Origin of the sequence: Anabaena sp. AL09 (genome assembly GCF_001672255.1) — a bacterium.
Classification (GTDB): Bacteria; Cyanobacteriota; Cyanobacteriia; order Cyanobacteriales; family Nostocaceae; genus Dolichospermum; species Dolichospermum lemmermannii.
The window spans coordinates 84,690-142,360 of the sequence record NZ_LJOQ01000038.1 but is presented as its reverse complement, the minus strand read 5'-3'; the positions used below and the strand labels follow the sequence as shown (position 1 = coordinate 142,360).

Below are 57,671 nucleotides of genomic sequence, written 5' to 3'. Positions count from 1 at the left end.
TATTCCCATAGCCATGACAAAGAAAGTCACAGGTTGCAATAAAGGCAAAGTAATATAAATAAACTGTTCCCAATTATTAGCACCATCAAGTTCTGCTGCTTCATAAAGAGTTTGGGGAATATCCTGTAAAGCTGCTAAATAAATCACCATAAAAAACGGTGCTGTTGACCAAATATTCATGATCATAATCCCTTTCAGGGCAACAGATGGATCTCCCAACCAATTATAAATAGGCAGGTTGAGAAAAGCCAAAAAATTGTTTAATAGTCCATTTGTGTTATAAATCCACATAAAAATTAGTGTCAAAACTGCTGAAGATGTAACTGTTGGTAAAAAGTAAAGAATCCGCCACCAATTTTTGCCGCGAATGCCAGAATTGAGTGTCACAGCTAAACCTAAAGCCAAAATAGTTTGGGTGGGAACAACAATAGCCACATATTCTGCGGTATTTTTCAAAGCAATTCCCACTCTTTCATCTGTTAGCAATCTTTGGAAATTACCCAAACCGAAAAAATGGTAATTAATCCCTCCCAACATTTGTACTTTGTGTAGGGAAAGAAATACAGCATAGAGAATAGGCAAAATTACAAATGTGCCTAAAACTAAAATACTGGGAGTTATGAATAAATAAGCTATAAAATTTTCTCGAATCTGTCTATTACAGTGATTTTCTCGTAAATGAAACACATTTTTATATCTCACGCAATCTCTCTTAGAGATCCCGAAGGGTAGGCGCAAAGGCGCAAAGGAAGAAAGGAAGAGGAAAATTAGAGAACCCTACATATCTGCCTTAATTTGTTTGTTTGCTGCATCTTGTGCCTTTAACATTGCCTGTTTTAATGGTTGTTGTCCTAGTAAAACACTAATAAATTGATTATCAAAATTGTTGATAATTGCGGCAGGATTTTTACCTAATTGCCAGGGTGTCGCATAATTAACTCCTGCTACTAATGATGATCTCAGAGGGTCTTGATCATAACCTAACTGTTGTGCCACTGATTTACGGGCTGGTAATGCAAATCCTTTACCTGTCCATTTTTTCATGCCTTCTTTACCTGTTAGAAAAGAAATGAGTTCCCAAGCTTCTTTTTTATGGGGTGCTTGTTTATTCATGACATAAGCAACAGTAAAAACCATTGTGGATTTTTGATTATTAATTTCTGGTATTTCTGCTGTGGCAAATTCTAGTTTGGGAAAGGTTTCTTGTAAATAGGGAATTGCCCAATTCCCTTCAATTACCATTGCTACTTTATTTTGTCCAAACATTTCACTCCCGGAATTTGTGCCGACATCAGATTTTTGGGCGGAAGATCGATCTTTTTGATATTGGTTAATTACTAATTCTAAACCTTGTAATCCTGGATTATTTGCAAAGGTAGCATAACCATTTTTATCAATAATTTCCCCTCCAAAAGCTGTAATTTTGTATGCTTGACGGGCTAATTCAGGAATTTCACCAAAGCCATATTTATTGAGTTTGCCTGTTAATTGTTTTGAATAGCTGCGGAGTTGTTCCCAGGTAGTGGGAGGACTGGTTAAACCCACTTGATTAAATGCTTGTTTGTTATAAAATAGGGCTAAGGTGGAATAGTCTTTAGGTAAACCATAAATACGATTTTGGTAGGTAAAATTCTTGAGTAAGTTGGGTTCTATATCTGTGAGGTCAAATTTGGGTTTAATGTATTTACCAAGGGGTTCTAGGACATTCTGACCCATTAAGAAAGGGGCTTCTAGTGCGTCGAGATAAAATACATCTGGTGCAGCTTCTCCTACTAAGCGGGTTTTAATTACATCCATATATTGATCAGAAATCGCTTCATATTTGACTTTGATCTGGGGATGCTGCTTTTCAAAGTCTTCAATTACCTGTTTTAAAAGTCTTTGTTCTAGAGGATTTCCTGTCCAACCGCTGAGTTTAACGGTAATGAATGCGGGTGGTTTTGGTAATGGCCAATTGTGATAACTAATAATAGCGATCGCTATTATTATTACCAATCCTAAAAAGTTAAATAATCTCTTTTTTCTCACAATTTAATTGAGATGAATTCAGAATTGATGTCAATACTGTTCGGTTAAGAGTTTTTGTAGGTTGAGTTAAGCGACAACCCAATAAAAGTTCGTAAATGTTGGGTTTCCTAAGGTCAAACCAACCTACCAGATTTAAATACAAAAACCCCACCTCCCCGCAAGCGACGAGGGGATTTAAGATGTATGTTATTTAAGTACATACGCTTATAATTTATTTCAAATGCTGGTATGGATCATCTCTCTATGGGATGGGTTTGAGTTCTATATTTTGTTAATGAAATCACGGAAACTAAAATGATAGAAGCTGTAGTAAGTATTTTCTGATCTATTTTCTTAGACTAAAAATTCTACCCAATTTTCTAATAATTCCTCAACATCATATTCATCAGTATTTAGGAAATTGGCAATATCTGTAACTGATATGGGTTGTGTTGTCTGGGCTAAAACTCCTTCATTAAATCAAAACCTGTTGGATGAATTTTATACTTAAGGTCGCTTATTGGCGGACTTTTGTAATAAAATTTTTATCCGACCATTTTTAACTCTCCAAAGACATCATTCATCTCTTGCTCAATTCTCTTCAGTTTTAGCTGTATTTTATTTTTAAATTCAGCATCTAGTGTTTCATTCAATTGGTTATAAACTGCTTCATAATCAATTTCTAAAATTGCGAAACGTTTTTCCAATTCCCTGACTTTAATTTCTTGTACTCGATTAAAAGAACGAGAAGAATTTATTGGTTTTTGCTGCATGGCTTGATGTAAAAAATCCCCAGTTTCCACTAACACAGTTATAGGCATCCTAAATGCCGCTTTGACTCCTTCTCGCTTTTTCTCTGCGGGTACAGCCATACCCACAACTCCCTGTAATGGTTTATCCCACACAGGAGAACCACTAAAACCAAGCTCAATCTGATATCCAGGAACTTTAATGGCTTCTATCTGTATCGAGCGAGTAGCTTGGGCATCTCCCTGTAATGGTTTATCCCACACAGGAGAATCACTAAAACCAAGCTCAATCTGATATCTAGGAACTTTAATGGCTTCTATCTGTATCGAGTGAGTAGCTTGGGCATCAAGCAGTTCATCATTAGCCCAGACACCAAGATCATGTCCTTGGGGAAAGCCAAAGAGCCGGAAGGTAAGAAGATGGTACTGATTCACTAAAAAACCAGCGCCAACAACTTTACAGTTTTTATTATAAATGCGAGCAAGCGCACTTCTAAAGGTTTGAAAGTAATTTTCAGTTGACATACAATCTATAAATCCTGGTACACTGCGTTTCTCGCCCAGATGGTAAAGCGACTCTCTCCGTAGCAAGAGATGTATCTTCTGATTCCTCAATTTCCACTAAGAATTTACCGCCATTTTCTAGCTCAAATTCAACCAATTGCTTTTCTAGCATATATATAATGTTAAATAGACTATGTATTGTCAAGTATACAATATTGTCTGCTTATTGGAAAAGCAAAAACTACCACTAGTACCGCAGGGCGGAATTAAAAATTAACAATTAAAAATTAAAAAAGCAGATTGTATAAGCTTTTTAGGGATTTTTAATTGGTGCTTTATACTACCACTAACGCACTCTAAGTATTTGCTCCTTGAGCTTATGTTGGCAGGTATAATGACAACTCTGAACTAAATTACCTGATATTCCATGACCAACCCTCGTCAAGTTGCCTTTATCGCCCTCAAACAAGTACACAAAGAAGCTTATGCTATTGTTGCTTTAGACTATTGTATTTCCACCGTCCCCTTATAGCCATCAATGCGAACTTCCTGACCATCTTGCAGCAGATACGTCGCACCACGCACATCCATAACAGCAGGAATACCGTATTCACGGGCGATAATTGCTCCGTGAGAAAGTTTACCCCCAGCTTCAGCAATTAAACCCCCAGCTTGCACGAGGATAGGGGCCCAACCGGAATCTGTGTAAGGAACTACAAGGATGGTGTTTTTATCAATATCATGGGCTTCTTGCAAAGTTCGGACTACTTTCACCCGTCCTTGAATTTGTCCTTGACTAGCAGGAATACCTAATAAAATCTTGTCAGAGGGATCAATTACCGGGGCAATGGGGTGAGGAGGATTATAACCGTAAACTACGGCGGGAATTTGCGTAATTTGGCTATCTTGGAGAAATTGCGATCGCCTTTTTTCGACTAATGCCAATAAATGATTCCTAAAAGCTACATCTGAATTAATCACTAAATCACGAATTTCATCTAACTTGAGAAAGAAAATATCTCCTAATTGTCTTAATACCCTAGACTCAAGCCAAATCTGTTCCAAAGCCAAAAATGTCCATCGTAATTCAGCTAACAAGCGAGAATAAACTTCCGTTACCCGTCCTTTCAGATCAACTCGTTTTTGCACTAAATTTGCCTGTTCGGGACGGGAATCATCTAAATTTGGCAATTCAGGTGCTTGTAACAACTGGATAAATAATTGTCTAACTATTTGGGGATTTTCTCGCCAAGTGGGAACAGAAATATCTGTACCGACTTCACTTAAATAACCATAATCCTCAATCAATTCGTCAATTTCATCTAAAATTCTTTCCCCTGCGGGCGTTTCTGCCAATTGTGCAAATACTTGTTCTGGTTTAAAATCATAGTTACCAGCTATTAAGATTTGTTTAGCATCCGCAACCAGAAGACGCATAGCTCTTAATGATGCTACCTCTGGGGTGACACTATTATCAATTTCCTCTGTCTTTGCCCCCAAAACCGCTTGGCGAATAGCTGCACTCAAAGGGGCTAAAATACTGTAGTAAGTTCCCCGATGTAATAAGTCGAGAATTAAATCTATTCTAGTTAATAATTGATCTAGTGATAATTCGGCAATGACGACATTTGATAATTGGGTTAATCCCGGAATGAAAACTTGGCGATAATCCGATTTAAAATCTTTGTCTAAATCAATTTCCCGCTTGAGTAACTTTGTTAGTCCTGGTAAATTAGCTAAAGTGGAATTTAGAGCAGGTTTACTCATACTTGCACCTCTAGTCAGAAATTCCAGACTTTCTGGAGGTAATCCCATTTCCAAAAAGATTTCTCCTAACAAGGAAGCATTAAAATAGGCTCTAGAATAATGCAATGTTGCTGTTGTGGCAAAATCTAAGCGTTTAGCACGATCACCCAAAACTATACTAAAAATTTCTCCCCACACACCACAGGTTAAAGGAGAATTAATAGACCAAGTTAAGGGGTGAATAACTCCCGGAATTACCTCAGCGGCGATTTTCCTTGTCCATAAGGGTAAAAGCGTAGTGATTGGTCTTGCCTGTAATACCCACAGATTTTGACCATCATAACTCCATTCAATGTCTTGGGGAATACCCAAATAACGTCTTTCTAAACGACGGGCTAGGTATGCAACTTGCTTAATTAATGCTTGGGGAACTTTCCCATTGCCTTCAAATTGCAGACAAGACAATTTTTCATCACCAGCAACCACGACTAGATATTGTTCTGGTGTCACTTTTCCCGATACGATTTGCGTAGGACTACCAGATACAGCTTCGATAACTACACCCTCACCCTGTTGAGAAATGGGATCTCGGCTAAAAGCTACGCCAGAGAATACGCTTTGAACTTGTTGCTGAATGAGTACCCCCATTGCCGCATCTTCTGATCTGCTGCGACGGCGATATTCGACGGCACTGGGATGATTATAGGAGGCTTGGACTTGAGCGATCGCTTGTCGTAGTTCTGCCTTACTGATCACATTTAAAATTGTTTCATACTGTCCCGCTGCTGATGCCTGTTGGGAGTCTTCCCCAATGGCAGAAGAACGCACTACTAAAGGTGAAAGTTGTGATGGTTGCAGAAAATCAATTAAAGGTGTGGGATCATCATCAGGAGATAATACCCAACCTTTCGGAACTGCATAACCCCAACGTTTAAGTTGCGATAATGTTGCAGATTTAGCTCCTACGACTTCCCCATCTAAGTCATCATCTAAAGTAATAATCTTCTCCTCATTATTTAAATATGCCATCATTGGTTGAGATTCTGGATTTGCTTCCTCAACTGGGAGATTTAAATCATCAGGAATTTGGTTATAAATCCAGTAAATTAATGCCGACAAGGCAAAAGCAGCAATAATTCTGGCTATATCCTGGGAATGGACAATCCCCACAAATAGGGGAAATATGACTAATACCCCTAATTTAATTGTTTCTTTAGAGCGAGTGATCAAAAAGCCAATAGCTGCAAGTAAGCTAACAAAGGCAGCTACCAAAGGATCATGTGCCAGCAAACCCCAAGCGACGTTTGTTGTTCCTGCCCCTTTAGTAGCCACGTATCTACCGATAACCAAGGCAATTAAAGCGATAATTTCGGAGAATGGTTGTGAAGGAAAACAATATTGGGCAATTGTGACAACAGCAACGCCCTTGACGGCTTCAGAGACGACACAGATGCTTCCTGCTAATTTACCACCGTGATAAAATGCCGCTGCAACGCTAATATTTCCTGTCCCCATATTGGCTAATTTTTTACCACTCAGGGCATAAGTAATCCAGGAAATGAGCGGTATTGCCCCTAACAGTGGACAAAAAATTAAAATAATTAAGATCCCAAAAAAATTAATCATTATTTTATAATCTAAAATTTTAGAGCGGAAATTTCTCAGTTTGTTGTTAACAAAAATAACTATTTACTATACAGGACACTAGAGAGCAATGGTAGTCTTACTTGCTAGTGTCCTGAATTGTTATTCTCGGAATCTATCCTAGTGCATAAGCACCAGTAAGCGCCCATAGAATCAGTCCAGCAATTGATCCTAAAAGTACCACAGTGGAGATGGTAATTAATTTAGGTGAATCTGCACCTTCAAATTTCATAATTCCGCGATTTAAATCGGACATTGTTTTCTAAGCCTCCTTGATTACAGGGCTAATCTGTCCGTTCTGATTTTAATCCTTCTGTTGCCAGATGGTGTTAAATTCTCATTACGATTTTTTTTCAGCTTGGCTACAGCAGGTAATAGCGGATTTATTTTTTAATTGTTTGTGTTGTAACCATGAGAATTAGTGTTTATTTGTTTCTCTATAGAGAAATTGAGAAGTTGCATAAATTAAAATTTGATTTATCTACTTTTTACCGAATTTAATAAACTAAATCATAGCCCCCTCCTCGCAAGCGGGGAGGGGTTCTTTATTGCCGAAAAGATTAATTATCCTTAATCCAAAGTGCTAAACCACCACCACGACCACGGGCAGCAATCAAGTTTTCGGTAATTAGAAAGAAAGCAAAAAAAGGTAATTTAGCTATAGGTTGGTTATCAAAATTCCCACTTTCAACTTTACCAGAGCGAATTTGTTTATTGACAAACATCCAATTAAATAAACTAATTTGCATTTGGGTAAAATCAAAAGCCAATAAATTCTTTTTTCCTAAATATTTTATTGGTCCTGTGAGTTTCAATAAAATCCCTCCCAATTGGACCTGATTAGCAATTTCCCCCTTTCCTAAAGTCTGTTCTTCTGTGCTACTAAAACAAAGATGAATTTTCGTCAATTTCGGGACATACCAACCCTTACCTAAAATAATTCCGCCCCGGTTTCTAACTTTTTTAGTCCCAGTAGCAAAACAAAGTCGCCATTTACCACCCAGAGATTCAAAAGGGTAATTTAACTTTTGTAGCTTTGCGGTTTTTTCCGCTTCCAGCAACGCATTTACGATTACTTCAGCCGGGGGAACTTGACTTCCTTCCCGATACGCAGTAGCAGCACGGGATAAGGAGGTGATAAAGTCAGAAGGGGAATGAGATATTAAATTAGCTGTCATAAAAGTATTATTGATGTAAGTATTGCTATGTTTTTTTATAACCTAACTAAATTCTAACGTTTATTTAATTAGCTTCTTAATTAGAGTATAATGAATATACGATTTTTAGCTAATAATTTTAGTCGCTAGAAACTCAAGTAATTGTTTGTGGTTTGGGAAGTGTAATAACTCACCTGTAAATATAAAGAGGTGGAATAATGGACACTAGAAAACTCCTGAAGTCATATAAATCAGGAGAAAGGAATTTCTCTGGCATAAATCTGCACCAAGCTAAGTTAAATCATGTTGATTTGAGAGGAATAAATTTAGAAGCAGCAGATTTAAGCGGTGCTGATCTTAGTAGGGCAAATTTAAGCGATTGTAATCTTAGTAGAGCAAATTTAACTAATGCTGATTTAAGTAGAGCAAATTTAGAAAATGCAAACTTAAGTGAAGTCAACTTAATTGGTGCTGATTTAACCAGAGTCAGCCTCAAAAAAACTAACCTGAGTCGTGCTGATTTGCGAACTGCAAATTTAACTTCAGCAAACTTGGTAGGTGCAAACCTTAGTCAAGCAGAAATGAGTGGTGCTGACTTTACCGGTGCAAATCTCCATAAAGCCAATTTAATTGATAGTAATATCAATGAAGCCGAATTAATGGGCGTTGATTTAACAACAACTATCATAACTGAACTTGAGATAACTGGAGAAATTTTGCATATAGGTTTATCTCATAAATGGATAACTTGGGCTGGTAGTTATTGATATTTTGACAACCTGGCAAAATCAATATAACACCAATTTGAAAAAAGAATGGGATAAAAAAGGTATGTAGGGTGTGTAAAGCTCTTGCAGGCATGGTTACGCTTAGAGCGACACCATAACGCACCCTACAATACTGCTTTAAACCTTGAATGGATGAAAATTGTCAGTAAAAAAATAGGTCTATTTTAATATTAAGTTTAATTCTTTGAAAGCAGGAGATTTTTCATCTACAATAATATGATCTGGTGCGGATTTTTCTCCACTAATTGATAATTTATAATTTCCTCTTTGCAATCTTTCTAAATAATAAACTCCTCCTTCATTAGTAATAGAAGATACTGGAGGCTTGCCTGTTGTTATTGCTTCAATTTTTGCTCCACCAACCGGATTTCCTTGATTATCTTTAACCACACCAGATACAGTATAACTGGGGATAAATTCGGCAATTACAGGAGTATAAGTTCCCGGAATCACTTCAATAGCTGCTGTTTCAAAGCTAGGTTGAAAATCCGTAGGATATCCGGCTGGATCAAGATCAATTCTATATTTACCTGGGGGTAATTTTACCAATAAACTATCTCCTGCTTGATCTACTTGATAGCTTTTTAATGGTTGATTATTGATAATAAATAAATCTTTACTGTTAATTTCTGATGGTTCAAATCCACTGTTTTTAAGTTGTGCTATGTTGGGATAAGCACCTTTTAATAAAATTCCCCCATTTTGACGTAAAGCATCTCCTTTTCTATCTCCTGAACTGAAGCCATTAATTGTATTGACACTTGATGTTATTTCTATTCTAAAACTACTATCTGCATTAGTTAAAGATGCTCCCTCATAACGCGCTCTTAATAAGAGTTTGGGAATGATGGTTGTCCCGATACTCGCAATAATTCCTCCTCCTTGACTACCTGTTCCATATCCTAATTCTGCTTCTAATTTATAAGCACCATCTCGATCTTTATTTTTACTTCTATATCTCCATGATAATTGAGCGAAATTATCATTATTTTTATTAATTTCTCTAGTATTATATTTTAATAATATTGCGTGTCCTGTTTGTCCATTATCATTACCGGTTAAATCATATAATACTTCATTATTCCAACCTAGATCATCTAAGTTTTGAGTTAATTGTAGTTTCCCTATGGTTTGATTTAGGTTATATCTCCACTGATTTTCTACATCTCTACTTAATCGGATAGATGTGGAAAAATTCCGCTTATTGAATCTCCAGCTAACTCCAAATTCTGAAGGTTTAACACTTTCATTGTTATTGAATAGTTCTAATTCAGGAGTAATATACCAATTTAACTTAATTCTACTACTGAGGTTATCACTATTTGCGTCAATATTCACCCCCCGTAAAGGACGTAATAATATTTGATATCTTTGGTTAGTGCGATCGCTATTATAATTAAAATCAAATATATTGCCTAATTTTAAGCTGACATTACTATTCAAATCTAATTTATCCCCATACAAAGCGGATAGAATAACTCTTAAAGGGATTTTTTTGGGTTGAAAAATAAAATCTCCACTAGCTTTCCATTGTTGATCATAAATTACCCCCAGCCCTAAAGTAAAGCCTTCTGCAATTCCTTTTTTATAAGCTATTCCTCCAGTAACATCTCCAAAATTACCCCATAAATCATTATTACTTAATCGTCGCAATCCTCCTGAAACAATTAATGAAGATGTTCCTACTTCTAATTCTCCTGGTAATACATCAATATTAGCTCTTTCCTTAATTGGGGTTGCTGTTAATTGTCCTTTGGGATATTTAAAAATATAATAATTGTTGCCTAATTGTCCCCCATAAGGTATGTTTTCAAATCTATAAATACCTGTATTATCTATTAATTTTTCGGCAATAAAGCGATCGCCCCTTTCACTGATTACTAATCTTACCAGTGTTCCCGGTTCTGCCCTCCCTGATATAGTATATTTAATTTGTGCCGCTTGTAATCTTTGTTGTGGATTAACACTTCCTCCATTTCCAAATTTATCCAAAAATGGAGAAAATCCATCTCTAAAAATCGTGGTTACTCCCCAATAATCTCCTGTAACATTTTCTGAATTTCGCCAAAATGTTGGTTGTGATCCGATAATATAATCTGTATAAGTTTCCGGTTTAAATATTTGTCCTTCTGATATTTTCCATGATGTACTATCAGTTAAATCTGGTTGATTAATCTTTAAATAATAACTACTTTTATAAATTGTTCCTACTACCGACAAATCACCTTGAGAGTTTAAATTCCCCTTGCCAGTACCACTGAGATTTATCTTTTGTTCAATGTTGGCTATGTTTAATCTGGGAGACTTAATAACTGGTAATCCATCTAATATAACAGGTGTTTCTATATATTGTTCACTATTATCATCGAAATTTTTTAATTCAAACTCTACAGCATATTCTATTAAGTTGAATTTAGATTTTATTCCTAGTAATTCCTCAATTTGTTTAGGAGTAATTGCTAATCCTAATTCTGGATCATTAATAAATTTATGAGGATCAACTTGCACCAATAAATAAGAAGATCGCAGTTGCCATTTACCATCAGGTAAGTCCTGTTTTGTAAATTTTAATGCCTGTAAAATAGGCTCTAAAGGCAGTAACCAATTGTCATAATTGATCGCTTTTGTGCCATCTTCCTTTGCCTTTACAGAAATACTAGATATCACATTTCTGCCATTAGCAATAACCCCCATAGGAATATTGTCTAATTGATTTTCTTCTTTGAGTGGTTGAATATTATTTTCAGCATTAACTAAATTTACAGGAAAAATAAAAGTTAATATTATGGCAATAATAGCAATTTTTACAATCTTAAATATCATTTGCAATCATGTAGGTTGGGTTGACGCAAGGAAACCCAACATTTTAACGTTTATAGTTCTCGATTTTGTTGGGTTGCGCTGTCGCTTAACCCAACCTACAATTATCTGTTTTCTAGATTATTTACCTGTATTTGGAGCTTTTTGCTCTATAAACTTCAATTCCACAGGGACATCAAAATCAACAGTAAAAGGAACTGTATTTTTATTCTCAGATAGTTCAGGATACTTCCAACTTAACTCCCCTGTTAGTTGATATTTACCCGGTTTTAAAGATGGTTGATCTGCTTTATTTGGATATTGTAACATCATATTTCTCTGAGAATTAACAGATGTACTCACTTTTGGAAATACACCGTTAGTAATTTCTTGACTACCCTGTTTCAGTTTCCAATTAATCGCTCCATATCCTGTAGCTGTACCACTATTTTTGACGATTAATTCCAAACTCTTTTTTTGAGAATTATATTTTATACTGTCTACAGTCAATTTAGGACTAACATTACCTTTACGGATAAATACCACCGTACCAATTCTAGCAACAACTGCTGTGGCAAGTTGTCCTTGTTTAATATCTGATTGTTTTAAGTTTTCTGTAAAAATTACGGCGCGATATTCTCCATCAGGTAAACTGGGAGGAGTCCGAATAATAACTCTGACCTTCCGTTCTTTATTTCCCGGTACTTCTAACTCTCGCGGTGAAAATTGTAAATAAGGAACAATACTAGATTGATCTGAGGGAATTGTTTTAAAACCCAATTCAGGATCATAAATAAACAATTCAGGATAAACCCGCGCTCTAAAAGTTTCTTTTTCAGGATTACTAACAGTAATTACTCCCTCAGCTTTACCTTTATCTAGTTTACTCTCAATAATTAAGGGAGAAAGTCCTACTTGTGCTTGGGCAATATTAGGTAATAATAGGGGAAATAAACCTAATGTTAATGCTTGGATAAAATGTTGTTTTTTAATCATAAAAAAATCTCTGGTTGATAGGTTTTTGTGAATTTTATTCTGTTAACCAACTTAGAGGATGTTTGCCCCCTTTCCCCTTGTAAAGGGGGGAAACAATAAAAATCCAGTTCCCTCCCCTTTACAAGGGGAGGGTTAGGGTGGGGTAAAAAATATTTGGTACATCAACCATAACTTTTCAAACACCCTCTTAGATGTAGGAGTTTAGCAGTGCTAAACCCCTACTTATTTGCAACTGGTTTAATTTCTGATAATTGGAGAAATTCATCAAGAGTTAAGGATTTGATAAGCAGTTACACCATGTTCTAGTATGTGGCAGTTAAAGTTGTCCGAAAATTATAAGTACCCTGGGGAAAGGCAGTAGGACTGTCAGCACGGAAATTCACAAAATAGGAAGTAGATGTATTATTAACAGTTGTAGATGTAGGATTGCCAGTAACAAAACCTGCACTAATAGCTGCTGGACTAGCTGCAACTGTAGTACCACCAGCACCCCCATTATAGGGATCTAACCATGCTCCAATGACTGTACCGCTTGGTAAGGCTGGTCCACTAACTAAAAAAGGATCAGTTATTGTCACAGTACCTGTACTAGCAGTGCAAGATACTGTGGCTCGTCCAGCACTACCAGTTTCATAGTTACTTACCAAGGAGTTAGGACCAGATGTGAGTAATGTTGCTGCTTGAATACTATTAAATGTGCAGGTTCCATTCACGTTGCCTGCAAAATCAACATTAGCCGTGGTACTACCTGCGTAGACATAGTTAGCATTCACCACCACACTCGCAGCAGTAGCACAAATAGCAGCTAAGGCATTATATAAATTGTTCGCTTTCATCATCAAAACTCTTTTGTTTGGTACTTTTTTGAATTAATCACCCAACGCAAATCTTTATAAGGATTAGGTTTTGTTACGCACTGTTATCAACAAGAGAAGGGATAAGTCGTGATTTATCCCTTCAAAACCTCAAGCTCTAATTTCTAGTCTTCAGCTTTCTAGTATGTAGCAGTTAAGGTAGTTTTGAAATTATAGCTACCTGAAGGAATGAGAGCAGAAGTTGTCATATCCATGTAAATTAAATAGTTTTCAGTTACAGACGAAATACTTCTTGACTTTGGATAATTGTTGTTGGCACCACTTGGACTTTGTAACACCCGAGCAGTAGCACTATTGAGATACGCTGCTTTTGTGGTGAATGTCAAGGACGTTCCAGAAGTTTGTACAGGATCAGAAAGAGTAATAGTACCAGCGCCACTACAAGTTACAGTGGCTGCACCAGGATTACTGAGGGTTATATTAGTACCGCTCATTACAACTGAACCTGGATTAACAGCAGTAAAAGCGCAAGCCTCAGACATTGAACCTGAAAAGTTTATATCAGCAGTAGCTGTACCAGCGTAAGCATTGTTAGCAGTGCCAACAACACCAGCCACAGTAGCACAAACGGCGGTTAAAGCCAGACCTAAGTTGCGTAGTTTCATGGATATACTCGAATCAACTATGTATTTTTATATTATGTACAATACTTGGTCTATTCAAATAGAGTCAATCCTATTTGTTATGTCTTTTGTGTAAATTTTGTTATATATTTAGTTATTATCCACCGTCGGCATCCCCAGGTGTCACAATATATATAGTTATTAGAGGGTGTTTGAAAAGTTATGGTTGATGTATCAAATATTTTTTACCCCACCCTAACCGATTTTTATTGTTTCCCCCCTTTACAAGGGGAAAGGGGGGTAGCAATGTGATGAAAATTACGGAATACCACTTTTCAAACATCCTCTTATACCGAAGTTAAAATTCTCTGCGGTTTTTGTTATGAACATAATATATAGATATAGTTTTTCAGAAATATTAGAAATAATTCAACAGCAGGTTTATTTGACTAAGGGATGTTATTTGACTATACAAGAACAAGAGATATTAAAAGGGACTTGGAATAATTTATCTCATCGGGAAATTGCGGAATCCTTGTATTTAAGTAATGGTTATGTCAGAATTATCGCATCTGCTCTTTGGAAAACCTTATCATCAGTATTCGGTGGAAATATCACTAAAGCTAATTTTTATTATACGATCAATAATATTCTCCAATTAGATAATACTGACAACAACAATGATCATACAAATCAATATCCAAAAGAGCATATTTTAATAGTTGATGATAGCTTAGGAATTATCCAGTTAATTTCCAGATTCTTAAACAAGAACGGCTATAGAGTTAGTGCATTTATGAATGGTAATGATGCTTTAATGTTTTTAAAAAATCAATCAATCAATCTAATTATATTAGATATTTTCATGCCCGATATAAATGGCTATGAAATTTATGAACAAGTTAAATCAAGTGTGAATTTAAATCACATTCCGATTATTTTTATTAGTTATTTGAATGATTCAGAAAGTAAAGTCAAATCCTTGAATTTAGGGGCAAACGACTATATTACGAAACCATTTAATCTACAAGAATTGTTATTAAGGGTAGCTTATCACATTAGTTGCCACAAAAGGGAATTAGCAAAAATTAGAGAAATTGAGGAATGTAAAAAAACTATTGAGATACTTCTAGCGGAAGTCAGTAATAATAAAAAAGGGAATCAGGAGTAACAGTCTTTTACTGTATGGATTTACGATTTTTTTAAATAAGTAAAATGTCCGCGAGGGCGGACATTATTAGGGCTTCTGTCACTTTTATTGGCTACAATCATGTCTGGAACATGATGTTTTTATTGTTGATGATCAGAATAAAAAAATCAAGTCTTTTTCCGATATAAACTAGACATAATTAAGTGGATTATATCTTAGAGGAGTCAGGAGTCAGGAGTCAGGAGTCAGGAGTCAGGAGAAAGAAAGGAGAAAAGAAGGAGAAAGGAGAAAGGACAAAAGAGAAAGAAAGAAGAAGGAAGGAGAAAGGAGAAAAGAAGGAGAAAGGAAGAAGGATATTATTATTCAGATAAAAAACATCATTCTTCAGAGTTATATCTGCGGGAAGTATAAACCCAAATATGATTATCCTGCTGAATTTGTCGCGTGTGGGAAGAACCGATAATAATGACAGTTCGCATATCTGCTAATGCTGGTTCTAACTCTTCCAGGGTAATTACCTTAACTTCTTCTCCCTTCCTCCCTAGATTTCGTCCTAAGACGACTGGGGTATGAGGTTTGCGGTGTTCCATTAAAATCTTTTTCGCGGCTGCTAGTTGCCAAGTGCGTTCTTTTGATACAGGATTATAAAAAGCAATCACAAAATCACTTATAGCCGCAGCGGTAATGCGTTGAGCGATAATTTCCCAAGGTTTTAAAATATCAGAGAGAGAAATCACACAAAAATCATGCCCCAAAGGCGCACCAATCCTGGCTGCTGCGGCTTGCATAGCAGAAATACCAGGAGCGACTTGAATATCAATTGTTTGCCATTCTGGTTGATGATATTGCTCTAAAACCTCAAAAACAGCCGCTGCCATTGCGTAAATACCGGGGTCGCCGGAAGATACAACTACTACATATTTTCCCTCTGCGGCTAACTCTAAGGCCTGATATGCCCTTTCTGCTTCTACTCGATTATCTGATTCATGGACGCGCTTACCATCGGCAAGATGTCCAATTAAATTAATATAGGTTTTATAACCGACTAAATCCGTTGCTGCTTCTAGAATTTCTTTTACTTGCGGTGACATCCATTGAGATGCACCTGGACCTGTACCAATAATAGCTAATTTTCCCTGGGGTTGTCCTGTGGTGGGGTTAATAATTTTAGTTGAGATGGCGATCGCTATCTTGGCAGGATGATACACTAAACAATTAGAGCTAGGATTGCCCAAATTTTCGGTAACTTGAATAATTAACTCACCATTTTCATCAATAGGTAAATTACTCTCACTCAACCAAGGTGCTGTTCCCTCTAACCTAACTTTTCCCCCCGCTAATAAATCAGCAATAAATTTTTTCCCATGTTCCGGGTTAGCTAAATGATATCCAGAGGGAGGAGACAACAAAGCAGTATGAAAGCGGATATCTCCTGTGGTGGTAATTGCTGGTTTTATATTAAGTGCTTCCCCGACTTGACGCGCTAAATCATTAACACCATTTAAACCACCCAAAAGTGGAACTACAGCGCTACCATCTTCCGCTACAGCTAAAACTGGCGGTTCTTGTCCTTTGTCAGTCAATAAAGGTGCAATTGTTCTAATAAGAATACCAGCCGCAAAAATACCAATTATCGGTGTACCAGCGGCGAATAATTCCCGCACAGTTTCGCCAAAATTGCTAAAGCTAATATCAACATCATGAGTACGATTAACTAAACCATATAGTTTCGCACCTGCTAAGACATTGGTAATTTTTCGCCCCACCATAACGCTATTCTGACTCAAAACCACAACCCCAGGGGATACCCTTGTATTCATAGAAAATCCTAATCCTGTAAACCTTAAACCCTATAAACCCTAATTCTGACAACAACATTTCAACCTTTGCGCCTTTGCTTCTTTGTACCTTTGCGCGAAACATAATTTGCTCCGACTACAGCTTATTTTTAGTAGGAATCACAATCATAGAAAAATAAGGTACATCTTCTGGATTAACTTCATCAAGGGGCAATATCCGCTGTTGTGTGCTTGTAGCCCGTTCAATGTATCTAGCCCGTGAAGCTAGTCCTAATTCATGGAGAAGATTCCTAATTTTCGGAAAATGACGACCAAGTTTCATAATCGCCGCAGCATCAGTAGATAAAAGCTGACTAGTGAGAACTTCTACTGGTAATGGTGCAGGTAAAACCGTCAGGACATCATTGTAATAGGTGAATGGTAAACCCAAAGCCACGGGACAGGCCATAAGTGAGGAAACTCCGGGGACGACCTCCGTTTTATATTTATCAGCTAACCGAGTAAAAAGGTACATAAATGAACCGTAGAAAAACGGATCACCTTCACAGATAACCACCACATCCCGACCTGCTGCTAAATGGTCAGCAATGGGTTGAGTTTCTTGGTCATAGATAGATTTAGCCTTTTCTGGTTCTAAGGCGCGAGGCAGATGAAATGCTACCTCAATCTGACTATTATCCAAGTATGAAGAAACGATTTTTCTGGCAATACTTTCTTTGTCTGTAGCTGATTGATAAGCGATAACTGGGGCAGAACGGAGGAGACGCAAGGCTTTTAAGGTGATGAGTTCAGGGTCTCCAGGTCCCACACCAATTCCATAAAGACGACCTCCAGAGTTAGTCATTACTCTTCCTCACTTGCTAAAGCGTTAACAGCAGCCGCAGCGATCGCACTTCCGCCCCGTCTACCATGTAAAGTCATAAATGGGACATTGCGGCTATCTGCGGCCAATGCGACTTTTGACTCGACTGCACCCACGAAACCAACAGGAAAGCCCAATATTAACGCCGGTCTGGGGATACCTTCGTCCAGCATTTCCAATAGCCTAAATAGGGCTGTGGGGGCATTCCCAATCACCACAATTGCCCCTTCTATATGGAAACGCCAAAATTCTAAAGCCGCTGCTGACCTGGTATTTCTTAATCTTTTGGCTAATTGTGGCACTTCAGGATCATTCAGGGTACAGAGAACTTTATTATTTTTGGGTAATCTTTTTCTGGTAACACCTTCCGCTACCATGTAAGAATCACACAAAATCAGTGAACCACCAATTAGGGCTTTTTTTCCGGCTTCTACCGCTGTAGATGAATATTCTAAGTCATTGACAATATCCGTCATTCCACAGGCGTGAATCATGCGAACAGCAACTTTCGCTACATCTTCAGGGAATCTTTCCAGATTGGACTCTGACCGAATAATTGCAAAGGAATTACGATATATTTCGTTACCATCACGGATGTAATCAAACATGAGATTTTTAGGTTGTAAAGGTTAAATTGGACTGTGATTTTTGTGATTTATTTGATTAAGATGATTAGATAAGTACCTGTGCAATATTAATTTCCTATTTTTTTATTCTGTATCCTTGATTGGATAAAGCATACAGACAAATGAAATGTGAAAGATATTTGGCATTAATACTTAAATAATTGATTTAATTGGTGGCTGTGACGCTGAATAAATTGTCCAAAGGTTTCTTGTAAATTTAGACGTTGTTTTTGATACACTGCCAACATTTCTGGAATCAAAATCGGAATTTTCGCTATAGTCACATATTCATAAAGTAAATGACCCAAAACATAAACTTGATAGCCAGGGGTTTCTGTGGTAATACCAAGTAAAGTAATATCAGCTTGTGTGTGTTGAGCGCAAGATTTGCTACAACCACTAAAGTGGATATTGACTGAAGAATCTAGAATCATCAGACTGTCCAGGTATTTTACCAAATTTAAGGCATCATCTTTAGTTTCTGTGGCCGCAGCAGCACAACCCCGTTTCCCAGAACAAGCTACTAAAAAACTTTTGATGTCGGTTGGTGATGAGTTTAAACCTAAATTGGTAATTTCTTGCTCAACTTCGCTAATTTGGTTTTGGGGAATATCGGTTAATAGTAAGTTTTGCCAAGGTGTTAACCTGATATTACTATCACCATACCTTTTGGCAATATTTGCTAAACCTCTAATTTGCCACGTTTCTAATCTTCCCAATGGTAAGACTATGCCAATATAATATAATCCGGTTTGGCGTTGGGAATGAATGCCAATATGAGTTTTTTCTCGCATAGGCGCAAAGGCACGGAGAGGAGTTTTTGTAATTTTCAGTATATCTGGGTTGAGGTTTTCTTGGACTTGGTGAAGATATTCTTTAACTGTGATGTTATTGATTATTTCTCGTAAACGTAATTTGCGACGGTTTTTGGTGTCTATGTGTTTGAGGTAAGTTTCTGCTAATGCTTCTAAAACTGTGATTGCCTTTTCTGGTTTGAATACAATTCCTGTGTCTTTTGCTGGTTCTCCTTTTTCTCCATAGCTGAGATATAACCGCAAATATACATTGCTGTTATTTAATTCTGCTGCCAATATAATATCATTGGGTTGATATCTTACGGAAACTTTGCCTCCACTATCGAAGCAAACGCTAAATTTTGCAGATAATTCACCAAGATGAGAATGTGCGGTAATATATTCTTCCCAATCTTTCACTAAGGGACGAATATCTATTAATTCTTCTATATCAATACCCGCTGTGGGATTGGTCATGATGTTGCGGATATGATCTATCTTGGCATTGGTAGAAGCTAAACCTAATGCTTGGAATTTTTTCAGAACTTCAATATTTATGCTTTGTTGAATTTCTCTAATTTGAATATTAGCGCGGTTAGTAATATCAATATAGCCACTACCATGATTATCAGCAATATCTGCAATAGTCTGAAATTGTTGACAATTGATGATTCCCCCTGGTATTCTTAGCCGATAAAGAAGACCGTCTTGGGCTGGTGTGCTGTAAAATAATCCCGGACAAGCGGTAAATGGAATTTGCAAAATTATAACTCCTTCTCTGTGTGACGCAGAGACAGAATGGAAGTGAACACTTGAGAGTTAGCATTCTGACTTACTCAATGTGAGATTTTTAATTAAACTTCAATCACCTCAAATTGCTTTACAGTTGCGGCACAGTCTCGGAATTGAACCGAAGTTTCCTAACTCTCAGATATAGTAGTCTACCATGAGATGGTATTTTTGGCTATTGTCAATCAATTTTGTTTCGCGCAATCTCTCTTAGAGATCCCGAAGGGTAGTCGCAAAGGAGCAAAGACGCAAAGGTAAGAGTTTAAACCCACATTTCGCAAATTCTTGATATCTTTAGGAATGTGGATTAATTTTATTACTCCCGTTATTTCATCATAAACAATGAATTTGACAGGATATTTTTGTAGAACTTTCTGGAGCAAAATTTCTCCAAATATTGATAAATACACGAAATATTCAGTAATTTAAAAAATATTGTCTACTTTATATGATATTTATATAGAAGAGTTAAATTCATTTTAATGACAGAACCTCCTAAAATTGTCACATTTAGGAGGCTGTCTCAGAAGATAAAATTAATTTCTTTACGCCAGGGTCGTAACTCGGTCAAACGAGACATAGGACGGTCTGAAGTTCACACCATCAAACATAACAAAAATTATAATATTTGTCAATGCCTGAACCTAAACTAACAGAGGACGACCTAAAAGATATTGTACTGGCTTTTTCAGAAGCTCGCATGAAGCCATATCTCAATGCTACCAACAAATATAGCGATGCGATCAGAATATATGAAATCAATACTAAACTTTGTGAGGCACTGTAAGGTAATAAAAGCGATATTCCAGCAAAACAAACAAATTATGCAAAAATGGTTATCAATTATCGGTATCGGTGAAGATGGTTTAGTAGGGTTAAGTCCCGTTGCTGTTTCCTGCTTAAATAAAGCTCAAATTATCTTTGGTGGGGAACGTCATCTTTCTATGTTACCCCCTGACGACAACCGGGAAAAAATTCCCTGGAAATCACCTTTTACAACTTCCATAACTGAAATTATCAGTCGTCGTGGTCAAGCAGTTTGTATTTTAGCTAGTGGCGACCCTTTATGTTATGGTGTGGGTGCAACTATTCTTAAAGATATTAATATTTCGGAAATTACAATTATTCCCGCACCTTCGGCTTTTAGTTTGGCTTGTTCTCGATTAGGATGGTCATTAACGGAAGTGGAAACTTTAAGTTTATGTGGTCGTCCGGTTTCTTTACTGCAATCTTACATTTATCCCGGTGCAAAATTATTAATTTTAAGTGAGGGAAAAAATACTCCTGGTCATGTGGCAGAAATTTTAATAAATCGCGGTTATGGTAATAGTCAAATTACCGTTTTAGAAAAAATGGGTAATATTGAAGAAACCATTATAACAGATATCGCTACTAATTGGCAAGAAGAAAATATCGCTCTTTTAAATACTATTGCGGTGGAATGTATTGCAGATAGGGGAATAGTTGGTTTATCCAGATTTCCCGGTTTACCAGATAGTGCTTTTCATCATGATGGACAATTGACGAAAAGGGAAGTCCGCGCGGTGACATTATCGAGTTTAGCACCTTTACCGGGGGAATTGCTGTGGGATGTGGGGGCTGGTTGTGGCTCTATTTCTATAGAATGGCTGCGAAGTGATAGAAGATGTTGTGCGATCGCTATTGAACAAAATTCCACTAGACTAAATTATATTGCTGATAATGCGGCTGCTTTGGGAACACCAAATTTACAAATTATGGCAGGTAAAGCGTTAGAAGTTATCCCAAATTTACCAGCACCAAACGCAATTTTTATTGGTGGTGGGGTAACAGCACCGGAAATATTAGAAAATTGTTGGAATGTGTTGCTTCCTGGAGGTAAAATGGTGGTTAATGTTGTCACTTTGGCAGGTGAACAAAGATTATATCAATGGTATGAAAAAGTGGGCGGAAACTTTACCCGCATTGCTATTCAACGCGCAGAACCGATTGGAAAGTTTTTAGGTTGGAAAGCAATGTCTCCGGTGACTCAATGGGTAGGAGTTAAAAATTGACAATTAGAGATTTAGACAAAATTACCAACAGAACTAGTACCGCAGGGCGGAATTAAAAATTAACAATTAAAAATTAAAAAAGCAGATTGTATAAGCTTTTTAGGGATTTTTAATGGTTATCTTACTTACGCTGTACTGTACTAGTAGTTTGTCAAGATAAAAATGATGGACTGTAGTGTGAGCGTCTCTCTCACGCGGGTAAGATGCTTGCACTACCAAAAACCCGTCAAAATAAATTTAACAGACTACTAGATAGAAGTAATAACGCATTTCCCCAATCAGTCTTTGTTGGTAAGTGTCTATATTCAGCTAGATAAAGATGTTGTTTGTATTTTACTCCACCTTAACCAACTTTTGTGATTTTTTCGTGCAATTATTCTTCAAGTCAGATATCATGAATTTTCTACCGCTACGTGCAAAAAGTGGATTATAAAGAATTATCTGATGTTCTCAACAACAGTGCTAGGCTTGACTGTATTCGGGACAATGGCACGATAAAATTCTATAACGATAAATTTCGATAAAGGTCTAAATGGCAGAAACACTATTTTTCAACGCCCTGCGGGAAGCTATTGACGAAGAAATGTCCCGCGATTCTAGCGTATTCATTCTGGGTGAAGACGTAGGACACTACGGCGGTTCTTATAAAGTTACTAAAGACTTACACCAAAAATATGGTGATTTGCGAGTTTTAGATACCCCCATTGCGGAAAATAGCTTTACTGGGATAGCTGTAGGGGCGGCTATGACTGGGTTAAGACCGATTATTGAAGGCATGAATATGGGCTTTCTGCTCCTGGCCTTCAACCAAATTTCTAATAATGCGGGGATGTTACGTTACACTTCCGGTGGTAACTTTAAAATCCCGATGGTGATTCGTGGTCCTGGGGGTGTTGGTAGACAGCTTGGTGCAGAACATTCCCAACGTCTAGAAGCTTATTTCCAAGCTGTTCCCGGTTTAAAAATTGTGGCTTGTTCCACACCTTATAACGCTAAAGGATTACTGAAAGCAGCTATCCGCGATGATAACCCTGTGTTATTTTTTGAACACGTTTTACTTTATAACTTAAAAGAAGACCTGCCAGAAACAGAATATGTGCTACCGCTAGATAAAGCTGAAGTTGTTCGTCAAGGTAAGGATGTGACAATTCTCACTTATTCGCGGATGCGGTATCATGTGCTGCAAGCTGTGAAAGTTTTGGAAAAACAAGGTTATGATCCAGAAGTTATTGACTTAATTTCCTTGAAACCTCTTGATTTTGAAACTATTGGTGCATCAATTCGCAAGACTCACCGGGTGATTGTTGTGGAAGAGTGCATGAGAACTGGGGGTATTGGTGCAGAATTAGTTGCTTCTATTAATGACCGCTTATTTGATGAATTAGATGCACCTGTGTTGCGGCTTTCTTCTCAAGATATCCCCACACCTTACAATGGTAATCTTGAGCGTCTAACTATTATCCAACCAGAGCAAATCGTCGAAGCAGTCCAGAAAATGGTGGCTTTGCGAGTTTAGGAAATTGTTCGTTGTCAGTTGTTCGTTGTCAGTTGTTAGTAGGGGCGAAGCATTTGGAAGATAAATTATCGATCATTGCAAAAAATAGTTCTCCAAATGCTTCGCCCGTACAGTTGTTCGTTGCTGTGAACCAGTGACGAGTGACCAATGACCAATGACCACTGACTACTGACCAATGACCAATGACCAATGACCACTGACCAATGACCAATGACCAATGACCAATGACCAATGACCAATGACCAATGACCACTGACTACTGACTACTGACCAAATTTATCCTCACAACTGACAAAAAGAACGTTATTATAACCTTTGTCAGTTGTGAGTGATGGTATGCAAAAACAGCGATCGCTATTAGCGTTAATTATAGTTTTGGTCATCGCCGCTATTACGGTGATTGTGACAATTCCTGTCCCCTTGGGACTAGACTTACGAGGTGGGTCACAGCTTACCATTCAGGTGAAACCAACGGCGGAAATTCCCCAAATCACCGAAAGAGAATTGGAAGCTGTAAAAAAAGTAGTGGAAGGGCGGATTAATGGTCTTGGTGTTTCTGAGCCATTAATTCAAACTATCGGTACAGATAAGATTTCCGTACAACTACCTGGTGTCAATGATCCAGAACAAGCAGAACGGGTATTAGGCGGTACAGCGCAGTTAGAGTTCCGTGTCCAAAAACCGAATACAGAAACTCAACTTTTTGCTCTTCAGGTAACAAAAAATGACCTGAAAACCAAGCGCGAAGACTTGAAAAAGAGTAAAGATCAAGCAGCAATTGATCAAAATAAGCAAGAGTTTGACAAAACCAATCAAGCCATCTCTGAATTGTTTGAAAGTACCAATCCACCCCTAACAGGTAAATATCTCCAGGATGCCTACGGTCAGCCCACTCAAGGCAATAACTGGGATGTGGCTATCCGTTTTGATCAAAAGGGTGGTGAACTCTTTGCTGGACTCACAAAAGACCTCGCTGGCACTGGTCGTGGTATCGGTATTTTCCTTGATAATGAACTGATCAGTTCACCTAGTGTAGGTGTAGAATTTGCTGCTACTGGGATTACTGGCGGTTCTGCGGTAATTACAGGTCGTTTTCAAGCCCAAGAAGCCAATGATTTAGGCGTACAATTACGCGGTGGTGCATTACCTGTTCCTGTGGAAATTGCGGAAAGAAGAACGGTAGGAGCTACTTTAGGAAAAGATAGTATTCAAAGAAGTATCTACGCTGGTATTGGTGGTCTGATTTTAGTATTAATATTTATGGTGTGGTACTATCGCCTACCGGGAATGATAGCCAATGTTTCACTAATAATTTACTCCATACTGACTTGGGCTACCTTTTGTTTACTGAGTGTCACCCTCACCTTACCGGGAATTGCGGGTTTTATTCTCAGTATTGGTATGGCTGTTGATGCTAACGTCTTGATTTTTGAACGCACCAGGGAAGAACTACAAGCAGGTAAATCTTTGTATCGTTCTGTAGAATCCGGTTTTTACCGCGCCTTTTCTAGCATTTTGGATAGTAACGTTACTACCTGGATTGCTTGTGCTGCATTATTTTGGTTGGGTTCAGGGTTAGTCAAAGGCTTTGCTCTGACCTTAGCTTTAGGCGTAGGGGTGAGTATGTTCACCGCAATTACTTGTAGTCGCACTTTGATGTTTTTAGTTATTTCCATTCCCTCTTTGCGGAATCCAAACCTTTATGCTCCTAATGTGCCAGTAACAAATAAGACAGGAGTGGCACGATGAGATTAGATATTAACAAAGCCAGGGTTACTTGGTGGACTATTTCCGCTGTTATTATTCTGGCCGGTATCATTTCCATGGTGATATCTTCCTTAAATCCCAGCATTAAAGCGCCTCTGCGTCCCAGTTTGGACTTTATTGGGGGAACAAGGTTGCAATTTGTCCGGGACTGTGGCAAACCTGGTAACTGTGACCAGCCAATAGATATTAACGTTGTGCGAGAAGTTGCTAAATCTCAGGGACTTGGAGATAGTAGTATTCAATTAATATCGGAAAATGGCCAAGAAAATGGCATTACTATTCGCACAAAAAACCTGGAAACAGAACAGCGGACAAAGTTGCAAACTGCCTTAACTGAAAAAATCGGCGTTTTCGACCCGCAAAAAAATCAAGATGACTCCGTCGGTGCAACTTTAGGAAAGGAGTTATTTACTTCTGGGGTTTTAGCTTTGATAGTTTCCTTTGTCGGGATTACTATTTACATGGCTTTCCGGTTTCAGTGGGACTATGCCGTATTTGCCATTGTGGCGTTGTTTCACGATATTTTGATTACAACTGGAGTTTTCTCAATTTTAGGCTTAGTTTTCGGTGTTGAGGTAGATAGTCTTTTCATTGTTGCTTTGTTAACCATCACAGGGTTTTCAGTCAATGATACTGTGGTAATTTATGACCGCATTCGGGAAACTATTAAACTTCATCCTGAACAACCAATTGCTGAGGTTGTTGATGATGCTGTTAACCAAACTTTATCTCGGTCAATCAACACGACTTTAACCACCTTACTGACATTAACTGCTATTTTCCTATTTGGTGGAGAAACGCTCCATTATTTCTCTCTAGCTTTAATTGTCGGCTTTATAATGGGGGCTTATTCTAGTATTTTCATTGCGAGTACACTCTTAATCTGGTGGCGAGAACGCAGTCAAAATTACCAAGTTGAACCCCCTGTCACTTCTCCAGAAAGTTAAATTCAGTCATGGAAAATACCTCGTTCCTAGCCTCTGGCTGGGAATGCCTAATTTGAGGCTGGAGCCTCCTTGTCACTAGCGGCAGAGCCGCAATAATAAACATTCCCAGTCGGAGACTGGGAACGAGATTTTAGAGTTTTTTGTAGGCGCAAGCTATACTCTTCCTATGGATAAACCCGAAGAACCACAAATTGAGGTAGAAGAATTGGGATTAGATTCTGCTTTTACTCAACAAATCCAAAAGCTACATCAGCTTACAGTATACGGCAGATGGTTATTTGCCGGCTGTTTGTGGCTAATAATAGCCCCTGTTTGCCTGTGGGATTTACGGGTAGAGATTTCCTTGTTACAACAATATTTTACCTGGGTAGGATTACGGTATGCACTAATTTTTCATCCTCTATCTGCCCTGGGTTTAAGTTTTTGCATAAGTGTGACAACTTCTGTTTTAGTCTGGCAAAGTCGCAATATTCTGTGGGGATTACCATTGGCAGAACAGGAAAAATTAAAAAAGCAAGTTTATCGTATTCGTCAACAAGGATCTTCTCACCCTCTATGGAAGTGGGTTTGTCAATGAACAGGGAAGAGTGATTAAAAAAGAGTTTTTTAATTTTTAATTCTTAATTTTTAATTGAACTGTTGCATATACATATACAGGTTTAGTAATTTCTAGGAAAATATGCCATAACAGAAACAAATATCTTAGGATAAGTGGGTGTTTATAGATGAAATATTCTCAGATTCAATTTAGCCACAGTCATGCGGATATTGATCTTTACCAACTCCAAGAACTGTTTAATGTGTCCGCTTTTTGGGCAAAAGGACGAAGTATTAAGGATTGGGGTATAGCTATTGCTAATAGTGAACCTGTGATTTCTGTCTGGGAGAAGGAATTATTAATTGGCTTTGCAAGAGCGACTTCTGATGGTATCTATCGCGCTACAATTTGGGATGTTGTGATTCATCCAGAATATCAAGGTAATGGACTAGGTAGCAAGTTGGTAGAAACTGTTTTAAGTCATCCGCGAATGCAAAAAGTAGAGCGTGTGTATTTGATGACAACTCACCAGCAGGAATTTTATGAGAAGATTGGTTTTCAAGCAAATAACACAACAACAATGGTGCTATACAATCAATCTAATTTTGATTTTGTTCCTGGAGAGATTCAACTTCAGGAGTCGTTAGAGGCATAGATATTTGCCATCTTGTTAACTGTGATTTTTCTTCCTGATTGGTGGGGAAAGGCAAAATTTCTAACTTTCCTCCCATCAATTCTACTAAACTTTGATGAAGTGAAAGTTTCATTGCTGGTGACAGAACTATATTTTTCTGAGTTGTCTGATTTTCAGCTATCATCAAATCTATAGATTCACTTGTAACTACAGTTTCAGTGGGTACATCTAAGCAGATATTTACATAATTATCTGTAGGTTGTAGATGACTAGAAAGATAAATATTCCCTGCTTCCATTTGAGCAATTGTTGTATCTATCAAGTTTATTAATACTTGTTTGAGCCAACGGGAATCTGCTAAAATGTAAATTTCTGGATCTGGTGGTGATAAAGTAAAAGGATAATTACGATTGACGGCTAATAGATAAGTTAAGTTATAAATTTCTTGTAAAAATTTAGATAATTGCAAAGTTTCAATATCTAATTTATTTCTACCAGATTCGATTTTAGAAACATTCAGAATTTCATCAATTAGTTTTAATAACTTGAGAGATTTTTCGTGAGCTTGTCCGACAAATTCCCGTTCTTCTTCGGGATTGTCACATAAATCTGTCAAAATCAATTGATGTAAGCCAATTATACTCCCTAATGGCGATCGCAATTCATGGCTAATTCGGGCTAAAAAACCTGCTTGAAACTGACTCATTTCTTTGGACTGATAATAGGCTAATTGAGTTTGTTTCAATTCTTGTACAAGTTGGTTTTCTTGCTGTTGTGGAGCATTTTGAATGGGAATGGATGCAGATTTGGTAGGCTGAAGGAATAATCTACAAATACCTATTCCTAATCCTATTCCTGCTCCTAAATATAGCCAGTTACTAAAATTCATAATTATCCAATTTAATACTACCTTGTCGTAAAATCTGCCAATTGTTCCCTGTCCATTTAGCAACGGTGGAAGGTATTCCCAAACCTTGGTATTCTGTTGATTCTAATGTTAAAACCTCTAGAAATTGAGCTTCTATGGCTGCTTTGGTTTCTAAAGCTGGTTGTCCTGATAAATTAGCGCTAGTTGTCGCCATTGGCCCAGTTTGCGCCAAAATAGTTTGAGCAACTGGATGATTTGGGACTCTAATCCCAATGGTAGTTGGTTCAACAGGATTCATGACAGTGGGAATTTTGTCACTAGCTGGTAAAACTAAAGTTAATGCACCTGGCCAATGTTGATTTACAATTTTTTGCCAGATTTGATATTCTCTTTGGCTACCTTGAACATAATCCCATAAATCCTCAGCTTTAGCAGCCATTAAAATTAAAGGTTTATCAAAACTGCGTTGTTTCGCAGCATAAATTAATTCTGCTTGTACTGGTATGGTGGCTAATGCGGGGACGGTATCTGTGGGGAAACTAATTAGTTTTCCAGCTTTTGCAGATTCTATCAGGATTTCTAATGAAAGGTTCATAAGGATGGTTTTTCTGTTGGTGTTTTGAGTTGGGGATGATTTTTTTGATATTATTATAATAGTAGAAATGGGGTTTAAAAACATGACTCAACTAACACCAAAACAACCAGCGAGAAGAGGAAGAATTTTTCCGGAACTGACTTTATCACCGGAAGAGTTAGCTAGACGTAAAGCAGAAGATGAACAATTTTATCAACGTTGTTGGGCAATTTTTGAGCGTGTACGTCCTGAGTTGATCAAAGAACATTATAATTGGTATATTGCCGTAGAACCTGATAGTGGTGATCATTTCATTGATGAAAATAAGGAAGTTGCTAGTCAGCAAGCACGAGAGAAACACCCTCATGCTGTACATTGTATGTTTCGGTTGAATGAAATTGGAGCAGTTGGGAGAATATGATAGAGGGTTATTTTGGTGATGGTAAACAACTATTTTTTGAAGTTGAATTAATTGGTAACTATATTACTTCTGAACTCCAATTATTGCAGCAACTATCCGTTCATCAAGTGGTTTCATATTGGGAACTTTATATATTTCTCTGAGGTTTTCTGTAGAAATAGGCTTTTCCATTAAATCATTCCGTATATCCTGAATCCGCAAAGGTTCAGTACGTTTTCTCTCTTTTAAACGCTCAAACCAATGAGGACGAATTAGATCAATCCATTTGTCAGCTAAAAGGCTTAAATCTGCACGCTCTTCACCTAATTTAACTTCATTAGACATCTCCAAAATATTGCTACACAACATTCTCCGCTGATTGTCTTCTTCCTGAGTTGCTGTTTCCTGGTATCGTTTAATCACAAGTCTCATTTCTTCTAATGCTCGCTGCTTTTTCTTTGACAGAAGCATTTCTTCACATTTGATAAGTTTTCTCAAAAATCTATCTAGTTGTTGAATATCTTGTTTCGTTATATGCGATAAATCAACGCTACTAAACAAATTTCTTCGGAGTTTTTGACTAATTTTTTCCATATCAGTAATTGGGTTTTCTAGATCATCAAGATATACCCAACGGGGTGCGCCCCATTCTGTTCCAGCAATAGCAAAGAAAGCCCACGGTTCATTTATTTGCTCAACAAAACTCAAACATGAAACTTTTCTAATTTTACTACTACGTACTTGATCATAAACTTCTTTAGAAATTAGTGCTTGCTTCCCCTCGATTAATGATCGCACTGGGTCAAAGACATCACCCAGTTCCCAAATTTTATTGGACTGTATTTCTTCTTCTAGCTTAATTAAATCTTCGTTTGATGTCACTACATCATCTGACGAGTCTATATCTATTTCTGATGATAAATCTTCTGGTAATGGTAAATTTGCACCTAATAAATCTTTAACCAAAATATGACGAGCATAAAACTTACTTTCAGAAGAACGTAATGCGAACTCATTGCTATCTTTTGGCCACCATACCTCAATCCTAGAATGGGGACTATCCATCCGATCAACTCGACCTACTCTTTGCTCTGCTAACCGAATAACACTAGGCATAGTGAGTTGAACAACAGTAGAAGCTTGTTGGAGATTAACACCTTCAGACATTGCATCTGAACATAAAGCAATTATGCCTGATGCTTCTGAACCTAATTTAAACATTTTATTTATACGTTCTTTTTCTTTTTCTTTTGCTCCAGTAGCAATAATAATGTTACTGTGTCCAGATTCTTCAAGACGACGCTTGATATCATAGAGAGTAATTAATCGGCTGTCAAAAGCTATCAATAATTGATGGTATTTAAGGAGTTTAAGAAGTTGGCGTGTCTTCATTTCTTCCCGTGAATCAGAAATATCTTTACACAATTTGGCAATATATATGTATATCTCTCTTTCTGCATCACACGCTTTTTTGTAACTTTTTGAATCACTTAGCCAATCTGGTAGTTCTATCTGCAAGTTATTTTTTGGCACTTCACCAGCTATGTTTTGTAATCTGAGGATAAAGTTACCTGTTTCTTCAGATTTTATTTGGTCTTGAATTTCATATAAATCTTGTGCATAATTAGTTCCATATATATGTTCTATAAGCGCAATTTTTGAAGAACGCAAAGCAGCCATAATCTGATATGACGCTTGTAATTTAGCTCTTTTTAATTGCACATCAAGATACTTCTCTTCAGTCCATCCTTGTTTACTTAAATAATCCGGTAGTTGTGGAATTTGCTGGAGATATGTTAATCCAAGCAATCTTTCAGTCATGTCACGAATCTGCTGTGCTATGGCGCGATCACTTTCAGTTTCTCCGCAAATATAAGTTTTTGCTTCATGTTTAGGATAACGACATTGTTTTCCAAACTTGTCTTTGTATCTTTCAGGTTCTTCATCAATCATACGATTGAGAGTTGCCTTTGTACGTCTAACAGTAAATTGTTGTATAGCCTCTCGCAACATTTTTCTTATTTGTGGAGACATTCTTTCATTCAAATTACTGCGTTGTTTCCATATTGGTTTAAGCTGTTCCAATAAATCATTATCAAAATTATCAGCACCTAATATCTCAATAATAGCCAACAAATCCTGTGAGCCTTTGTTAATAGGTGTAGCGGTAAATAGTAATATATAATCAGCAATGTTCCGAAAAATTGCCTGAGTTCTTTTAGAATCTTTACCTAAAAAGTTATGTGCTTCATCAACTGCTAATACCTGAGCGCGATAGATGGAACGAATATCATTATCTTCCTCAGATTTGGAATTACTTAATTTACCATGTGATACTGTTTTGACACTATAACCACACTCAGTAAACTCATTTTCCCAAGAATTTTTCACAGATGGAGGACAAATAAGAACTGGTATATCTTGACGTATTCTCCCAATTTTCCAAATTTGGTTCATTACACATTTTATCAGGTGTGAACCCATGTGAGTTTTTCCTGAACCTGTCGCATCAGCTATAAGTACACTGCCAACATTTTCCATTACCCAAAGTGCTTGAGCAATTCCTTTTTCTTGAGAAGGCCAAAGTTGAAGTTGATCACCAAGATAGTTAGTAATTTTATATTTCTTTGCCCATTCACCCTCTAGTAATGCTGCACAAGCTCTAGCTAAAGCTTCTTCCCAATAAACATTACTTAAAAGTTGTTCAAGTAGTTGTATTAACTCATCGTTGTAGTCTCTGCCTAAATCCCAAATACTTTGTGCTAAATCACAAGCTTCATTAAATCTTGTGCTTTCTTTCTTTCTCGTAAATCTAACGTTACCTTCTACTTGATAAATCAATCCAGAATTACTGAAATTACTAGAACCAATAGTAATAGATTCATCTGCATTATAAATCTTGGCGTGTATAGGCTTTTTGTTCGCAATTCTGGCATAAACTGTTCGATTTTTAAGTAGTTCAATAGCAGCTATAACTTTGGCACACTTAAGAATGGAAATATTTCTTTCTAGCCAATAATCTGTTATCTCCTCAGAAAAATTGTCTGAGGAACGAAATTCTCTTTTTTCGGTGGGATAAGGTTCATTACCCAACAAAATGCGGATGTAATCACCAGAACCTCTATCTTTCTGTAAACTATGGTAACGTTCATCCAGAAAGTCAATAATCATATCTAGTGAAGCGTAACCAGTAATGATTAATGGCTCTCTTGACTTACAGAGTTCGTTCCAGATAACGCTCTTGACAGATAATTTGTCAGCATTATATGGAAAGCGTTCATGAGGAGGCCAAAGATTATTTGTATTCATTGTTCAACCTTAAATTTATAGTCCGCCATTTTCTGACCCTTAGCCACTATCCGCTTCGTCAGCAAACCTTTTTTCACTTCCTGTTCATTTGCTCCCAAATCCCACAATGCAAGCAGCAAGCGAGTTTGAGCGTATAAAGTCTGTAAATTCTTGGCTTGGGTGTTCATATTCAGTATCCTAGTTAACTAAAAAATATTATAAGCATTTTATTTGTTACTTGGACAAAATTTCAATAATATTGACTATTTTGATGTAAATAAGACAAATATCAATATTTTTCCAGACAATTATCGTATTTTTATACACATACAGCAGATTTGGATCTCTAGTGTTGCAGCTAAAAAACTAGTCGCAGGGGAAATTGCATGATAAACGTGATGCGATTATTTGCACTTGCAACATGAATTAATCCATGCAAACGCTGTACCATTGTCTCTACCAAAATTAACTCTAAACCAGTGTTCTGTGCTTGCCATGAGGAATGTTTGGGAATGCGGTAAAATGGCTGAAAGACTTGTGATAGTTCATGGTGAGGAATCTCTACACCAGAAATACTGATTTTTAATTCTACCGTGGCTGCATTCAAATCGGCGGTAACTGTAATTGATTCACCTGCGGGAGCGCATTGACAAGCTTGGTTGAGTAGCAAGGTAATAATTTTTTCTAAATCAGTGATATCTGTGGAGAAAGGGGGAATTTCTGTGGAGATATCCAGGTGTAACTGTTGTTGCTGACAATTGGTAACATCTCGAAAAGATTCAATAATGGGAGATAACCAGGTTGGAAAATCAATAGTAATGGTTCTACCGTTCCCCTTATGATCAAACATCCTTTTTTTGAAAATATTAAAACCTCAAATCCAATCGGTGTAGGGGTTTCAGGGATATTTTACCGAAAATATCATAAAGGGAGCGGTAGAGCCATAGTAATTAAAGTAGGAGATTCCGAATGGGTTTTCAGATATGCAAAGCTGAGAAGATCGTTAAGTAATTTATTTTCTCGTCCACATTCATGATGGAGAATTTGTAATAGTTGAGATCCTATTTCTATATCTAAAATTCCCGTTGGTGTCATCAGACTTTCTAATGTTTGTACAGCAAGATTAATATTAGTAATGGGTGTGCGTAACTCTTGGGAAAGCTGTTTGAGAAATTCATTTTTTTGCCGTTCTTGTTTTTCTATTTCCTGAATCTGCGCTTTGGTTTTTGCCTGTAGTCGAGATTGACGAATTGCGATCGCACATTTATTAGCTATTTGCTGCAAAAAGGATATTTCTTGTTCTCCAAATTTTGCCTCTGTGTGCCAAATTAGCCAAATATTACCCAAAATGCCTCGATGATCAAAAATTGGACAAGCTAATTGATTCATCATCTGTAATCCAGAATAATGTCCTGGGACAATTTCTATAGATTGCCAAATTTGTTTTTGCAATAGAGATTGATAAATTTGAGGAAAATCAGCGATTACTGTGGTTAAGCCTTGAAAATGGGGTAAAACAGCACTATATTCATAGGTAACTGTGGCAGAAGTTAAACAGGGATTATAAAGTTCAATTTGACAGCGATTAAGTTGTAATAAATCAACTAATTCTTGAATAATAATTGTTAATATCTTTCGATCATCTAGACTATCGAGGATGTGTTCAGTAATATGTTGAAGTAACGTCTGAAATTTCTGAATCTGCTGGATTTCTTGAATATGTTCCTGTCTTTCTGACTCCAATTGGATTTGTAAATATTCTACCTGCTGTTGTAGTTGGGCAACGGATGTATCTATACTCAATTGCATAGATACTTCTGCACAAAATATGGATGGAGATGGTAATTGTGTCCATTTGGGGATGGATTTAACTCGATTTAGATTCATGTAGTAGTTAAGGAAAGAGGTAGTGGATAATTGGTGATTGGGGAAGAAGTAAGTGGAAAGAATACTTACTCATGACTGATCTTTCCATTTGCCTATTACCTATTCCCTAACTAAAAAATCACATTAGTACGGGTAAGCATACCAAATATTGTGTATTGCTGGTAACAACTATTGTGACAGTTTGTGAACAGGTACGTTAAGTTACAGCTAATCCCATGATACTATCCTACTGCATTGTCAAAAATTAATACTATGTCAACTTTGTCCCTCATTTCCCTGAAATGTGCCGTAATTTTGCACTTTTTCCCATATAACAATTGAGTTAAAAACAAGTTTGTTCCCTGTTCTTTTTGTTCCCATTCTCGACTTATATGACTAACAATTCAGATTTTCGCATTGAAAAAGACTCAATGGGCGATCGCCAAATTGCCAACAACGTTTATTATGGTATTCAAACCCAAAGGGCGATCGAAAATTTCCCCATTAGCGGTATTAAACCTTTACCTACTTATATAGATGCTGGTTTATATATTAAAAAAGCTGCCGCTATTGTCAACGGAGAATTAGATTGTATTCCCGCAGATATCAGTAAAGCGATTATTCAAGCCACTGATGAAATCCTAGCAGGTGAATTACGAGATCAGTTTGTGGTTGATGTTTATCAAGCCGGTGCAGGAACTTCTCACCACATGAATATTAACGAAGTTTTGGCAAATCGCGCTTTAGAAATTCTCGGTGATCAAAAAGGTAATTATAAACTCGTTAGTCCCAATGATCATGTAAACTATGGACAGTCTACCAATGATGTTATCCCCACAGCCATTCGCATTGGTGGCTTATTGGCACTTTCTCGCACTTTACAACCAGCTTTAGAACAGGCAATTTCGGCTTTAGAGGCAAAAGCTATAGAATTTCAAGATATCGTCAAATCTGGCAGAACCCACCTCCAAGACGCTGTACCTGTGCGATTAGGGGATAATTTTGGTGCTTGGGCGCAAATCCTCTCAGAACATCAAAACCGTCTTTACATTGCTTCTGGGGATTTAATGGTATTGGGTTTAGGTGGTAGTGCTGCGGGAACAGGTATGAATACTCACCCGGAATATCGGCAAAGAGTTGTGGATATCCTGTCGCAATTGTTGGAATTTCCCCTAGAACCTGCACCCCATTTAATGGCTGCTATGCAAAGTATGGGGGCTTTTGTGAATGTTTCCGGGGCTTTGCGGAATTTAGCCCAGGATTTGGTGAAAATATCCCACGATTTGCGGTTAATGGATTCTGGTCCCAAAACTGGATTTAAGGAAATTCAACTTCCTCCAGTCCAACCTGGTTCTTCAATTATGCCCGGAAAATATAATCCTGTAATGGCAGAGATGACATCAATGGTATGTTTTCAGGTTATGGGATATGATAATGCGATCGCTTTTGCTGCCCAAGCTGGACAATTAGAATTAAATGTGATGATGCCCCTCATTGCCTATAATTTAATTCACAGCATTGAGATTTTAGGTAACACAATTTCGGCTTTAACTACAAGCTGTATTCAAGGAATTACTGCTAACAAAGAACGTTGTTTAGCCTATGCTGAAGGTAGTTTAGCACTAGTCACCGCCCTAAATACTCATATTGGTTATTTGAATGCTGCGGCTGTGGCTAAGGAATCGTTAGAAACAGGTAAATCTCTCCGGCAAATAGTTCTAGAAAAAGGTTTAATGACAGAAGCAGAATTAGCAACTGTGTTAGATTTAGACCAAATGAGTGCAATTGTTCCTTTAAAATAAGTACAAAATACAAGATCCCCGACTTCTTTAAGAAGTCGGATATCTGATTGATAGCCTATTAAGGAAATATCTCAAAACCGGCACAATGTTGTGGACTAATAATACTAAAAATAGGTTTATTTAAAGTAAAAATCTTAGTAATATTCATCCTTTCCGCAATAGCAACAATCGTTGCATCCACAAAGTTTAACTTACTATCAGTATATTGGTCTAGAATCTCCGTCACCCTTTTTAAATCAGTTTTATCAATCCCTTCAATAATGACATTACTATTAGCTAATTCAGTTAAAATCTGTCTTGTTGTAGGATATCCTAACCGAGAAGTAAGCAAATGACAAACTTCAGGTAAAACTGTCGTTGGTAAAACCAATACTTCCTTTGAATCAACTATAACATCAAGGATACGCCCATAATTTTCGTTCTTAATATCAACAGTTGCCACTAAGAAACTTATATCTAAAATAGCCGTCATGATTATTTATTTACCTCATGATTAAATTCCTTAATACCCCTAGTTGGATCAATTTCCAGTTCTCCGTTTTCTGTATCTTTGTCTGATAAATTGGGTTCACTAGACTCTCCTATACCAGAAATACTTAATAAAAAATTACTCTCCTCTGGTTCATTATTAATAGCCGCAGGAGTTAAATTCAGCTTAAAAAGTAAAGATTCAATAAAATCAGCTAATTCAGGAAGTGCTGCCAGTGGAAGTTCATTAATAGCTTGAGATAATTGTTCGTGGGTGAGACTTACAGAATCCATAATTGATATCATCCTTCTATGGAAATAACTTTTATCTGTTTTCAAAGAAATTGGTATTAATTTCTTCTTGGTTTTCCTATGCTTATATAAATTTAGTTTCTACTGTTATATAATAACGCAATTATTCCCCATGCAAACACAAAAACCATTTGTTAGTCTAATTCGGGCTAAACCCTTAAACTTATTATATGTAAAGCTGCACAGAATCATAAAATTCATTAATTCATCCATTTTCATCTGCGTTTATCTGCGTTTATCTGCGGTCAATTATTCTTAAAATCTTATCCAACTCCTGGATATTGACTGGCTGTACTATTAAGAAATATAAATTAATTGTAAAAAATATCCTAACTCCCTTGTAAATATAGGCTTTTCAGGAATTTGTCATTATTTATTAGCCAAGGCTTGACATTATTTATGGTGAATACTACCATAAGTGAAGAGACATTCTTGGTAAGGGCATCTCAGATGACAAAACGAAGTGATAAATAATATAATTTCTCTTACCTCTGGGACCTCTGTGCCTCTGTGGTTCGTTCAAATTACTCTAGAAATTGTAAGCAAGCAGCATCAAAATATAAAATCATGAAAATTGCTTTATTTGGTACAAGTGCAGATCCTCCAACTGCTGGACATTTAATAATTCTCAAATGGTTATCTGAACGTTATGATTGGGTAGCTGTATGGGCTGCGGATAATCCCATGAAGTCCCAACAAACACCTTTACCTCATAGGGCTGCAATGTTGGAATTGTTAATTAAAGATATCAATGTTGCTCAACAAAATATTGCATTAGAACAAGATTTAAGTAGTTGGAAGACTCTAGAAACTGTAGGTAAAGCAAAATTAAAATGGGGAGAAAATATTGAATATACTTTAGTAATTGGTGCTGATTTAGTAAATCAATTACCGCGCTGGTATCATGTTGAAGACTTATTAAAACAAGTGCAATTACTCGTAATTCCCAGACCAGGATATATAATAGATGATTCTGGTTTAGATAAAGTTAAACAAATTGGCGGAAAAATTGCCATTGCTAATTTGATTGGTTTAGATGTTTCCTCTACCGCTTTTCGTGAACAAGGAGATATTAATACTCTCACACCTCCCGTCCTTGCCTACATTCATCAACAGCATTTGTACGAATGCCAATACGTAACCAAAAAAAGATTTTAAACCCCATAAATCAACAACCTTTAGCTGATTTTAAAGTTGGTGTTGATAATGTGATTTTTTCTGTAGATACTGCCCAAAATCGGTTGTTGGTTCTCTTAGTTATGCGACAGCAAGAACCATTTTTAAATCATTGGAGTCTTCCTGGCACTTTAGTTCGTCAAGGAGAATCTTTAGAAGATGCTGCTTATCGGATTATGGCTGAGAAAATAAAGGTAAATAATCTTTATTTAGCGCAACTTTATACTTTTGGTGGTCCAAATCGTGACCCCAGGGAAAAAATTGATAGCTATGGAGTCCGTTATTTATCAGTTAGTTATTTTGCCTTAGTCAGATTTGAAGAAGCAGAATTAATTGCTGATAAAGTCGCAGGTATTGCTTGGTATCCTGTCAAACAATTACCACAATTAGCATTTGACCACAATGAAATTATTACCTATGGACATGGAAGATTAAAAAACAAATTAGAATATAGTCCAGTAGCTTTTGAAGTCTTACCAGAAACTTTTACCTTAAACGATTTGTATCAACTATACACCACAGTTTTAGGAGAAAATTTTGCCGATTATTCTAATTTTCGAGCGCGGTTACTAAAGTTAGGTTTTTTATCAGATACCGAAATTAAAGTATCACGAGGTGCGGGTCGTCCTGCCAGTTTGTATAAGTTTGATAAAGAAGCATTCGCACCGTTTAAAGATAAACCTTTGGTGTTTATTTAAAGAATAATCGTAGCTTGCTTCCCGAAGGGTACGCAGATAAACTCAGATAAACGCGGATAAATACGGATGATTATCTCAATACTGTAGCCAAATTACGAGGGTTCAACGGCTGTAGAAGCATTGTGAATACGACCAAGAGAGGTAAGCTTGGCAAAAATCTGGGATAATAAAATAGGCTCAGGCTGTTGCGGAAGCATTTTTAACATTTCCCGAACATATCGAAAACCCCGACAGTAAGCCTGAAGATCAACAATCCCAGCACCGGGATTATCTTGACGGAACACAAGCTAAAAGATGATGGGACAAATTAACCATGAAAAAGGAAAGATTGCTAACATGGCCATGATGATCTGGCTCAACTGCCGCATAGTCGTCACTTTTATTTCTGGTAGCAGGCATTGCAGGAGTGTTAGGATATCAAACATGGGCTGTATGTGGTTTTGGAGTTTTTGTTTTGGAAGACTATAACTCTACTACATCAGCCCTCTCTCTTCATCCTCTTTTTTTGGCTATAGTATTGTTATCTATTCTTTATTCTCTTTTTTATGATCATGAAAATTGCTATTGCTCAAATTAATCCTATTATTGGTGATTTACTAGGAAATGCTCAAAAAATCCGGGAAATGTCACAACAAGCAGCATCAGAAAATGTTCGTTTATTATTAACACCTGAATTATCAATTTGTGGTTATCCACCGAGGGATTTATTAGTTAATCCTAGTTTTATAGAAGCAATTGATAACACATTGCAAAAATTAGCTGAAGATTTACCAGCAAATTTAGCTGTATTGGTGGGAACTGTGGTTAAAAATTCCCAAGCGCACATTTCTGGAGGAAAAAATTTATTTAATAGCACTGCTTTATTAGAAAATGGTAAAATTCAGCAATTTTTCCATAAAAGGCTATTACCTACTTATGATGTTTTTGATGAAAAACGCTATTTTGAACCAGGACTAGAAGCCAATTATTTTATATTAGATCATCTGAAAATTGGTGTAACAATTTGCGAAGATTTATGGAATGATGAGGAATTTTGGGGTAAGCGGAGTTACGCAGTTAATCCTATTGCTGATTTAGCAAATTTAGGAGTAAATTTAATTGTGAATTTATCCGCTTCACCTTACACTGTTGGTAAACAACATCTGCGAGAAGCGATGTTAAAACATAGTGTAGTTAATTTTCAGCAACCGATTATTTATACAAATCAAGTTGGTGGAAATGATGATTTAGTTTTTGACGGACGCAGTTTTGCTTTAAATAAACAAGGTGAAATTGTTTGTCGTGCAAAAGGTTTTGTATCTGACTTTTTGACTGTTGAATTTAATAGCAATAAACAAGATTTAGATTTCGGTGATATTTCTCCTGTTGATGAATCTGAAGATGAGGAAATTTGGAATGCTTTGGTTTTGGGAGTAAAAGATTATGTTGGTAAATGTCGCTTTTCTAAAGTATTATTGGGTTTAAGTGGAGGAGTTGATTCCGCTTTAGTTGCGGCTATTGCGACTGTGGCATTAGGAAAAGAAAATGTGATTGGTGTGTTAATGCCTTCTCCCTATAGTTCGGAACATTCTATTAGTGATGCTTTAACATTAGCAGCAAATTTAGATATTCAAACTCAACTTTTACCTATTGGGGAATTAATGGCAAGTTTTGATAATTCCCTAGATGAATTATTTGCAGGAACAGAATTTGGGATTGCAGAAGAAAACCTGCAATCTCGAATTCGTGGTAATTTATTAATGGCAATTTCTAATAAATTTGGCTATCTACTTTTATCTACTGGCAACAAATCAGAAGTTGCTGTTGGTTATTGCACCCTTTATGGTGATATGAATGGTGGTTTATCAGTCATTGCTGATGTTCCCAAAACTCGCGTTTATTCTATCTGCAAATGGTTAAATTCTCATCAACAAAAAGAAGTTATTCCCGAAAATATTCTCACGAAAGCACCAAGCGCAGAACTTAAACCGGGTCAAGTTGACCAAGATTCTCTTCCACCTTATGAAATTTTAGATGATATTCTCGACCGTTTGATTCATCAACATCAATCAGCAACAGAAATTATTAGCGCAGGTCATGAACCGGCAATTGTAGATAGAGTATTACAATTATTATCTCGTGCGGAGTTTAAACGCCGACAAGCAGCACCGGGATTAAAAATTACTGACCGCGCTTTTGGGACTGGTTGGAGAATGCCTATTGCTAGTAGTTGGTCAGCGTTGAGGAATACTTCTTCTCCATAATTTTTACTGATGTGTATTAACCTCAATTAATTCCACACACTTATCCAAATTATCCCTAAATAACGGCTTATTAGCCTATAACTAAGTAGGTGAACGGAAAAAACCGTAGACGCGAAGCGGCTTCTCGAAGAGTAATATGTAAAGAAAAGTAAAATCGCCCAAACCCTCTTCACTCTTGCCTCTTGCCTCTTGCCTCTTGCCTAGTGCCATAACGACGATTTTCAATGCTAACCTACTTACCATGACTAACACTATTAATCCACAGCATAAATTGCGAAATTTTAGTATCATCAACCCTACCAAAATATTAATAGGTATAATTGCCACTGTTCCCATGGCTTTAGGCTTACCCGCAAAAGCTTTAGAAATACAGGTATTACCTAAAAATCCCCAATTGGGAGATACAATTTCCGTAGTAATTGAGGCAGATTCTCAAGAAAAGATTAGTAACCCCACAGTAACAGTTGGGGAAACAACATATCCAGCCTTTGAAATTGCCCCTCGTCAATACCGTTCTTTTATTCCCACAACTCCCTTAGAAAAAGCTGGAGTGAGAACAATCAGAATTTCCCAAGATGGACAAGAACAAAACTTATCAGTAAAAGTGCGCGATCGCAAATTTCCCGTGCAACGCATCACCTTACCACCCGGAAAAGCTGGAGTTAATGCTACCGAATACGAACTCAAGCGAGTAAAAGAATTAAAAGCCTTACAAACACCGGAAAAATATTGGCATGGCCTGTTTCTCACCCCCAACGCGGGGCGAACCTCTACTAAATATGGTGTCCGTCGCTACTACAATGGCGAATTTGCCAATGACTACTACCATCGTGGACAGGACTATGCAGGAGCAACAGGTTCATCTGTAGTTACCCCAGCGGCTGGGAAAGTGGCTTTAGTTGGTACAGTATCCCAAGGCTTCCGCGTTCATGGTAACGTAGTCGGCATTGATCACGGTCAAGGTGTTATCAGTATTTTCATGCACCTAAGTCGGATTGATGTCAAAGAAGGTGATTTTGTGCAAGCAGGGCAAAAAATTGGTGCAGTCGGTTCAACTGGCGCATCTACCGGACCCCACTTACACTGGGGTTTGTATGTAAACGGACAATCTGTTGATCCAATCCCTTGGAAATCTAAACAAATTGATTAAGTTTCTCATCTTCAATACCTTTGCCATAGGCTTTTTTCAATTTGGCGAAGGTATTGATATTGTGACTTTTTCAACCCAAAATACTTATACATAAATGGTATAATTTGGTAAAATAAATAATTCAGTAACACAGTAATAGGGGACTTCAAACCCTGATTTATTCCCTAATCTGGACTAATTCTGCTATTGTATTCTGGGTGATTGATAGCATATCTGTTTAGTTTGGCTATCGCAAAGTATATATTTCTAAGTAAAAAATATATACTTTTAACCTGTGTTCCTTCCATACTACCCACAATGTTTTATGAGTATTGAAAAAATAGTAGAACAAGCTCTTCAAGATGGTTACTTGACACCAGCAATGGAAGCAGAAGTTGGGCGGATTTGCGGTAACGCCGCAGAACTGCTAACCGAAGAGTACATGGCTTTAGATCGCCTCATGGGGGCATTGTTGACCGGTGAGGTAGTAGCAGTACCTCGCAAACAATTTATCAACGTCATGGAAGAATTGGTACTCATCAACGTCATTGCCAAAGTAGCAGAAATTGAAGTAACCAGCGAAATTTCTCTAGATGTGGGCGATATAACCGCCTATGCTCTGAACAGGCTGCCTCCTCTGTATGCAACGACGGAAGAAGGCGCGAAATATCAACGAGAAAGAGCTAACACAGAACTTGATGCTTTAATATCCCAACAAGTTAGCGAAGCCATCTGTAAGTATTTAGATACACCAGATTTCTTCCCAGAACGTCAATCATTGAACAAGACCACTGGCAATGAAGTTTTAACTCAAGTTAGTACATTGCTTCAGACCCATGCGGCTAATTTTGAGCCACAATAACTAATAACTAATAATTGATAAGTCGGTGAACACAATAAAACCAAACTGTGTAAAGAAACGTAAAATCGCTGAAAACTTCTTTACTCTTGCCTCTTGCCTATTGTCTCAAGCCTAGTGCTATAAGGACAATTTTCAACGCCAACCTACTTAATTGATAATTGATAAATAACAATTATCAATTACTTAATATTTTTATTCACGAACTGATACCTGTGTGCCGATATTTACTTGGCTATACAGCATTCTCACGTCAGAATTACGCATTCTTAGACAACCATGAGAAACCGCCGCTCCTACCAAGTCAACATTTGGTGTCCCGTGAAAGCCAATTTCATTCCGGCCGTCTGACCAAAAACCAATCCATCTATCCCCCAAAGGACTATCAGTACCACCCTCAAAGATAGCTCCTGTAATTGGATGTCGCCAGATAGGATGATGTTCTTTGTGGATAATTTTGAAATCGCCAGTTGGTGTTTCCCAGCCCTTTTTACCGATAGCGATTGGGTAACTAGCTATAACCTCATCATATCGAGAAACATAAACACGGCGATCGCTTAAATCTACAACTACTTTAGTTGCATTTAAGTCCGGTACTGATGGCTTTGGATTATTAACTGGATCTGTAACAGCATCCAGGCTTGATTTCTGTGTTTTCCAAGGAGAATCCAAGTTAATCACCGCAGCTTTTTGGGGAGAGGTAGGTACAGAAGCCGCAATGGCACTACTCCCAATTTCTACTGGTGAACCCTGCGGATAAACCTCTGTGGATGCAGATTGATTTAACTGCCCTGTTGTTCTCATCGTTTGCCAATGGACAGCCAGAGATAAAATTGCTGTACCAAAACAGAGAAACATGACCATACTCGCTACAGATTCATTTCTTGCCATTGCCATCGCCTATTATTTATCCCTGACATATTTAGCTGGAGGTGAGAATTTTACTGATTAACAATTGACAATTAGCCATTATTTATTACCTATGACCTATTAGCAGTTACTAGTCAAGTATTTAGTGGCCAGTTTTCAATCTGATCACTATTCCCAACCTCACAAAAATTTGATCCCTGAAAACTCCTTTCTATATTTATTTCCGTGTTCCGATTATAAATCCGTCACCTTACTGAGGAACTTTTGACCAATGATCAAGTCTAATAGGAGGGAGTGATTTAAAGCTAGACCGATCCATGAGTCAATCCATTAGTGTATCTTGGTCAACAGTTGATGCCACCTACCCAGCAGCATCGGTGCAAGTTGACAAACTCTCAAACCACGACCTTATTTTACGCTGTCAAGTCGGATTGCGTCCAGACCGTGCTGCCTTTTCAGAACTATTGCGCCGCTATCAGACTCAAGTTGATCGAGTTTTATATCATCTAGCCCCTGACTGGTCTGACAGAGCCGATTTAGCCCAGGAAGTTTGGATTCGTGTCTACCGAAATATTAACCGACTACAAGAACCTGCCAAGTTCCGAGGTTGGTTAAGTCGGATTGCCACTAATTTGTTTTATGATGAATTACGTAAACGCAAACGGGTAGCCAGTCCTCTCTCCCTAGATGCTCCGCGATTGTTAGCCGACGGGGAAATGGATTGGGAAATTGCCGGTGATACCCCAAGTCCAGATGAGGAAATGACGACCAGAGAATTTTATGAACAGTTGCGAGAAGCGATCGCTGATTTACCAGAGGTTTTTCGGACTACAATTGTTTTGAGAGAAATTGAAGGACTGGCCTATGAAGAAATCGCCGAAATTACCGGAGTTTCCCTGGGAACGGTGAAATCTAGAATAGCCAGAGCCAGATCAAGATTACAAACTCAATTGCAAACCTATCTAGATACATAATCTACATCATGTTTCCTCAATTTTATGGCAGATTTTAAGAAATATTAAGGACTGTCAACGAAAATATATATTTTCTGCCATTGAGAAGCAAAAATGAATCAACAGGTACTATAAATATGGAGAAGCGCGATTGTTTCGAGTTATTAAGTGCTTACCTGGATGGCGAAGTCACAGCTACTGAACGCAGGCAAGTTGAAGAGTGGCTTTCAACTGATACTTCTATTAAGTGCTTGTATAAGAGACTGTTAAATCTTAGAAAGGGTTTACATGACATCCCTGTTCCCGCAACTGCTCAGTCATCAGAGGTAACGACTAACCAAGTTTTAACGCGTGTTAATCGCCGTTACCGCTTGAACTGGATGTTAGGTGGTGCAGCCGCTGCGGCTTGTATTTTGGGAGCAATATCTGGTTTATTTCCAAGTAATTCCAGAATGGTAGAAATAGCCACAACACAACCAACAGAATTAACACCAACAGCCGCAGATTCGCCTTTAATGGTGGCTTTAAATAACCCAGTCATTGAAATTCCCAAAACAGCAGTCGCTACCGGTCAAAAGCCAGTTAATAACCTCAATTAATTACCTGGCGGGTAGACTTTTTGTAATATCATAAAATACAACCAAGCCCAATCTGGAAATGAGCAGTTTAGCTTGTAAACCTCTATGTAATGGCGATTATAGGGGTTTTTTGATGTCGGTTAATTTCTTTGCTAGTAATCTTCTAAATTATCTAATGCATTCTTTTAATTTTAATCACTCAAAACCAAAGAAACAAAAGCTGTTCCTTTTGGTAAATTATGGGTAATAAATTGTTTAGCTATAGATACACTTTGTTGAGGATCATCAATTTCACTTAAATCTAATGATCCAGGATCTTCGGATATTTGATCATTGATATAATACCATAAATCTACACCTAAAACGGAAATATTTCTTTCGGCAATTTCGTTAATAAATTCCAGTGCATTAGCAGGAGTTAATAGCAATTCTCCAGCTTTAATAAATCCTGTTTTTTGATATTTATCAATTAATTTCATGTTTGTACTCCTGAATTTACTTATTAGTGAAAATATTCCTGATATTTATTAATCAACATTTAATTTAGTATTGTTTTTCAATCCAGTTAGGATCATTAATATCACTTACCTGAACTACATCACCTGTGATGTCATTACAGACAATGTATGCACCATCACTCCTGTAATATACAGTAGCAGGATCATCTTTTCTTGTACCATCTATATTATACCTTTTATCTCTTGTTTTTTCCGTTTTACCAGGATTTAAGTAAACTAATTCAAGCATTTCTTCTGTCCAACCCCTTTTACTCATTTGTTGTTTTATTTTTTTTCCAATATTTAATTTGGGCATCTTGATTGAATTTGTTTTTTAATATTTGTTTAGTTGATATATTATAATTACATTGCATAAGAAGGGGATATGGAATAGATACTTTCACTCTTTTTGTAATTCTCTAATTCTATCTTGCGCTATTTTTAACCATTTTTCATTCCCTCCCTGTTGTTGATAAAGTTTCACTGCTTGCTGAAAGTCAGCTATAGCTGCTTGCTTATCTCCTAAATCAGAACGGGTATTTCCCCTCTGGTGGTAGGCAATGGCAAAGTTAGGATTGATCTTGATAGCTTGGTTAAAATCTGCTATGGCTGCTTGTTTATCTCCTAATTTATAATGGGCAATTCCCCTATTTTGGTAGGTTATGGTATCATGAGGATCAAGATTAATTGATTCATTATATAAAGCGATCGCACCTTGATAATCTTTCAAGTAATGACGAATTCTGCCCTGATTACGCTTAGATGCAGAGTTATTTCCTTGTGTAGCAAATAGTTTTGCTGATTTTTGTAAATCATCTATAGCCTTCTGGTTGTTTTCAATATTTCTGTAAGCAAATCCTCTACGAGAATAGGCTTCAGCAAATTTAGAATCTAAGCGAATAGCTTCAGTTAAAGTATTAATAGCTCCTTGATAGTCTCCTTTATCAAATTTATCATTACCTTGCTTTAGCAATTCCTCAGCCTTCTTTGTTGTTGCTGTTAGAGCAGCTTGATAAGATAATACCTGATTAACAATATAACCACCAGCAAAACTAATAGCCACTGCCATACCCAAACCAACCATAATTTTCGTAGGAAACTTTTTAGGGGGTGGAGGTGGTATTACAATAGTTTTATCAGGTGGAATTAGTGCTTGTAACGCCTCAGTTGCATTCTTATAACGCTGACTAAAATGGTCACGCACCATCTTATTTAAAACTTCTGCAAACTCATCACTAACTTGGGCATAATTACGCCAGATAATTTCCCCAGTATTCGAGTCTTCCTGAAATTGTCCTGGTACTAATCCAGTTACAGCTGGAATACCAATCATGCCCACAGCATAAATATCACTAGCAAATTTAGGTTTACCACCTGCCTGTTCCCCCGGCATATATCCAGGTGTACCAATGCCTACAGTTAGACTGGTTTGCCCTTTGGAATTAACAGTATAAACCCCAATTTCTTTAACTGCACCAAAATCAATCAAAACAATTTTGCCATCTTGATGACGACGCATAATATTGGATGGCTTAATATCTCGATGAATAATATTTTGTTGATGAACAACTGCTAAAATTTCTAGAATATCTATGAGTAGTTTAATCGTTTGTTCTTCAGTCCACTTTTTACCAAAGACAATTTCTTGATTCAGATCATATCCATCTACAAATTCTTGCACAAGATAAAATTCGTCCTTTTCTTCAAAATAGGCAGCAAGTGAAGGTATTTGGTCATGTTTACCGAAATTTTGTAAAACCTTAGCTTCCTCCTCAAACAATCTTTTAGCAATTGCTAACACACTAGGATCAGGATTTCGCTTTAAGCGTTTGACTACACAGTGCGGGCTTCCTGGTAAAGCTGTATCTTCAGCCAGGTAGGTATCACCAAATGCACCTTCACCAATTTGCTTGATAATTTTGTATCTACTCAGAAGTGTAGTCATCTGATTGGGATATAAAGAGGGTTTCCTAAATCAATACCTTGTCCATTTTTTGTAGGTCGGGTTAAGCGACAGCGCAACCCGACGCATTTGTTGGGTTTCGTACCTCAATCCAACCTACAAATCAAGACTTTTTTCGATTTGGACAAGGTATTGCTAAATTAAATGTATTATATGACTCGATTTCCCACTTTTGGCTAATAATTTGATTTTTTTATATAAAATTACGTAAAGATGTTGGTACAATTTAAACGAACCTGCATGGACTAATGAAATAACCCACGCAGTTGAATTTTGTTTATTTAGCCACGTCCACGAAGCGTACCCCAGGTATCTTTCCAATTTCCAGATTTTTTACCAACCTTGCATTTCCACCAACTCCATACACAAATCATTGATTTGCTCCAAGTCAGGACGATGTGATAAACTAGATTGCTCATAAAAAACATCCATTTGAGCAACCAAATCTTCCGCCATTTTCATTAATTGCTCATAACTATAATCACCTCGCAAAATAGCCCTTAAATCATCAATATCACCAGCTAAATTTCTATCTACAGTCACTTCTCCCCGCTGCAAAATTTCCAACCCACTGCGTAGTAATCGAATACAGTGCATTCCATGTTTTAAATCATAACCTGATTTTTTTTCCATTTCGGCTCTAGCAGGATTTCTATTTTCCTGCCAAGATATATAAGCCTTCCATTCTCTTAAAGCAATTTGGTAACTTTGACTTTTTTGCAAAAGGCGAATAAAATCTTTACGTCCATGAGTTAAATTTTGGGTATATGCTAAAGTTTCATCTGCTAAAGTGTACTGTTTCAAAACACCTTTAAAATCAATATCCCCAGTCAGCAATTTATATAACTGTTCTGATTCTTCCAAAAACTCAATTTTCCCCCTAATCAAAAGATAAAGATATTCCAAAAAAGCATTTAACTCATCTTTGCTTAACGGAACTTCATCCATAATATCAAAATCAGCAGGAAGAGGTTTCTTCGTAGGTGGATTTAACAACCATTTACGATGAGTTTCCATCTTCTTAATTTGAGCAAAAGCATAACCAGAATAAGTATGCTTTACCTTTTTACTCAAAAATAAATGACGGTGATTAATTAAATGTTGTCCGACATTTGTTAAAAAAGGATAATTAGTTAACCACAGCAATTCTAAAACATTGGGATTTGCACCAGCTAATAAATGAATAACCTTTCTTAATTCATAAATAACCGTATCTTCATTACCATCTATAAACGGAAATATCCCCGGTTCATCCCAACCAGAATCCTTTTGTTCAATACTATCAAATCCCAAATAATAGCGTTTAGGAGCAATAAATACACCACGATAATCATAATCTGATTCTGGACGATTTAAACCATAACCATGACTACCAGCTAAACCCACAAAAATAGTTCTTTGTTCAACTTCAATTCTTTTCATCTTTATCTAATAAAAATTAAATTTTCATTTTCAGCATTAACTAAATTATAATTGATAATTCGTAACAATTATCACATTTTTCTAAAATTCTCCCGATTTTGTTGGGTTTCACTTCCCTCTACCCAACCTACAATTTTCTTAAATTATTTATGAAAAATCTGAAAGTGAATAGTAAAAAAATCTGAGCAACCCTATTTAAATTGCTCAGATTAGTTAAAAAATTTTCCGTCTGTGTCATGGTTAACTACAAACACCAGAATTATCTTTTCGGAAATCAGCGAGAAATAAAATTATATTTTCTCAAAGGTTGACTGATTAACCATCAATCAGGTAATATAGTAGATTGTCTGTCTAATTCCTGCTCGGATCAGGTAGACATACTGCAAAAGCTGGCAAAGCTATAAATAATAGCGTCTCTACAGGAGATTATAGCCAGCTACCTGTACGGCAACCTCAAGGACGATTTAATGACTTACGCGATTATTGAAACTGGCGGTAAACAAATGAAAGTAGAAGCAGGTCGCTTTTACGACATTGAACTACTAACCGCTGAACCAGATGAAAAAGTTACCATCAACGCAGTATTACTTGTACATCACGAAGGCGCAGTTTCCATTGGACAACCTTTAGTAGAAGGTGCAACCGTGGAAGGGACAATTATGCGACACTTTAGAGGTCGCAAAGTCCTGGTGTATAAGATGAAACCTAAAAAGAAAACCCGCAAAAAACGGGGACATCGCCAGGAAATTACCAGATTTTTGATTAATTCTATCAATCTCAACGGCGAAGTTTTAGCTTACGAAGAAGCACCAACGAGTCCTGAACTTCCCGTTCTTGATACTGACTTTGTGGAAGAAACCGCTGACGAATCATCCGAAGAATCATAAAAAAAGGTTTAAGTTACTAGTTAGGCAAGAGGGAAAAGGTGATAGAGAGTAATTACCAATTACCAATTACTTTTTTCCCAGCCTAAACTGGATAACTAGCAACCTGGGATAAATAAAGTAAATAGAAAAGAGGGAATCATGGCTCATAAGAAGGGAACTGGTAGTACGCGAAACGGTCGTGACTCGAATGCTCAACGACTAGGCGTAAAGCGTTATGGTGGACAAACTGTACGCGCAGGTAATATTCTAGTCCGTCAACGTGGTACTAAGGTTCATCCTGGTAACAACGTTGGTATTGGTAGTGATGATACCTTGTTTGCTTTAATTGACGGTGTAGTTACCTTTGAAAGAAGAGGTAAAAGCCAGAAGAAAGTTAGCGTTTATGCAGCAGCAGTAGAATTCGTAGAAGCTGTAGCTGGTTAATTCGTTATTAGTCATTGGTCATTCGTTATTAATTAATTAATGACTAATGACTACTTTTAAATGTAGTGATTGATAAGTGCGCCCATTCCTAGTCCTAACAGTGAGCAAAAAGATATACAGCCAAAAGCTAATGCTGGTTTTAAACCAACTGTTTGAAAGTCTATTTTGGCTAGGATAGTCGCGCACATAACGAGTAAAGTATCAAGAAATACCCGAAACCAGGCAATCATTAGAAAAAATAGGAAAGCTGCTAAGATAGCCACAAGAAAAGTCCTAGCGTTTGACTTGAAGAAAATATGAGCATAATCATCTAGTTTTAACCAAGGGTTGGTGACTAAGATTAGGGATAGCAGGATAGTTACCACAGTTATCAGTCGGACATACCACTGGGCTTTTTCTTCAAATATCAACCAGCCCAATGTACTGTAACTCAGTAATACAAGTGTTAGGGAAAACCAAGGAATCTTTTTCAAAATTGACATATAGCAGGAGTCAGGAATAAAACAGGCTTCAGGTAGTTGATAAATGTAAAAGTTCTGTACCTTAATCAGTTACAAATCGTTATATACTGGTGTTTTCAATATCGGTTGCATTCATTATTTTACAAATTTACTGAACTCATCAGGTTTCTAAATGTTGAATTCCATCCCTAATTCCCAATTTAAGAGAATAAAGATCAACATTTAGTTAAATATGTTCATAAATATTTGTAAACTGTTAGCAGTTGAATAGCCATCTGGCATATCATTAAGGATTGATCATGAGACAAATTGTTATCGTCGAGCGCGTATGCCTAATTGGTCATATCGTTTCTATGGTATTTGGACTGCTGGGGATATTGATTGTTATTCCCAATGCTGAACTAATTGTTAGCTTATCAGAAGTCGGACAGAGCGTCATGCAGTGGAGTATGGCGGGTGGTGGTGTGGTATATATGATTTTGGGGGCGCTGGGAGTGTTCCTTTATGCTTACCGAACTTTAGGTTTAGCACGCGCTTTAGGATTTTTAATCCCATCTTTATCAATTTCCCTAACTAGCGAATTACTAGGAACTAGCACAGGCTTTCCCTTTGGTTACTATAGCTATTTGAGCGGTCTGGGTTATAAAATTTCCGGTTTGGTCCCTTTTACAATTCCCCTTTCCTGGTTTTATGTGGGATTAGTTTCTTATGTGTTGGCTCGTGCGGGTTTAGAAGTAGATAAAAAACCCAGCTTGTTCCGTCACGTGGGAGCTATTGGTTTAGGGGCTTTACTGCTCACTTCTTGGGATTTTGTGCTTGACCCAGCCATGAGTCAAACTTCCCTTCCCTTCTGGTATTGGCACCAACCGGGGGCTTTCTTTGGAATGCCTTATCAAAACTTTGCGGGTTGGATGGGTACTGGTTCGTTATTTATGACTGTAGCGGCTTTGTTATGGAGCAAAAACCCGGTTAAGTTAGACCATTACCAACTAAATGTACCTTTATTGGTTTATTTGGGTAACTTTGGTTTTGCCACAATCATGAGTTTAGCCGCTGGGTTTCCTATTCCTGTACTGCTAGGTGTGGCACTGGGTGTAGCTCCGGCTGTGCTGCTGTGGTCTAAAGGTTCTAGTACACCTGCAACGGTGAATATTGAAGCAGCTACTAAAGAAGTTGCTGTTGCTAATGTGAAAGTTGCTTTCAAATAGGGAAGAGGGAAGAGGGAATAGGAGAAGAAATTCTGCCAATTACCTCTTTCCCAATTACACAAAAAGAAAGCTAAGAGGTTGTTTGAAAAGTATTATATGAAACCCATAATCTCCAAAAACCTAACCCCCATTCCCTTGTAGGGAATGGCGGTTTTAAAGCCTCTCCCCGACCAGGGGAGAGGTTTGGAGAGGGGTCTGTTTACACATTAAAAACTTTTAAAACATCCTCTTAGACCGGGGAGTGTCAAGCACATTATTTCTCGTAAAGTATTGCGTCAATTTTGGCATCACTCCAATACTGTTAAGTTAATTTGCCTAAATTGCGCGAAAATCTAAACTAGCTACTTTATACGAAAAAGTCAGGGTTAAAATTGTTAAATATTATTCCGCTCCTATTGCTACTTATCCAAGTACCTGCAACAGCCATTTTGCTTTCCCGGTTGCTCAAAGGTCCAGGACGTTATCCAGCCCTCGAACCACAACAACCCACACCAGAACTTTTGGGAACGGTGAGTGTGGTTGTACCGACACTAAATGAGGCATTACGGATTAGTCCGCTGTTAGAGGGTTTGAGTCGCCAAAGTTACGAAGTTCGGGAAATTATTGTGGTTGATAGTCGCTCACAAGATGGTACTCCCGACTTGGTGAAAACCGCACAAATAACAGACCCCCGCTTTCGGGTGATCACAGATGACCCTTTACCCGCTGGCTGGGTTGGTCGTCCTTGGGCGTTGCATAATGGCTTTTTATTCACATCTGAGGGGAGTGAATGGTTTTTGGGCATGGATGCGGATATTCAACCCCATCCTGGTTTGGTGGCGAGTTTAGTGAAAACTGCGATCGCTCAAGGTTATGATTTGGTATCTTTATCACCGCAGTTTATTCTCAAGTATCCGGGAGAATGCTGGTTACAACCGGCTTTGTTAATGACGTTACTGTATAGATTTGATCCTACGGGTATTTATACTGAACAACCGGAACGGGTGATGGCTAATGGTCAGTGTTTTTTATGTCGTCGGTCTGTATTAAGGGCTGTGGATGGCTATAGCAGTGCTAAAGGTTCTTTTTGTGATGATGTGACTTTGGCGCGGAATATTGCCTCTCAAGGCTTTAAGGTGGGCTTTTTAGATGGTGCTAAGGTGCTAAGGGTGAGAATGTATGAAGGGGCGTTAGAAACTTGGAATGAATGGGGACGCAGCCTAGATTTGAAAGATGCTGCTTCTCCTGCTCAGATTTGGGGGGATTTATGGCTATTGTCTGCGGTGCAGGGTTTACCTCTTTTGATTTTATTGGGTTATTTGTTGCTTCCTAGTTTGGTGCTTTCATTGCCGGCGATGTTGTTGTTAGGATTGAATATATTTTTGGTGGTGATTCGCTTTGCTTTATTATTAGCGATCGCTCCCTCTTATGATCGCAAAGATGCTACAGGTGGTTGGTTATTCTGGCTTTCTCCTTTAGCTGACCCTTTAGCGGTGCTACGCATTTTTTTATCTGCATTTCACACTCCCAAAGAATGGCGCGGCAGGAAATACGGTGATTAATGCTATTTATGGTGTTGACCGATGGTATCGCTCTTTGTTCCAATTTATCTGATTGGGGAGAGCGATCTTATTTATTAGAAAATATCTTGGTTCTTAAAGAACACAGACTATATAATTAGTGTATCTGTCAATTCTCTACATTTATTTGCTCTATGGATTTATTAAACATCCGCACCAAAGTAATCACAGAAATTAATCTCATTCCCGAAGATAAATTAGAAGAATTATATAATTTTATTCATTATTGGCGATTGAATGGAGAATCATCTCCAGGTTCACTAGAACAAACTATGCAGTTTGCTGGCTGTTGGAATGATATGTCAGATGAAACATTTGCTAATTTCAGTAAAGAAATCAACATCCGTCGTCAACAGGCATTTTTTGAAAGGAGAAGTGATGAAACCAGCTTTGATTGATACCAATATCTTATCATTATCACAACAGGAACTCATCCAGCCGTCAATTTTTCCGATAAGTGCTTAAATACCCAATGTTCAGGAGATTAAAAAAGGAGATAATTAATCATCATGGAAACATCAATCAGCATTAATCCAGCTTATGAAGAAATAATCAACTTTCTCGCTGCTGGCATAACATCTCAAAGTTTAGTTGAATTTCAAGTATCAGAAACAGTAAAAGAAAGAGTATCTGATTTGATTTTTCGAGAAAAAACTGATGGAATTTCTTCAGAGGAAAAATCAGAATTAGATCATTATTTGATTTTAGAACATTTATTAAGACTAGCAAAAGCTAGGGCTTATGATTTTATTCACGAAAAGGCTTAAAATTCAATTATGGAGCGTCCTTATTTAAATCTAGAACTTCGCCGTTTAGTTGCTCAAAGAGCAGATAATTTATGTGAATATTGCCTGATTGCTGAACATGATACTATTTTAGGATGTGCCATTGATCATATTATTAGTATCAAACATGGTGGCTCATCAAATATAGATAATCTAGCTTATTGTTGTGTTTATTGTAATCGTTTTAAAGGCAGTGATATCGGTTCAATTATTATAGATAAAAAAGAATTTGTGCGTTTTTATCATCCTCGTTGGGATAATTGGGGAGAACATTTTAAACTGAATAATTCTACTATTGAATCTCTCACAAATATAGGACAAGTGACGGCTAGAATTTTAGGGTTTAATGATCAATCTCGTTTATTAGAACGTCAATTACTTATTGATAATAAAAAATATCCTTCTCTTTTGGCAATGAGAAGAATGAAGGATTAATGCAACGTCTTCCAGATTATTGAAATTGCGATAATTATGCTGGTGGTAAAATGAGTCGCTGGATCACTAATTCTGGATTATCTAAAAATGGATTGATTTGGTTAAAATCAAATAGTCCATTGGCAATATCTCCTGCATATTGATGAATTAAAACTTTACAAGGAACTGGGTTTGCAGGTGCTATTTGATCTCGATTCCAAGGGCGCAGCTTTGTTTGTTGATCACCGTCAGAGGTTGCTGTTAAGATATACCTAATAATCTGCGGGTTTGAGGTCCAACAACACCATCTTGACTTAAACCTTTTTGTTCCTGAAACTTCTCTACAGCAGATTCCGTATCGTCATCATAAATACTATTGGCTCTACCGCTCCCTTTATGATATTTTCGGTAAAATATCCCTGAAACCCCTACACCGACATCCCTCATTAATTTATATCAAACCCATGTACACCAATGGTTTTGGATATATCAAAAGGATCTTTGATCACAAGGGGAACGGTAGAACCATACTATTAATTTGGGTTGCGTTTAGAAAACCAGCATTAACTAACGCTTGCTGAACTTTGCGAACATCTTCACCTTGCAAATTAGGATTAGTAAGTTTCAGAAGTCTAGCCGTAGCAAAACCTTCGGCTGGAGACATATCCAGTCGTGCTGCTGTTTGGGGTCTGAATGTACCATCTACTGTAATTTGATCGTTGGGGTTGTTTTTGTTCCAGAGTTGCTGAAAAGCCTTTACCCCAATATCGCCAATATCATCCCTAACACCGCTACCTCTATAGGTGAAATGAACTGAATCAGCATTACCAAACCAATCCCAATCTTCATTTCCTAAAGCAGATATCCAAGCCTGAAAATCAGGAGTATCCAAAGCTAAACCATCTTCATGATTACTTAAACCTGGCTTGGCTGCACGTGGTATGTTACACTGACCATTCTCATACCAGCTACGCAGAAGACTTAAGAATCCTGACAAACGATACTGTTACAGGTTATCAAATAATTAACGCTTTGTCTTCGATGGTACGTTACAGTATTCTAGTGAGTCAGAATTTAGGAGAAAACAAATATGTCAACCGATAACTTATCAACTACAATTAAAGATTTTGTTTGGGTGTAACAACCAGGAATACTAGGCATAGATGCGACAAAATAACCCGAAAAATTTAAATGTATGTGAAGAAAAGTAAAATCGCCCAAAACTCTCTTCCTGTTCCCAGTTAAGAGTTCCCTGTTCCCTTGTCATAACGACAATTTTTAACGCCAACCTACTTAGTAATTGGAGATTCTATTAAAAAATCCTATTGTTTTGTGGAATTTGAAAATGCTGCATCTAACAGCATATTTGTTTCCAGATCAGGAAAAAATACTCCTGAATGGTCTTCCAGATTTGAAAAAGGATTCACCCAGATTTTAGATTGGTTTTGGAAACTGGATGATTTAGAAAAAACAGATGCTTTTGAAGATAGGTTTACTGCCAGAAATATTAGACCTCTTGCACAATTGTTTCTCTGGTACGATAGAAGGTTTCAGGTTTTATGTATTTTTGGTGTTCTTTGCGATCGCAAATTCAACCATAGCCGTGTAACTCTAACTTTTATCTAAAAAAACACAACCCTCAATCGTAACATAAAATTAATTTTGCAAGAGGTCTAATAGAAACCTTTATTTGTCGGGTTTCCTTTCGTCAATCCAACTTTGTATCTTGAAGGACACCACATAATGTGGTTCTAAGCATACTCCAAAGTCATTGTGATAGAAGAAATATTATCAAATACCTTAATAAAGCTAATATTGATGGTTGGGTTGTAATACCAAGCATTAACACTAGCCCCATTGAGGGCATTATAATCTCCATTGCCTAATTGCTGGATTTCTTGATTGTTGAGAATAACGTTATTCAAAGAACCAGAGCTTCCCTGAGTTTCAGAAGGATCGTGCAAAATAGCAACAAAGAAAAACGTCTCGTACTGAGGCGTATAGTTATCATGAATACGCTCTATTTTTATTTGACGAGTGTTTTGTTCTGGATCTGTATATTCATGGGTAATCTTTGTCTCCCGATATTCACTTCTTGCCTGTGGATCTCCTCCTTGTTCTTCTGGTTTGTCCACTGCTGAAGAACGACTAACCCCGTCATCTAAATACATTGTATATTCTCCACTTTGTCCCGGATAAATATTCAAAGTAATAGGATTGGGTTTATCTTGCTGATTCAGTTCCCCTACATACTGTTCAATCTCAACAGTAGGAATAATTGCACCTGAACGAACATAGATAGGAACAATGAAATTAATGTGTTTCCCCTCAAGATTAAGATTAGCATCAAAGTCTCGAATCGTCGTTCCTCCTTCAACTAAACTGGCTAAGGGTAGTTGGTCGTTCATAAAACAATACCAATTACTACCTTGGGGGAGATAAACATCCCACTTACCTCCATTCGTTTCCGATTGAGGTTTGGTAATAGGAGAAATGAGAAGATCCTTTCCGACAAAAAACTGGTTGTCAAGGAAGTATTCTTTATCATTATAAAGAGACTGGTCTTGAGGATCATTAAGAAACATGGGACGGCAAATAGGCATTCCATCCAAAGTATTCTCGAAAAGGCAGTCATAGAAAAGCTGCATCAACCGATAGCGCAATTCAATATAATGTTTGCAAATC

General features: G+C 37.3%; 59 protein-coding genes and 1 pseudogene (2 of these 60 cut by a window edge). 27 read left to right on the top strand and 33 right to left on the bottom strand.

From position 1 onward, the window contains the following. The 7 genes from AN490_RS07010 to AN490_RS06980 all read right to left on the bottom strand — a co-directional run. Positions 1–687: the 5' portion of a carbohydrate ABC transporter permease gene (locus AN490_RS07010; RefSeq protein WP_300001300.1), read on the bottom strand. Its footprint begins 216 nt before the window's first position; the window shows 687 of its 903 coding nt (coding positions 1–687); its start codon is at positions 685–687; its stop codon lies off the left edge, out of view. Between the two features lie 90 nt (positions 688–777). Next, the gene (locus tag AN490_RS07005; protein ID WP_300001189.1) at positions 778–2,028 is read right to left on the bottom strand and encodes an ABC transporter substrate-binding protein; all 1,251 of its coding nucleotides are present in this window, start codon (positions 2,026–2,028) and stop codon (positions 778–780) included. Positions 2,029–2,552: 524 nt separating this feature from the next. Next, entirely contained in the window at positions 2,553–3,281 is a 729-nt protein-coding gene (locus AN490_RS07000; protein WP_300001187.1) for a hypothetical protein, read from the bottom strand. After that, on the bottom strand, positions 3,271–3,432 hold the full coding sequence (locus AN490_RS06995) for a hypothetical protein (protein WP_168633488.1): 162 nt from the start codon (positions 3,430–3,432) through the stop codon (positions 3,271–3,273). Before AN490_RS06995 ends, AN490_RS07000 begins: the two co-directional genes overlap by 11 nt. Positions 3,433–3,764: 332 nt before the next feature. Next, positions 3,765–6,632 carry a glycerol-3-phosphate acyltransferase gene (locus tag AN490_RS06990; RefSeq protein WP_300001184.1) on the bottom strand — a complete coding sequence of 956 codons (2,868 nt, stop codon included), beginning with the start codon at positions 6,630–6,632 and terminating at the stop codon, positions 3,765–3,767. A gap of 133 nt (positions 6,633–6,765) precedes the next feature. Then, positions 6,766–6,906 carry a hypothetical protein gene (locus tag AN490_RS06985; RefSeq protein WP_015083525.1) on the bottom strand — a complete coding sequence of 47 codons (141 nt, stop codon included), beginning with the start codon at positions 6,904–6,906 and terminating at the stop codon, positions 6,766–6,768. Between the two features lie 304 nt (positions 6,907–7,210). After that, positions 7,211–7,828 (bottom strand): hypothetical protein, encoded by a 618-nt coding sequence (locus AN490_RS06980; protein WP_300001181.1) that lies wholly within the window; start codon positions 7,826–7,828, stop codon positions 7,211–7,213. Positions 7,829–8,025: 197 nt separating this feature from the next. On the opposite strand from AN490_RS06980, the gene AN490_RS06975 reads away from it, so the two are divergent. Continuing rightward, a complete protein-coding gene (locus AN490_RS06975) occupies positions 8,026–8,574 on the top strand; it encodes a pentapeptide repeat-containing protein (RefSeq protein WP_015083527.1) in 549 nt (182 codons plus the stop codon). Between the two features lie 180 nt (positions 8,575–8,754). Here the strand turns inward: AN490_RS06975 and AN490_RS06970 are convergent, their stop codons facing one another. From AN490_RS06970 to AN490_RS06955, 4 genes are all read right to left on the bottom strand, one after another. Beyond that, entirely contained in the window at positions 8,755–11,418 is a 2,664-nt protein-coding gene (locus AN490_RS06970; RefSeq protein WP_300001178.1) for a carboxypeptidase-like regulatory domain-containing protein, read from the bottom strand. A gap of 117 nt (positions 11,419–11,535) precedes the next feature. Beyond that, a complete protein-coding gene (locus AN490_RS06965; RefSeq protein WP_300001176.1) occupies positions 11,536–12,390 on the bottom strand; it encodes a P pilus assembly protein, chaperone PapD in 855 nt (284 codons plus the stop codon). A 302-nt stretch (positions 12,391–12,692) separates the two neighbouring features. Next, positions 12,693–13,229: a hypothetical protein gene (locus AN490_RS06960; protein WP_300001174.1), complete on the bottom strand. Its 537-nt coding sequence runs from the start codon at positions 13,227–13,229 to the stop codon at positions 12,693–12,695. Positions 13,230–13,384: 155 nt separating this feature from the next. Beyond that, positions 13,385–13,870 carry a hypothetical protein gene (locus tag AN490_RS06955; protein WP_300001172.1) on the bottom strand — a complete coding sequence of 162 codons (486 nt, stop codon included), beginning with the start codon at positions 13,868–13,870 and terminating at the stop codon, positions 13,385–13,387. Positions 13,871–14,210: 340 nt separating this feature from the next. Between AN490_RS06955 and AN490_RS06950 the strand changes: the two genes are divergently transcribed. Together AN490_RS06950 and AN490_RS06945 are read left to right on the top strand one after the other, a co-directional pair. Continuing rightward, positions 14,211–14,999 (top strand): response regulator, encoded by a 789-nt coding sequence (locus AN490_RS06950; RefSeq protein ID WP_300001170.1) that lies wholly within the window; start codon positions 14,211–14,213, stop codon positions 14,997–14,999. Positions 15,000–15,181: 182 nt separating this feature from the next. Then, the gene (locus tag AN490_RS06945) at positions 15,182–15,349 is read left to right on the top strand and encodes a hypothetical protein (protein WP_300001168.1); all 168 of its coding nucleotides are present in this window, start codon (positions 15,182–15,184) and stop codon (positions 15,347–15,349) included. A 6-nt stretch (positions 15,350–15,355) separates the two neighbouring features. Here the strand turns inward: AN490_RS06945 and cobJ are convergent, their stop codons facing one another. From cobJ to cobG, 4 genes are all read right to left on the bottom strand, one after another. Beyond that, positions 15,356–16,798, bottom strand: coding sequence for a precorrin-3B C(17)-methyltransferase (gene cobJ, locus AN490_RS06940; RefSeq protein ID WP_300001166.1), 1,443 nt, complete (start codon positions 16,796–16,798; stop codon positions 15,356–15,358). 115 nt (positions 16,799–16,913) lie between these two features. After that, a complete protein-coding gene (locus AN490_RS06935) occupies positions 16,914–17,621 on the bottom strand; it encodes a precorrin-2 C(20)-methyltransferase (protein ID WP_300001164.1) in 708 nt (235 codons plus the stop codon). Beyond that, the gene (locus tag AN490_RS06930) at positions 17,621–18,247 is read right to left on the bottom strand and encodes a precorrin-8X methylmutase (protein WP_015083531.1); all 627 of its coding nucleotides are present in this window, start codon (positions 18,245–18,247) and stop codon (positions 17,621–17,623) included. The genes AN490_RS06935 and AN490_RS06930 overlap by 1 nt, the downstream gene beginning before the upstream one ends. Before the next feature lie 164 nt (positions 18,248–18,411). Continuing rightward, positions 18,412–19,821, bottom strand: coding sequence for a precorrin-3B synthase (gene cobG / locus AN490_RS06925; protein WP_300001161.1), 1,410 nt, complete (start codon positions 19,819–19,821; stop codon positions 18,412–18,414). A gap of 851 nt (positions 19,822–20,672) precedes the next feature. Between cobG and cbiE the strand changes: the two genes are divergently transcribed. The 7 genes from cbiE to AN490_RS06890 all read left to right on the top strand — a co-directional run bounded on the left by cbiE (position 20,673) and on the right by AN490_RS06890 (position 27,304). Next, complete coding sequence (cbiE, locus tag AN490_RS06920) at positions 20,673–21,881, top strand: precorrin-6y C5,15-methyltransferase (decarboxylating) subunit CbiE (protein ID WP_300001159.1); 1,209 nt, start codon at positions 20,673–20,675, stop codon at positions 21,879–21,881. Positions 21,882–22,413: 532 nt separating this feature from the next. Further along, positions 22,414–23,397, top strand: coding sequence for an alpha-ketoacid dehydrogenase subunit beta (locus tag AN490_RS06915; RefSeq protein WP_148765632.1), 984 nt, complete (start codon positions 22,414–22,416; stop codon positions 23,395–23,397). A gap of 11 nt (positions 23,398–23,408) precedes the next feature. Continuing rightward, the gene (locus AN490_RS06910; protein WP_300001157.1) at positions 23,409–23,534 is read left to right on the top strand and encodes a hypothetical protein; all 126 of its coding nucleotides are present in this window, start codon (positions 23,409–23,411) and stop codon (positions 23,532–23,534) included. 199 nt (positions 23,535–23,733) lie between these two features. Continuing rightward, a complete protein-coding gene (gene secD, locus AN490_RS06905) occupies positions 23,734–25,146 on the top strand; it encodes a protein translocase subunit SecD (RefSeq protein WP_300001298.1) in 1,413 nt (470 codons plus the stop codon). Beyond that, positions 25,143–26,111 carry a protein translocase subunit SecF gene (secF, locus tag AN490_RS06900; RefSeq protein ID WP_300001155.1) on the top strand — a complete coding sequence of 323 codons (969 nt, stop codon included), beginning with the start codon at positions 25,143–25,145 and terminating at the stop codon, positions 26,109–26,111. Before secD ends, secF begins: the two co-directional genes overlap by 4 nt. 166 nt (positions 26,112–26,277) lie before the next feature. Next, positions 26,278–26,688 carry a hypothetical protein gene (locus AN490_RS06895; protein WP_300001153.1) on the top strand — a complete coding sequence of 137 codons (411 nt, stop codon included), beginning with the start codon at positions 26,278–26,280 and terminating at the stop codon, positions 26,686–26,688. Positions 26,689–26,836: 148 nt separating this feature from the next. Beyond that, a complete protein-coding gene (locus AN490_RS06890) occupies positions 26,837–27,304 on the top strand; it encodes a GNAT family N-acetyltransferase (RefSeq protein WP_300001151.1) in 468 nt (155 codons plus the stop codon). Here the strand turns inward: AN490_RS06890 and AN490_RS06885 are convergent. After that, a complete protein-coding gene (locus AN490_RS06885) occupies positions 27,249–28,172 on the bottom strand; it encodes a HAMP domain-containing sensor histidine kinase (RefSeq protein WP_300001149.1) in 924 nt (307 codons plus the stop codon). The genes AN490_RS06890 and AN490_RS06885 overlap by 56 nt on opposite strands. Continuing rightward, entirely contained in the window at positions 28,162–28,746 is a 585-nt protein-coding gene (locus AN490_RS06880) for an L-threonylcarbamoyladenylate synthase (RefSeq protein WP_300001147.1), read from the bottom strand. The genes AN490_RS06885 and AN490_RS06880 overlap by 11 nt, the downstream gene beginning before the upstream one ends. A gap of 82 nt (positions 28,747–28,828) precedes the next feature. Between AN490_RS06880 and AN490_RS06875 the strand changes: the two genes are divergently transcribed. After that, positions 28,829–29,146, top strand: coding sequence for a hypothetical protein (locus AN490_RS06875; RefSeq protein ID WP_300001145.1), 318 nt, complete (start codon positions 28,829–28,831; stop codon positions 29,144–29,146). A gap of 63 nt (positions 29,147–29,209) precedes the next feature. Here AN490_RS06875 and AN490_RS06870 read toward each other — a convergent pair whose 3' ends face one another. The 4 genes from AN490_RS06870 to AN490_RS06855 all read right to left on the bottom strand — a co-directional run bounded on the left by AN490_RS06870 (position 29,210) and on the right by AN490_RS06855 (position 34,222). After that, positions 29,210–32,434: an SNF2-related protein gene (locus AN490_RS06870; RefSeq protein ID WP_300001143.1), complete on the bottom strand. Its 3,225-nt coding sequence runs from the start codon at positions 32,432–32,434 to the stop codon at positions 29,210–29,212. Next, positions 32,431–32,601, bottom strand: a complete 171-nt coding sequence (locus tag AN490_RS06865; RefSeq protein WP_300001306.1) for a hypothetical protein — start codon at positions 32,599–32,601, stop codon at positions 32,431–32,433. Before AN490_RS06865 ends, AN490_RS06870 begins: the two co-directional genes overlap by 4 nt. 170 nt (positions 32,602–32,771) lie before the next feature. Next, positions 32,772–33,263, bottom strand: a complete 492-nt coding sequence (locus AN490_RS06860; RefSeq protein ID WP_300001141.1) for a HAMP domain-containing sensor histidine kinase — start codon at positions 33,261–33,263, stop codon at positions 32,772–32,774. A 71-nt stretch (positions 33,264–33,334) separates the two neighbouring features. Then, on the bottom strand, positions 33,335–34,222 hold the full coding sequence (locus tag AN490_RS06855; RefSeq protein WP_300001139.1) for a histidine kinase dimerization/phospho-acceptor domain-containing protein: 888 nt from the start codon (positions 34,220–34,222) through the stop codon (positions 33,335–33,337). Positions 34,223–34,671: 449 nt separating this feature from the next. Between AN490_RS06855 and AN490_RS06850 the strand changes: the two genes are divergently transcribed. Then, the gene (locus tag AN490_RS06850; RefSeq protein WP_300001137.1) at positions 34,672–36,081 is read left to right on the top strand and encodes an aspartate ammonia-lyase; all 1,410 of its coding nucleotides are present in this window, start codon (positions 34,672–34,674) and stop codon (positions 36,079–36,081) included. A gap of 58 nt (positions 36,082–36,139) precedes the next feature. On the opposite strand, the gene AN490_RS06845 is transcribed toward AN490_RS06850, so the two are convergent. Together AN490_RS06845 and AN490_RS06840 are read right to left on the bottom strand one after the other, a co-directional pair. Beyond that, the gene (locus AN490_RS06845) at positions 36,140–36,553 is read right to left on the bottom strand and encodes a PIN domain-containing protein (RefSeq protein ID WP_300001135.1); all 414 of its coding nucleotides are present in this window, start codon (positions 36,551–36,553) and stop codon (positions 36,140–36,142) included. 2 nt (positions 36,554–36,555) lie between these two features. Beyond that, entirely contained in the window at positions 36,556–36,843 is a 288-nt protein-coding gene (locus AN490_RS06840; protein ID WP_148765654.1) for a hypothetical protein, read from the bottom strand. A 585-nt stretch (positions 36,844–37,428) separates the two neighbouring features. Between AN490_RS06840 and AN490_RS06835 the strand changes: the two genes are divergently transcribed. Beyond that, entirely contained in the window at positions 37,429–38,019 is a 591-nt protein-coding gene (locus tag AN490_RS06835) for a nicotinate-nucleotide adenylyltransferase (protein WP_271820463.1), read from the top strand. After that, a complete protein-coding gene (locus AN490_RS06830) occupies positions 37,989–38,735 on the top strand; it encodes an NUDIX domain-containing protein (RefSeq protein WP_271820464.1) in 747 nt (248 codons plus the stop codon). The genes AN490_RS06835 and AN490_RS06830 overlap by 31 nt, the downstream gene beginning before the upstream one ends. 92 nt (positions 38,736–38,827) lie before the next feature. Here AN490_RS06830 and AN490_RS06825 read toward each other — a convergent pair. Next, a pseudogene (locus tag AN490_RS06825) lies at positions 38,828–39,068 on the bottom strand (IS4 family transposase); the annotation flags it as partial. 218 nt (positions 39,069–39,286) lie between these two features. On the opposite strand from AN490_RS06825, the gene AN490_RS06820 reads away from it, so the two are divergent. The 3 genes from AN490_RS06820 to AN490_RS06810 all read left to right on the top strand — a co-directional run bounded on the left by AN490_RS06820 (position 39,287) and on the right by AN490_RS06810 (position 42,969). Continuing rightward, positions 39,287–40,978 carry an NAD+ synthase gene (locus tag AN490_RS06820; RefSeq protein WP_300001131.1) on the top strand — a complete coding sequence of 564 codons (1,692 nt, stop codon included), beginning with the start codon at positions 39,287–39,289 and terminating at the stop codon, positions 40,976–40,978. A 241-nt stretch (positions 40,979–41,219) separates the two neighbouring features. Continuing rightward, on the top strand, positions 41,220–42,128 hold the full coding sequence (locus AN490_RS06815; protein ID WP_300001129.1) for a M23 family metallopeptidase: 909 nt from the start codon (positions 41,220–41,222) through the stop codon (positions 42,126–42,128). 304 nt (positions 42,129–42,432) lie between these two features. Continuing rightward, positions 42,433–42,969 carry a late competence development ComFB family protein gene (locus AN490_RS06810; RefSeq protein WP_300001127.1) on the top strand — a complete coding sequence of 179 codons (537 nt, stop codon included), beginning with the start codon at positions 42,433–42,435 and terminating at the stop codon, positions 42,967–42,969. 192 nt (positions 42,970–43,161) lie between these two features. Here the strand turns inward: AN490_RS06810 and AN490_RS06805 are convergent, their stop codons facing one another. Beyond that, complete coding sequence (locus AN490_RS06805) at positions 43,162–43,863, bottom strand: L,D-transpeptidase (RefSeq protein ID WP_148765666.1); 702 nt, start codon at positions 43,861–43,863, stop codon at positions 43,162–43,164. Between the two features lie 290 nt (positions 43,864–44,153). Between AN490_RS06805 and AN490_RS06800 the strand changes: the two genes are divergently transcribed. Next, positions 44,154–44,810 carry a sigma-70 family RNA polymerase sigma factor gene (locus AN490_RS06800; protein WP_015078515.1) on the top strand — a complete coding sequence of 219 codons (657 nt, stop codon included), beginning with the start codon at positions 44,154–44,156 and terminating at the stop codon, positions 44,808–44,810. Between the two features lie 116 nt (positions 44,811–44,926). Next, a complete protein-coding gene (locus tag AN490_RS06795) occupies positions 44,927–45,388 on the top strand; it encodes a zf-HC2 domain-containing protein (RefSeq protein WP_366925024.1) in 462 nt (153 codons plus the stop codon). A gap of 170 nt (positions 45,389–45,558) precedes the next feature. Here the strand turns inward: AN490_RS06795 and AN490_RS06790 are convergent, their stop codons facing one another. The 4 genes from AN490_RS06790 to AN490_RS06775 all read right to left on the bottom strand — a co-directional run bounded on the left by AN490_RS06790 (position 45,559) and on the right by AN490_RS06775 (position 49,249). Further along, on the bottom strand, positions 45,559–45,846 hold the full coding sequence (locus AN490_RS06790) for a hypothetical protein (RefSeq protein ID WP_174783126.1): 288 nt from the start codon (positions 45,844–45,846) through the stop codon (positions 45,559–45,561). A gap of 64 nt (positions 45,847–45,910) precedes the next feature. Continuing rightward, entirely contained in the window at positions 45,911–46,180 is a 270-nt protein-coding gene (locus tag AN490_RS06785) for a colicin E5-related ribonuclease (protein ID WP_148765672.1), read from the bottom strand. Positions 46,181–46,264: 84 nt separating this feature from the next. Continuing rightward, positions 46,265–47,809: a tetratricopeptide repeat protein gene (locus AN490_RS06780; protein ID WP_300001125.1), complete on the bottom strand. Its 1,545-nt coding sequence runs from the start codon at positions 47,807–47,809 to the stop codon at positions 46,265–46,267. Positions 47,810–48,160: 351 nt separating this feature from the next. After that, entirely contained in the window at positions 48,161–49,249 is a 1,089-nt protein-coding gene (locus AN490_RS06775) for a nucleotidyltransferase domain-containing protein (protein WP_300001124.1), read from the bottom strand. Positions 49,250–49,716: 467 nt separating this feature from the next. On the opposite strand from AN490_RS06775, the gene rplU reads away from it, so the two are divergent. Continuing rightward, entirely contained in the window at positions 49,717–50,136 is a 420-nt protein-coding gene (gene rplU / locus AN490_RS06770) for a 50S ribosomal protein L21 (RefSeq protein ID WP_015078509.1), read from the top strand. A gap of 138 nt (positions 50,137–50,274) precedes the next feature. Then, complete coding sequence (gene rpmA, locus AN490_RS06765) at positions 50,275–50,559, top strand: 50S ribosomal protein L27 (protein WP_300001123.1); 285 nt, start codon at positions 50,275–50,277, stop codon at positions 50,557–50,559. 56 nt (positions 50,560–50,615) lie between these two features. On the opposite strand, the gene AN490_RS06760 is transcribed toward rpmA, so the two are convergent. Next, positions 50,616–51,041 (bottom strand): hypothetical protein, encoded by a 426-nt coding sequence (locus tag AN490_RS06760; RefSeq protein WP_300001122.1) that lies wholly within the window; start codon positions 51,039–51,041, stop codon positions 50,616–50,618. 278 nt (positions 51,042–51,319) lie between these two features. Here AN490_RS06760 and cruF point away from each other — a divergent pair, with 278 nt between their 5' ends. The 5 genes from cruF (at position 51,320) to AN490_RS06735 (ending at position 55,007) form a co-directional block, all read left to right on the top strand. Further along, positions 51,320–52,228, top strand: coding sequence for a gamma-carotene 1'-hydroxylase CruF (gene cruF / locus AN490_RS06755; protein ID WP_300001121.1), 909 nt, complete (start codon positions 51,320–51,322; stop codon positions 52,226–52,228). 371 nt (positions 52,229–52,599) lie between these two features. Next, on the top strand, positions 52,600–53,769 hold the full coding sequence (gene cruG, locus AN490_RS06750; protein ID WP_300001120.1) for a 2'-O-glycosyltransferase CruG: 1,170 nt from the start codon (positions 52,600–52,602) through the stop codon (positions 53,767–53,769). Between the two features lie 152 nt (positions 53,770–53,921). Beyond that, positions 53,922–54,185, top strand: coding sequence for a hypothetical protein (locus AN490_RS06745; RefSeq protein WP_300001119.1), 264 nt, complete (start codon positions 53,922–53,924; stop codon positions 54,183–54,185). Positions 54,186–54,296: 111 nt separating this feature from the next. Beyond that, a complete protein-coding gene (locus AN490_RS06740; protein ID WP_015078503.1) occupies positions 54,297–54,554 on the top strand; it encodes a hypothetical protein in 258 nt (85 codons plus the stop codon). Between the two features lie 9 nt (positions 54,555–54,563). Next, positions 54,564–55,007, top strand: a complete 444-nt coding sequence (locus AN490_RS06735; protein ID WP_137909324.1) for an HNH endonuclease signature motif containing protein — start codon at positions 54,564–54,566, stop codon at positions 55,005–55,007. A 240-nt stretch (positions 55,008–55,247) separates the two neighbouring features. On the opposite strand, the gene AN490_RS06730 is transcribed toward AN490_RS06735, so the two are convergent. Together AN490_RS06730 and AN490_RS06725 are read right to left on the bottom strand one after the other, a co-directional pair. Beyond that, positions 55,248–55,433 (bottom strand): peptidoglycan-binding domain-containing protein, encoded by a 186-nt coding sequence (locus AN490_RS06730; RefSeq protein WP_300001115.1) that lies wholly within the window; start codon positions 55,431–55,433, stop codon positions 55,248–55,250. A 58-nt stretch (positions 55,434–55,491) separates the two neighbouring features. Continuing rightward, a complete protein-coding gene (locus AN490_RS06725; protein WP_300001113.1) occupies positions 55,492–55,983 on the bottom strand; it encodes a M15 family metallopeptidase in 492 nt (163 codons plus the stop codon). A 335-nt stretch (positions 55,984–56,318) separates the two neighbouring features. On the opposite strand from AN490_RS06725, the gene AN490_RS06720 reads away from it, so the two are divergent. Beyond that, positions 56,319–56,612, top strand: a complete 294-nt coding sequence (locus AN490_RS06720) for a Shedu anti-phage system protein SduA domain-containing protein (protein WP_300001111.1) — start codon at positions 56,319–56,321, stop codon at positions 56,610–56,612. A 125-nt stretch (positions 56,613–56,737) separates the two neighbouring features. On the opposite strand, the gene AN490_RS06715 is transcribed toward AN490_RS06720, so the two are convergent. Next, on the bottom strand, positions 56,738–57,671 hold the end of the coding sequence (locus tag AN490_RS06715; protein ID WP_300001109.1) for a TIM-barrel domain-containing protein. The gene runs 2,075 nt beyond the window's last position; only the last 934 of its 3,009 coding nucleotides appear in the window; its start codon lies off the right edge, out of view; it ends in the stop codon at positions 56,738–56,740.

Coding starts and splice junctions, on each gene's coding strand:
- AN490_RS07000 (WP_300001187.1), bottom strand. CDS start 3,281: ATGTCAACTGAAAATTACTTTCAAACCTTTAGAAGTGCGCTTGCTCGC.
- AN490_RS06995 (WP_168633488.1), bottom strand. CDS start 3,432: ATGCTAGAAAAGCAATTGGTTGAATTTGAGCTAGAAAATGGCGGTAAA.
- AN490_RS06990 (WP_300001184.1), bottom strand. CDS start 6,632: ATGATTAATTTTTTTGGGATCTTAATTATTTTAATTTTTTGTCCACTG.
- AN490_RS06985 (WP_015083525.1), bottom strand. CDS start 6,906: ATGTCCGATTTAAATCGCGGAATTATGAAATTTGAAGGTGCAGATTCA.
- AN490_RS06980 (WP_300001181.1), bottom strand. CDS start 7,828: ATGACAGCTAATTTAATATCTCATTCCCCTTCTGACTTTATCACCTCC.
- AN490_RS06975 (WP_015083527.1), top strand. CDS start 8,026: ATGGACACTAGAAAACTCCTGAAGTCATATAAATCAGGAGAAAGGAAT.
- AN490_RS06970 (WP_300001178.1), bottom strand. CDS start 11,418: ATGATATTTAAGATTGTAAAAATTGCTATTATTGCCATAATATTAACT.
- AN490_RS06965 (WP_300001176.1), bottom strand. CDS start 12,390: ATGATTAAAAAACAACATTTTATCCAAGCATTAACATTAGGTTTATTT.
- AN490_RS06960 (WP_300001174.1), bottom strand. CDS start 13,229: ATGATGAAAGCGAACAATTTATATAATGCCTTAGCTGCTATTTGTGCT.
- AN490_RS06955 (WP_300001172.1), bottom strand. CDS start 13,870: ATGAAACTACGCAACTTAGGTCTGGCTTTAACCGCCGTTTGTGCTACT.
- AN490_RS06950 (WP_300001170.1), top strand. CDS start 14,211: ATGAACATAATATATAGATATAGTTTTTCAGAAATATTAGAAATAATT.
- cobJ (WP_300001166.1), bottom strand. CDS start 16,798: ATGAATACAAGGGTATCCCCTGGGGTTGTGGTTTTGAGTCAGAATAGC.
- AN490_RS06935 (WP_300001164.1), bottom strand. CDS start 17,621: ATGACTAACTCTGGAGGTCGTCTTTATGGAATTGGTGTGGGACCTGGA.
- AN490_RS06930 (WP_015083531.1), bottom strand. CDS start 18,247: ATGTTTGATTACATCCGTGATGGTAACGAAATATATCGTAATTCCTTT.
- cbiE (WP_300001159.1), top strand. CDS start 20,673: ATGCAAAAATGGTTATCAATTATCGGTATCGGTGAAGATGGTTTAGTA.
- AN490_RS06915 (WP_148765632.1), top strand. CDS start 22,414: ATGGCAGAAACACTATTTTTCAACGCCCTGCGGGAAGCTATTGACGAA.
- secD (WP_300001298.1), top strand. CDS start 23,734: ATGCAAAAACAGCGATCGCTATTAGCGTTAATTATAGTTTTGGTCATC.
- secF (WP_300001155.1), top strand. CDS start 25,143: ATGAGATTAGATATTAACAAAGCCAGGGTTACTTGGTGGACTATTTCC.
- AN490_RS06895 (WP_300001153.1), top strand. CDS start 26,278: ATGGATAAACCCGAAGAACCACAAATTGAGGTAGAAGAATTGGGATTA.
- AN490_RS06890 (WP_300001151.1), top strand. CDS start 26,837: ATGAAATATTCTCAGATTCAATTTAGCCACAGTCATGCGGATATTGAT.
- AN490_RS06885 (WP_300001149.1), bottom strand. CDS start 28,172: ATGAATTTTAGTAACTGGCTATATTTAGGAGCAGGAATAGGATTAGGA.
- AN490_RS06880 (WP_300001147.1), bottom strand. CDS start 28,746: ATGAACCTTTCATTAGAAATCCTGATAGAATCTGCAAAAGCTGGAAAA.
- AN490_RS06875 (WP_300001145.1), top strand. CDS start 28,829: ATGACTCAACTAACACCAAAACAACCAGCGAGAAGAGGAAGAATTTTT.
- AN490_RS06870 (WP_300001143.1), bottom strand. CDS start 32,434: ATGAATACAAATAATCTTTGGCCTCCTCATGAACGCTTTCCATATAAT.
- AN490_RS06865 (WP_300001306.1), bottom strand. CDS start 32,601: ATGAACACCCAAGCCAAGAATTTACAGACTTTATACGCTCAAACTCGC.
- AN490_RS06860 (WP_300001141.1), bottom strand. CDS start 33,263: ATGTTTGATCATAAGGGGAACGGTAGAACCATTACTATTGATTTTCCA.
- AN490_RS06855 (WP_300001139.1), bottom strand. CDS start 34,222: ATGCAATTGAGTATAGATACATCCGTTGCCCAACTACAACAGCAGGTA.
- AN490_RS06850 (WP_300001137.1), top strand. CDS start 34,672: ATGACTAACAATTCAGATTTTCGCATTGAAAAAGACTCAATGGGCGAT.
- AN490_RS06845 (WP_300001135.1), bottom strand. CDS start 36,553: ATGACGGCTATTTTAGATATAAGTTTCTTAGTGGCAACTGTTGATATT.
- AN490_RS06840 (WP_148765654.1), bottom strand. CDS start 36,843: ATGGATTCTGTAAGTCTCACCCACGAACAATTATCTCAAGCTATTAAT.
- AN490_RS06835 (WP_271820463.1), top strand. CDS start 37,429: ATGAAAATTGCTTTATTTGGTACAAGTGCAGATCCTCCAACTGCTGGA.
- AN490_RS06830 (WP_271820464.1), top strand. CDS start 37,989: ATGCCAATACGTAACCAAAAAAAGATTTTAAACCCCATAAATCAACAA.
- AN490_RS06820 (WP_300001131.1), top strand. CDS start 39,287: ATGAAAATTGCTATTGCTCAAATTAATCCTATTATTGGTGATTTACTA.
- AN490_RS06815 (WP_300001129.1), top strand. CDS start 41,220: ATGACTAACACTATTAATCCACAGCATAAATTGCGAAATTTTAGTATC.
- AN490_RS06810 (WP_300001127.1), top strand. CDS start 42,433: ATGAGTATTGAAAAAATAGTAGAACAAGCTCTTCAAGATGGTTACTTG.
- AN490_RS06805 (WP_148765666.1), bottom strand. CDS start 43,863: ATGGCAATGGCAAGAAATGAATCTGTAGCGAGTATGGTCATGTTTCTC.
- AN490_RS06800 (WP_015078515.1), top strand. CDS start 44,154: ATGAGTCAATCCATTAGTGTATCTTGGTCAACAGTTGATGCCACCTAC.
- AN490_RS06795 (WP_366925024.1), top strand. CDS start 44,927: ATGGAGAAGCGCGATTGTTTCGAGTTATTAAGTGCTTACCTGGATGGC.
- AN490_RS06790 (WP_174783126.1), bottom strand. CDS start 45,846: ATGAAATTAATTGATAAATATCAAAAAACAGGATTTATTAAAGCTGGA.
- AN490_RS06785 (WP_148765672.1), bottom strand. CDS start 46,180: ATGCCCAAATTAAATATTGGAAAAAAAATAAAACAACAAATGAGTAAA.
- AN490_RS06780 (WP_300001125.1), bottom strand. CDS start 47,809: ATGACTACACTTCTGAGTAGATACAAAATTATCAAGCAAATTGGTGAA.
- AN490_RS06775 (WP_300001124.1), bottom strand. CDS start 49,249: ATGAAAAGAATTGAAGTTGAACAAAGAACTATTTTTGTGGGTTTAGCT.
- rplU (WP_015078509.1), top strand. CDS start 49,717: ATGACTTACGCGATTATTGAAACTGGCGGTAAACAAATGAAAGTAGAA.
- rpmA (WP_300001123.1), top strand. CDS start 50,275: ATGGCTCATAAGAAGGGAACTGGTAGTACGCGAAACGGTCGTGACTCG.
- AN490_RS06760 (WP_300001122.1), bottom strand. CDS start 51,041: ATGTCAATTTTGAAAAAGATTCCTTGGTTTTCCCTAACACTTGTATTA.
- cruF (WP_300001121.1), top strand. CDS start 51,320: ATGAGACAAATTGTTATCGTCGAGCGCGTATGCCTAATTGGTCATATC.
- AN490_RS06745 (WP_300001119.1), top strand. CDS start 53,922: ATGGATTTATTAAACATCCGCACCAAAGTAATCACAGAAATTAATCTC.
- AN490_RS06740 (WP_015078503.1), top strand. CDS start 54,297: ATGGAAACATCAATCAGCATTAATCCAGCTTATGAAGAAATAATCAAC.
- AN490_RS06735 (WP_137909324.1), top strand. CDS start 54,564: ATGGAGCGTCCTTATTTAAATCTAGAACTTCGCCGTTTAGTTGCTCAA.
- AN490_RS06730 (WP_300001115.1), bottom strand. CDS start 55,433: ATGAGGGATGTCGGTGTAGGGGTTTCAGGGATATTTTACCGAAAATAT.